We start from the raw sequence: 55931 nt of genomic DNA, 5'->3' as shown, positions 1-55931 counted from the left end.
TTTTGCATTGCTGTATCTGGGGATCGTTGCTCGATGCCGCTTTTTTGGTTTGCTGTCTTACACATCTATAACCCGTTGCAATCCCTTTCTCTTCGTCTTTCGCGTTGTAAAAATGAGGTGAATAAACCAAAGCATTCTTCCACTGAAACTGTTTTTCTACTCCCGGAGATAAGCCCACTATAGCAACTATTTCCTTGCTTTCATTTTTATAGACGAGAGTTTTATAGTTTGTATGGAAAAGCTGATGCTCTGCCCCGGAACTACCTGGTAAGGTGGGGACAAGATTCGAAATAATCCATATGAATAAGAGATAGTTTCAATTATGCAAGTTCCCAATAGATTCCAAATACAGTTCTTCTCGATTGATCATTTATTCTGCTCACTGTAATAACGATAGACATTTTCCGTATACTTGGTGATAGCTTTATCATAGTCCGGATATGGATATCCGAGAGTTTCCGCTACAGCCTTCGAGTATGTTCTGAATAACTCGTAACAGATAAATAAAGACTTCCACATATGAGGGTAACCATTCTCGGAATAAGTGGAAAGTAAAGCTTCCCAACTATCCGCCGGAAGGTAGCGCTCGATAAATTTGTAATTCTTCCCCACGCTAAAGGAATAACCGTGTTTGGCACCGATTTGCCAAGACATCATTCGTAACAAATTAGGCCGAACAATTTCATTCAAATGATCAGCTGCAAAAAGGATCTCTTTTCTTGCCAACCCTTTCACTACATAAGTGGATGTCATCCAAAATTCGTTGCAACAGTCGTCGAATTCTTTTGCGGTAGGTTTTTTAATCCAATATTGACGGTCGTTTGCGATCACTTCATTTTTTATCATACCGTCCTTATCGAGCAAGACCTTCACCAAGCCGTCGCTGCTTGCAAAATAATCGTCTACTTCGCTTATCGGAATAAGGGTAAGGTCTACCTTATTGCCGTCTTCGAAAAGAATCATGTACGAAAACCAATTGCCTAATTCGGATGGAAACAGCTCCATATCTTCAGGTTTTTGCATCATAACCCGGTTTCCGAACACCGTTAGCCATTGATCGTTTTCTTTAAAAGAATCCATATCTGTCACAAAATAAGCAATATCAAAATCTTGAAACGCATCGCCGGGAATATTGGGGTTCGTACGGGACCCTTCCAATGTAACCAATCGAACTCTGCTATCATTCGCTGCAAAACCAACAAGCATCTCCATCATTTCTTGTTCATTTCTCACGATCTAGTCCTCCGCTTCCGTTAAATGGGATGAGGCGTAAACTTTATTCAGATAAGCGATTGCAAGGCGTTACAATAAGATCCAAGTCACTGTATTCATCCATTGCTTCCGTTATCATGGAACCGCCCCCAAGGAGCCCAATCACGCGATGGTCCTGGATAAATTTCACTTTAACGTTCTCGATAAACTGTTCATATTGGGGAAGCATGATTCAAGACACTCCTACCAGCATTAGAAATTGGGCATCATTTTAGAGTATCACTTTGGTAAATTTTTATCAAACAATCATAAATATCCAGCTTGTAATCCTTTACGCAGCGATAAAAAGTCGGCTTCTTCATTCCGGATTTGTTTTCCTTCGGCTGCGTGTCGCGTCTTCCGGAAAAAAACGATCCGACAAACAAGGTGATCAAAGCAGCAAAGCAGGAGTTCTACAAACAGTGTCTCACACACGTGAACACGACTGCCCATCGCACTTAAAAAGACCAGACTTGAGCAGTCTGTTCTGGACTATATTTATTTGGATGCTTTCGTCTGATTCAGTTGCTCGGCCAACAACAGAGCGTATGTGTTTGTAACATTTTTTGCTGAGCTTAAAAGAATCCTTAAGCGCCCGAATCCCTCCGGGCGCTTTTCTTTGTCTCAATGGAAGAACCAGGATTATTTGGTTGCCTTTCCGCATAAGGACTTACTAAGGGGGGACAGGTGAAAACAGATGAGCAAATGAGGAAAACAAGGGGGAAACAAAATGCCTGAAGTGCTGTTCAAGGTGGATTTGACCAAACCGATGGAAGAGCAGGATTTACCCGGTCACAACCGCTGGCATCCCGATATTCCCGCCGTGGCTGCGGTCAACCCGGGGGCAGTGTTTCGCATCGAATGCAAGGACTGGACCGATGGACAAATCAAAAACAACGACGATCCGAGCGACATCCGCGAGGTCAACCTAAAGCGCGTCCACGTGCTTAGCGGACCGATTTGGGTAAACGGGGCGGAGCCGGGCGATCTGCTCGTCGTCGACATACTCGATATAGGGGCGCTCCAAGGGGCGGAATGGGGCTTTGCCGGCATTTTCGCCCGGGAAAACGGCGGCGGATTCCTCACAGAGCATTATCCCGAAGCAGCCAAGTCGATTTGGGATTTTCACGGGATCTACACCACCTCCCGCCACATTCCCGGGGTCAAATTCGCCGGCATGACCCACCCCGGACTGATCGGCGTCGCTCCTTCCCACGAGCTGCTCGCGAAGTGGAACAAGCGCGAAAGAGAGCTGGTCGCAACAGACCCGCATCGCGTACCGGAGCTGGCTACTCTTCCCGATCCGGCGAGCACTGTGCTCGGTTCGCTCACCGGTGCCGAGTATGAGCGCATCGCTGCCGAGGGCGCCCGCACCGTGCCTCCGCGGGAAAATGGCGGAAACTGCGATATCAAAAACCTTTCCCGAGGCTCCCGCATCTACTTCCCCGTCTTTGTCAAAGGAGCGAAGCTGTCGATGGGGGACATTCACTTTTCCCAGGGCGACGGAGAAATCTCTTTCTGCGGCGGCATCGAAATGGCGGGCTTCATCGATCTGCACGTGGATATCATCAAGGGCGGCATGGCCAAATACGGCATCGTCAACAATCCGGTATTCAAGCCCGGTCCGGTCGAGCCTCGCTATTCCGAATTTCTCGTGTTTGAAGGCATTTCCGTCGATGAATTCAGCGGCAAACAGCACTATCTTGACGCTCATCTCGCCTACCGGCGCGCCTGCCTGAACGCCATCGAGTACCTGAAAACGCTCGGGTACACGGGCGAGCAGGCCTACATGCTGCTTTCGACTGCCCCTGTGGAAGGGCGGATCAGCGGCATTGTCGACATTCCGAACGCATGCTGTACGCTCGCCATACCGACGGCGATCTTTGATCGGGATATCACGCCGAAGTAACCGGCCTTCATTTTTCTTTATAGGAGAGGATCAGCTATGCCAACCTACTCGTTTTTATGCGAAACCTGCGGCGTTTTCGATCTGTACCGCAGTATGGCGCAAGCCGGCGACCCCGGCCATTGCCCGGAATGCCAAAAGATCGCCGTCCGGCTCTATTCACCCGCCGGGTTGATTACGTCGTCAAAAGCGCTGCGAACCCGAATCGAGCAGAGTGCGGTGCCAAAAGTGGTCAAAAAGGAGGCTCCCGGCTGTTCCGGGGAAGGCCATAGACATGGCAGCAGCCACAGGCACGGGCATACTTGCCACTCGCATGGACACAGCCATGCAGGCCATGCTTCTCGACTCGGCCCACCAGCTCATCGTTCACATGCACCCAGCCGCCCGTGGCAGGTCGGGCATTAATCCGTTTGGGAAACTCTATCGCCGCAGGATATATATAAGCCCAGAACCGTTATGGTGCTGGGCTGTTTTCGCTTTCGTTTGAATTTTGCGAGGGGGAAGCTCTCGTCGGCCACTCGTCAAACGAGTATGAGATCGGCCTTGTGACCATTCCTTTCGTCATCGAAGAGCAAAATCCGAAAATCATCTTTGCACAGGTATTCGAAAGCTTTGCTGCACGCTTTACGTACAAAAAAGCGGCTGCATATGTTCATCACCGATTGCTTGGAGACTCCCGACGCTCAAGTATACTCACAGCGCTACGTTGCAGCCAAAGCCGAACGCCGCTAACCGGGCCATGCTTGTACATCGGTATTGTCACCCTCGTTTTTTACATGCCTGCTCTAGCCGGGATGGTTTTACCCCGGCTGGCCGCCAATCAGACGATGCATTTTCCGATCATAGAGAAACCGACTTTTTCCTGTTTCCCGCTCTATTGGGCTCGGTTGCCTTTGACACATTGCGGGGAGTAAGCGAATTCAGCTGTGCTGACGATCCTCCGCTCTGTCCTTTATGCCGGGAAAGAGCAATGATTGCCTTTCCGAACGAAGATCAAACCGCCTGTCGTTTTTTCTGAATTCGCTCATACACATGCATTCGTTGCATCTATTTTATAGGCTTTCGTTTTATCCTGTTTTGATACTGGACAATATACTTGTCCAGCTGCTGGCTTAATTCCACGACTTCGCCGTTAGAAAAGCCTTTTTCTTGTACAAGCTTTACTAATTGTCCTCGCAAGCTTTCTATCATTTTCAACAAGTCCGACTCGTTATGCGGACTTTTTTCCTGATCCTCTACCAACCGAATTACACACCTGCCTTTAGGAGCAAGCGATCTCCCTTGTAGAGACATTCCTGTTACCGGGCACATGAGGGCAACGTCCCATTCCAGACATTCTACCTTCTTCACAGCTATCGAATATCACACCTTCCTTATTATGTAAGACGAGGACATTTATAACTATACAAGATTCTCCAAGAAATGGGGGATTGAGAAAATAAGGAAATATAAAAAGGGGCTGTCCAGACAGTCGGTTTTGACTAACCTCCTGGAGACCCCTTTTTTTCAAAAATATACTACGCAAACAATCCTCCCCCTAGAGGTTAAAGAAGAAAATATTGTTTCCAAGAGACAATTTGCTCCCACATTCAAGCCGTATAATAACCGTCAGGTTCATTGGAATACGATTTTTGAAGAAATGAGGCAAGGGCAAAAGCAGCCCTTGAATGTGAAGACAAAGCAGCTATCTATGCCCGACGTAAAGTCGAGATCGGAATTGTGGCACTGGCACATAACATGTTGAAAGTGGCAGGCATCAGCCTAGCCACTTTTCTTGAACCAACAGGAAAAAAAGGAAGCAAAGGAAAAACGATGCGGTTTTCCCTAGCTTCTTTACTTTCTCGCTTGTCGTAGCAGTTAATGTTTCATTGCTTGCAATTCCGATGCACAGGCCAAAAACAATGCTGTACAACGTTTAAATGCTTCTTGACTCTTCAATCTATCGGCTAAATCCAAGCAGCGCAAAATTTCGTCAAGTGCGTTGGTAATGCGCCCCTTCTTTAGCTCGTATATGACTTTATTATACCTAAAATTGTAATATCTCACCATATTAACCTGATCGTTATAGTCATAAAAATGCTCTATTTCTGTAGAGTACTTTTCTAAGATTTGTTCGATGTCAATGTCATATTTACTGGCTGCTTCCATGATCGTTAAAAGTCCAGCTCGTAATTCTTCCGGATGCTTTTCTAAAAAGTCCAAATAGTCAGCTAAAATATACGTTTGTCCCATCAGCAAGTCATATGTATACAAATTAGCCTTTGCCCAAATCTTAAACCTCTCAACCTCTCTTCGCCCAACATCATCCAAAAGTTCAAACCATCCAAGATCAGCATAGCCTTGGACATACTTTTTCGCTTCTGCGTATAGCCCTTGCATTTGTAACGCGACGCCTTTTACAAGAAACCCTTGTCCATAGTACACAACCAAATGACGTTCCGTTTTTAACGGCTCACAAGGCTTTCCGCTTTTCCGTTTACGTAGTTCATCCTGATACACCCTCATGGCAAGTGATCTTAATTCATCAGCGTACTTCTCCACTTCCTTCCACTTTTGCAACATAAAACACACTTTCTTTAAATGAAAAAGCCCGTCCAGTTGGTAACTTTCTGGCAGTCGATTTCGATAAGGTTCAAACCGAATAAGCGCCTTCCAGTTTTCTTCGGCATCTGTGCCTTGTAATGCTCGAAACAACCGGTACTGACTGATTGCAAAACGGTCTGTATGGCTGTCCTTCTCATTTTCAATCACAAGTTTATAAAAAGGCACAGACTCTTTGTACTTCCCGTTTTCAAATAGCTGCTCTGCTACTGAAAAAAGGATACCCACGTTTTTTCGATCATCCAGTAATTTAGAAACTGTCAGTTGAATACAGTCATGCAGGCCAATTTCCGCGCACCGGATCAGATAAGGGATCACTCGCGGGCGAGATACCCTTTCTCTTGCGAAACACTCCTCTGTGTACAATTCATAGAGCCACCCGGGAGGTTTGCCAAAAACTTTTGTCAAAGCATCCAGCTGTCCGATTGTCATCGGGCGGTTGCCACGTAAAATATCACTGAGATGTCCGTGATTGATACCGGATAATTCACTGAGCTTGCTCAATGTATAGCCGTTTTGCTTCTGATGCCTTTCTATCTCTGACCGCAACGACCGCTGCACCGTCACTTGCAGCCCCATAGAAAAACACTCCCCCCTGTTTCCAAGTGGTAACAATTCCGTCCGGTACATTCACTACGATGAAGAATCTTCGTTTTATTGTTTTTACTCCAGTTTACCATATGATCCATATAAAGGTAAATCAGTTGAAATATTTATTTCGTCAGATTTTTGGTAGCAAACTCCTGTTTCTTCTTGGACGAAGTGAAAACTAGAATTACGACAAGACTCAACAAATTCGCAAAACCCCCCCCTTAACAAAAGAAAGCGATCCTCCTGGTTTTTTTGCAAGAGAACCGCTCCCTGTTTATAAGCAAGCCCACGGCTCACTGATTCCGTTCGTAATTCAAACGAAGGCCCTTCAGCTCAAGTCGCCATCCACGATGTCGATGCACTCCACTTCGTCTGCAATCAAAGGAGCTAAGTCCCCAGTCGCTACCACAGTCGGCTGTAAGCCGTACTCGGTTTTGATCCGGCGGACGATACCCTCCACCTGACCGACAAAGCCGTAGTAGATTCCCGCCTGCATCGCGGTAATCGTATTGCGTCCCACCACGGACGGGGAGTGAGCCAATTCGGCTGTGTGCTGACGTCCTCTGCTCTCTTCTTTATGCCGAGAAAGAGCAATGGTTGCCTTTCGGAAAATTAAACCGCTTGTAGTTTTTCTAAAATCGGCTCATACACATGCATTCGTTTTCATCTATTTTATAGGCTTCCGTTTCATCCTGTTTTGATACTGGACAATATACTTGTCCAGCTGCTGGCTCAATTCCACGACTTCACCGTTAGAAAAGCCTTTTTCTTGTACAAGCTTCACTAATTGTCCTCGCAAGCTTTCGATTATTTTCACTAAGTCCGACTCGTCATGCCGACTTTGTTCCTGCCCCTCTATCAGCCGGATTACACGCCTGCCTCTAGGAGCATGCGATCCCCCTTTTGAAGTCTTTCCTGTTACCGGGCACACGGGGCCAACTTTCCATTCCAGACATTCTACCTTTTTCACGGTTATAGAATATCACACCCTCCTTATTATGTAAGACAAGGACATTTATAACTATACAAGATTCTCCAAGAAATGAGGGATTGGGTAAATAAGGAAATATAAAGGACCAGTAGCATTTTAAGGTACTGGCCCATTGTCATCCCTCTACACCGCGTTGGTAGGCAGAAACAATCTTCCTATTTTTTGTTGAATCAGGTTTAGAATATCCAATTCCAGCGGGCGATTCATTTCCTTTAACAAAGACAGGCAACATAAAGCTTCCTCGATTCCTTGCTCCATTCTATTCTTGCGAAACTCATACAGCATTTTGTGATATCTGAATTGAAAATGGCGATCTTGACTAACAGCATCTCTTCCATTGCGAAAACTGGCAATTTCACCGGAGAATGTATCCAAAATGTGGTCAACGCAGAAGTGATGTGAATTGGATGCTTCCAAAATGGCAATCAATCCAGGTAGTATTTCGTTCGGATGATTCGCCAGATAAGTTACATATTCATCCAAAATATCTGTATTGCCCATCAATATCTCAAGCGTGTACAAGTTAGCTTTTGCCCATGTTTCAAATTTTTCTACTTCTTCCCTCCCAACGTCATCAAGCAATTCAAACCAGCGTAAATTTTCGTAGCCTTTCACAAACTTTTTCGCCTGCTCATATGACTTTTGCATTTCCAAAGCGACACTTTTCAATAAGAATCCTTGCCCGTAGTATACAACCAAGCTTCGCTCTGTTTTGAACGGTCCCGTGGGATTCTTGCTCTCGCGCTTGCGAATCTCATCCTGATAAACAGCCATTGCCAGTTCTCTCAATTCATCAGCATACTTCTCCACCTCTTTCCATCTATGCAAAGTAAATGATAAGTTAGCCAATTGCAACAGCCCGTCCAGTTGAAAATTTTCCGGCAAACGCTTCCGATAAGGCTCAAACCGAATGACCGCCTTCCAGTTCTCTTCGGCATCTGTCCCTTGCGATGCCCGGAACAACCGGTACTGACTGATCAAAAAGCGGTCGGAATGACTGTCCTTCTCATTTTCTATGACGAACTCATAGAAGGGAACGGACTCTTTCCGTTTCCCGTTCTCAAACAGCTGCTCTGCCACGGAAAAAAGGATGCTGACATTTTTGGGGTCTTCCAGCAGTTTGGATACGACCTGCTGGATACAGTCGTGCAGGCCAATTTCCGCACACCGGATCAGGTAAGGGATCACTCGCGGCCGGGATACCCTCTCTTTTGCGAAACACTCCTCCGTTTACAAATCATAGAGCCACCCGGGAGGTTTGCCAAAAACTTTCGTCAAAGCATCCAGCTGTCCGACCGTCATCGGCCGATTGCCGCGTAGAATATCGCTGAGATGTCCGTGATTGATGCCGGACAATTCGCTGAGCTTACTCAATGTATAGCCGTTTTGTTTCCGATGCCTTTCTATTTCTGACCGCAGCGACCGCTGCACTGTCACTTGCAGCCCCATATAGAAAAACACTCCCCCCTGTTCCAAAGTGGTAACGATTCTGTCCGGTACATTCGCATAGATAAGAATTTTGCTTTATCGCTTTAGTTTACCACCCCACCCATATATAGGTAAATCTGTGGAAGTGTTTCTTCCGACAGATTTTTGGCAGCAAACTCTCGCAGGCAAAGAAGGGAGGCGGTCGCTTTTTCTCCAAACCGAGTGAAAGCAAGAACAGCGGCAGGACACGGCGAAATCCTACAGCTCCATAACAAAAGAGAGCAGTTCTCCCGCGAATTTATCTGCAAGAGAACTGCTCCTCTTCTCCTCTTTATGAACAAGCTCACAGCTCACTGATTCCGTTCGTAAATCAAACGAAGGCCCTTTAGCGTCAAGTCGCCATCGACCACGTCAATGCACTCCGCTTCGTTTGCAATCAAAGGAGCCAAGCCCCCGGTCGCTACCACAGTCGGCTGCGTGCCGTACTCGGCCTTGATCCGGCGGACGATGCCCTCCACTTGGCCGACAAAGCCATAATAGATGCCCGCCTGCATCGCGGAAATCGTATTGCGTCCTACCACGGACGAGGGCCTCGCGATCTCGATGCGCGGCAGCTTGGCGGCGCGGCTGACCAGCGCCTCCGTGGAAATGCCGATGCCTGGCGCGATCGCACCGCCCCAGTACTGCCCGCGCTTGTCTACATAGCAAAAGGTGGTCGCGGTGCCAAAGTCGACGACGATCAGCGGGGTTCCGTACTCGTGGATCGCGGCCACCGCATTGACGATGCGGTCCGTGCCGACCTCGCGCGGGTACTCGTATTTGATGTTGAGGCCGGTCTTGATCCCGGGCCCGACCAGCAAGGGCTTATGGCGCAAGTACTTTTCGCACATCCGCTCCATCATCACGTTGATCGGCGGCACGACTGAGGAAATGATGACGCCATCCACGCTGCCGAGTGTCAGGCCGACACTGTCAAACAGGCTGCGGACGAGCATGCCGTATTCGTCTTCCGTTTTGTTGCGGTCCGTAGCCACGCGCCAATGGTGACGCAGCGCCTCTCCCTCGTATAGTCCCATCACGATGTTGGAATTTCCGATGTCCATCACCAGTAGCATAAGGCTTCTCCTACCGTTTCCGGGTGTTTAAATCGAGACTGATGTCCAGCGCCTTTACGGAATGGGTCAACGCGCCGACCGAGATGACGTCCACCCCTGTTTGGGCAATGCCCCCGATCGTCTCCAGCGTGACGCCGCCGGAGGCTTCTACGACAGCGCGGCCGCCGATCATGGCGACGGCTTCGCGCATCCTATCGTTTGGCATGTTGTCCAGCATGATGATGTCGGCTCCGGCATCCAGCGCCTCCTGCACCTGCTCCAGCGACTCCGCCTCCACCTCGATTTTCATCGTATGCGGGATGGCGGCACGGGCCGCCGCGACTGCCTGCGCAATCCCGCCCGCTCCCTTGATGTGGTTATCCTTGATCATCACAGCGTCATAGAGCGCATAACGGTGGTTGTGTCCGCCGCCGATGCGGACCGCGTATTTTTCCAGCATTCTCAGGCCCGGTGTGGTTTTTCGCGTATCCACCACCCGCGCCTTCGTTCCCGCGACCGCGTCGGCATACTGCCGGGTCCGCGTCGCGATGCCGGACATGCGCTGGAGCAGATTGAGCGCCAGGCGCTCGCCGCTCAGGATCGAGCGAACCGAACCGCTGACCTCTGCGACCTGCTCGCCTACTTCGACACGTGCGCCTTCTTGGACACGGCTTGTAAAGGACAAGGCCGGGTCTACGGTCGCAAACACGAGCTCCGCCACGGACAATCCGGCAATGATCCCTGCTTCCTTGGCGTACAGGATGCCCGTGCCTGCCTCCGTTTCGGGGATCGTGCTCATCGTCGTCACGTCGCCGAAGCCGATGTCTTCATGCAGCCACTCTTCTATTTTGCGTTGCAATTCCCGCTTATTCCACATCGTACTGGTCACTCTCCTCACGTACGCCCTCATCCATCGACTGGATGATGTGCTTGCGCCAAATCAAATCGTCCTTGTTCGGGAAATCGTTGCGGTAGTGCCCGCCCCTGCTTTCCTCCCGCCGCAATGCCGCGCGCGTCGTCAGCACGGCCGTGCCCAGTAGGTTGAGAAATTCGAATGCCTCGATTTCCCGGTGCTCGCAGGCGTAAAAACGCTGCATGTGCTCCAGTTCTTCCAGCGCTTTTTGCAGTCCCTTTTCCTGCCGCTTCACGCCTACGTGGCGCAGCATCAGCTTTTGCAGCTTGACCCGCTGCTCCCTCGTATTGACGGTGCGATTCGTCCGTCTTTCTCCCTTTGCCTGCAGCGGACGGATTTCCGGGAGCGGCGGAAGCTCGCGAATTCGGTGCACGATCCGGCGGCCAAACACAACCGCTTCCGACAGCGAGTTGCTCGCCAGGCGGTTTGCACCGTGCACACCCGTGCAGGATACCTCTCCGCAGGCAAACAGGCGCTTGGTGGAAGTCTCTCCGTTCAGATCGGTCTGGACCCCGCCCATGATATAGTGGCAGGCAGGCGCGACCGGAATCCAGTCCGTCACCATGTCCAGCCCGTATTTGAGGCAGAATTGGTAAATGGTCGGGAAGCGATGCTTGATCAGCTCCTCCGACTCATGCGTGATATCCAGATAGACATAGGGCGAATGCGTGCGCTCCATCTCGGAAACGATCGCGCGGGCCACGATGTCGCGCGGCGCCAGTTCCTTTTGCGGATGGTACTTTTCCATGAAGCGCTCCCCGCTCGTATTGCGGAGAATCGCCCCTTCCCCGCGAACGGCCTCCGAGATGAGAAAGCGCGGCGCGCCCGGATAATACAGTGCTGTCGGGTGAAACTGGATAAACTCCACATCCTTGATCCGGGCTCCGGCCCGGTACGCGATCGCGATCCCGTCCGCCGTCGCGATTTCCGGATTGGTCGTGTAGCGATAGAGCTGACCCGCTCCCCCGGTCGCGAGCACGGTGGCTTTTGCCTCCAGAAAAAAGCGTTCGCCGTCCGGCCTCATGGCGAGCACGCCGACGCATTCGCCATCCTGCGTGACGACGTCAATCGCAAAGTGGTCTTCGAGTACGGTGATGTTGGACTTCTCCCGAACGCGCTCGGACAGGGCGCGGACGATTTCCGCTCCCGTGGCGTCGCCGTGGGCATGCAAAATGCGGCGCTTGCTGTGCGCCCCTTCTTTGGTCAGCTCGTACCGCCCCTCGGCGTCCTTGTCAAACTCTGTGCCGTAGGCGATCAGTTCTTTTAACCGTTCCGGCCCTTCGTGGACGAGGACTTCCACCGCTTCGTAGGAGCACAGGCCCGCACCCGCGATCAAGGTGTCCTGGCGGTGCAGCGCGGGCGAGTCGGATTTGGCCGTGACTGCGGCAATGCCGCCTTGCGCCCAGCGGGTATTGCTGTCGTCGAGTTTCTTTTTGCTGATCAATACCACTTCATTTTGTTCACTGGCTTGCAGGGCTGTGTACAGCCCGGCGATGCCGGCGCCGATGACCGCGACTTCCGTTTTCATCCGAGGCAATGTTTGCAAATCAAAGTCAGCTATATAGCGGGGGATCATTTCCTGTGTCCCTTCTCTCATCCTTGATCAAATCGATGTTTCACCCATTATAGCAAATAGGTCTTGCTAGCAAAATGAGTGGGCGAAGCTCTTTCGCAAGCTGGAAAGCTTTGCGAGGCTTTCGGGTATCGGCGGGCGTTGTTCGGGCTGCGGTGGAGGAGATGAAACAGGAGAAAAAGGCTCCAGGTTCGGTGGGACACTTGCTTGGATGCCTGAACTGTCCGGCTCCATTCCAAAAGGGGAACCGCGTCCAAAAGCAGCCTGCCCAAGGAGGCTTCTCAGAGGTTGGACGCTAAAAGCGTGTTCCCCTTTTTCCATTCCTCCTGGGCGGGTGTCCCAAAGACCTTCGCCTTTTTCTCCTGTTTCATCTCTACGGCGATTGGTTTTTGCCCGGTCTTCCTAAAAGCAAAAATAAAAAAGCCTTTGCTTCGATGAACTTGTCATCGCAGCAAAGGCTGAAAGGAAATCTGTGGAATCTTATGAATGAGACGGCGCTGACGCACAGTCGGAGCAAGTGCCGTATACTTCGAATTTGTGGCCGGTGACCTGGAAGTCATCAGGGATTGCCGACATGATGTTCATCGGGCAGCCGGGGAGCGAGGAGGTCTTGCCGCATTCGGTGCAGATGACGTGGTGGTGATGGTGGCCGTCGGCGGAACAGGCCAGCCGGTATTTTCCCTCTCCATCCAGCTCCGTCTCCTCCAGAATGCCCAGATCGACGAACGTCGAGATGTTGCGATAAACGGTGTCAAAGCTGAGATTGGGGTAGTCGTCCTTGATCCGTTCCATGATATCCTTGGCTGACAGGTACCGTCTCTCCGCCGCGCAGATGCGGATCAGCTTTTCCCGTTTACCCGTGTATTTATATCCTTTTTCCTTCAATATCTGCAGCGCTTCTTCTACCTTCATCGTCCTTGCTCCTTCCCGCATTTGTCAGATGCTATCGCAGAGCCGCTTTGATTTTCTTCACACCGAGCACGATCAACAGGATGCTAACGGCTACCAATACAATTGTACCACCAGATGCCCAATCTAGCAGATAGGCAAAATAGAGACCGGCCAGCACCGATGTTTCCGCAAAGACAATCGCGTACAAAATCGTCTGGCGAAAGCTTCCAGCGATCTGCAGACTGGCCGCTACCGGAAGCGTAATCAGGGCGGAGATCAACAGTACGCCTACGATCCGCATCGAGGCCGCGATCGTCAGGGCCACCAGGACCATAAACCAGAGGTTGATCGAACGGCGGGCCACCCCGGAGACGCGGGCGAATTCCTCGTCAAAGGATACGGCAAACAGCTCCTTGTAAATGAGGAAAACGGTGCCGAGCACGACCGCCGCCACGCCGACCAGCGCGTACAAATCTTCCTTGGTGACCGTCACGATCTTGCCGAACAGGTACGAGTACAGGTCGGTGTTAAAGCCTTTGGCGATGCTGATCAGGACGGTGAACAGCCCCAGCCCGGTCGAGAGGATGATCGGAATCGCCAGGTCCTGATACGATTTGTACACCTTGCGCAGCCGCTCGATGAACAGGGAGCCGACCACCGAGAACAGCATGCCGAAAAACAAGGGATTGACGGCTTGAAACAGCGCCACCTTTTTCGAGATCAGCATGCCGGCAGCCACGCCCGAAAGCGTAACGTGCGAAAGGCCGTCCGCCATCATCGACAGGCGGCGCACAATCAAAAAGGTTCCGAGAATGGGACAAATCAATCCAATCAGTACCCCTGAAAACAAGGTATACCGCAAAAAGTCATACTGCCACCAGTCAGCCAGCATGGTTCTACTCCTTCTTTCATCCTAAGTCTATCAATGATGGTGAGCCAGCATTTTGATCGAATCACCGTACATTTGCTGCAAAATCTGTTCGTGATTGTGGGCAAAGTCGTGTGCGGAGCCGTGGAAGTGAAGCTTCCGCTGCAGGCAGGCTACCTTGTTGACCCACTGTGTCATCACGCCCACATCGTGGCTGACGATCATCATCGTCATGCCGTTTTCTTCTTTCAGCGAACGAAGCAGCTCGTAAAACTGCTCGATCGACTCCTGATCCACGCCGACGGTAGGCTCGTCGAGAATCAAAAGCTCCGGCTCCGCCACCAACGCCCGGGCGATAAACACACGCTGCAGCTGCCCGCCGGACAGGCTGCCGATCCGCTGGTCCAGCTTTTCCGTCAAGCCGACGCGTGCGACGACTTCCTCGACTTTTTGATGGTGCTTGCCTTGGAGTCGGCGGAACAAACCGACCTTTCCCACCAGCCCGGAAGCGACTACCTCCCGCACTGTAGCCGGAAAGCCGCCCGCCCCGTGAGCGACCTGCTGGGCCACGTAACCGATCTTGCTCCAATCCCGGAACTTGGACAACGGCTGTCCAAACAGCTCAACTGTCCCCTTCGTGGCCGGAAGCAGTCCGAGCAGCAGCTTCATCAGCGTCGATTTGCCTGAGCCGTTCGGTCCGACAATGCCGACGAAGTCTCCGCGTTCCAGAGAGAAGTTTATGTTTTCCAGCACGACTTTCTCTTCATATTGAAAGAATACCGACGTCAGCTTGACTACGGCATCCTCATGTTTCGCTTCCATGACGCCATCCTTCTTCCTTTAAATCGGATTTATTCTGATTTACTACGTTACATCGTACTACGATTCGGCAAAAATCTCAAGAAGCCAAATGCGGCATTCTGATTTTCCGCCATCAACGTCCAGAATATCCTCTCCGCTCTTAAAAATCCGCATGTTCTGACCGCGGTTCCCAGGGCGAACGCCAAACACATTACAGCAAACCAGGCGTTAGATGCCACCAGAAACAGTGGTGAACCCATTTGTGTTGACATATCGGGAATTGTCGATATAATGATGATTATGGATCCAATCGAAGTATTTAAAGCATTGTCTAACGAGTCGAGGTTGCAAATTTTGCAATGGTTAAAGGAGCCGGAAAAACATTTTGTGCCCCACGAAGGGATTGATATGAGAAAAATCGGGGTTTGCGTGAGTCAGGTCACAGAAAAGCTGAAGATGACTCAATCAACGGTTTCCCAGTATTTGTCCATACTGCAACGAGCCGGTCTGATAAAAACAGAGCGGATCGGCAAATTTACGTACTATAAAAGGAATGAAGAGAAAATACGTGAATTCGCTGCTTTTTTCAATAGTGAGCTCTAATTTGAACTGAATACCGAAAATGTATTCGGTTTTTGTTTTGTTTATTGAATCGACATATCGCGATATGTATCACCATATAGTTTTGTCTCTCATATCTACATTTTCCGATTTATCGATCTAAAATCAACAAAGGAGTTGTGATCTCATTGTCCAGTACGTGGAAGGTATACTTTTTGGCATTAGTCAGTTTTTTAGTCGGCACATCCGAGTATGTGATTTCGGGCATCTTGGATAAGATCTCGGAGACCTTGGGTATCTCCGTCACTTTGGCTGGGCAGCTTGTTACGATATTTTCATTCGTTTATGCCATCTGCACTCCGGTACTCATGGCTTTGACGGCAAAATGGGAAAGACAAAAGCTGCTGGTTTCTGCAATGGGCATCTTCGTGTTAGGGAATGTTTTGTCTTTTGTCCTATCTGGATTTGAGCTTTTTGTTGCAGCACGTGTCATCATGGCTCTAGGTGCGGGAATGGTGGTTGTCACCGCCTTGGATATTGCCGCCAAAATTGCCGCCCCGGGCAAACAAGCAAGTGCCCTTGCCACAGTGGTTATGGGATTTACTGCTTCTTTAATTATCGGCGTTCCTCTTGGACGAATTGCAGCAGCCGAGTTCGGATGGAGATCTGTGTTTGGCTTCCTGGCACTGGCAGGCTTGCTGGCGATGTTTGTTCTTTACACAGTATTACCTCGAGTCAAAGGGGACGAACCCGTTCCGCTGTCCAAGCAGCTTGCCTTTTTGAAAAACGGAAAAGTGGCGCTAGGGCTTGCCATTACCTTCTTCTGGCTGGGCGGCTACTCCATAGCCTACACCTATATATCGCCTTATCTTCTCGATGCCGCCGGCTTGAAGGAGGAAGTGCTGAGCGCAGCTTTATTGGCGTTCGGAATCGCCAGCTTAGTCGGATCCAAATTTGGCGGGTTCAGTACGGATAGATGGGGAGTGTTCCCGACATTGATCGGGGGAATGTTTCTGCACGCAGCAGCTCTCATCTTGCTATCCGTTTCCGTTTCCTTACCCCATTCGTGGCCCCTTGTGGTAGGCTTGTTGGTTTTGTGGTCGTTTGCGGCCTGGTCTACCGGTCCTACGCAGCAATTTAATCTGGTTCGGATTGAACCAAATTATTCGGGAATCATGCTTGGCCTTAACCAATCCATGATGCAATTGTCCATGGCGGCCGGTGCAGGAATTGGAGGCATCGTCATCGACCAAGTGTCGTTGTCGTCGGTTACATGGTTCGGCATGATCGGAGTGGTCCTGGCGATCCTTGCAGCGTTTCTGTTACGGCTGCGGATGAGTGAAGGAAAGCAGAGGGCTCAAGCAAACGAATAAACGAATACAACCGGAATCAGGAGGGCCGAACCGATTCCGGTTTTTTTGTGCATGGCAGCTGTTATAGGCCTACTGTTATTCATGAAAAACAATCTCTTTATTTTCGCCTGAATTCGTAACCAATATTGGACCCTTTCTTCATTGTTTGTCAATTTTCAGATCAACCAGTTTTGCAGATTTGATATTAAAGAATGTTTATCAACCAATCCGGAGAACCGGCTTTCGAGAACCCGTTTCCGAATGTACAAGAACTGGGGGATTACTCCGAAGGCTTGGCTTTTATAAAAATTCGCAACAGTGAAGCTTGACGGCAAATGGGATATATTCGATCACAGCGGTGAAGTTGTCTGGCCCCCGCAACAGTAAAATCGGATATAAAAACGGAAGCTGCCCCTTTGGCTCTATGGACCGCCAAGGACAGCTTCCGCTCTTGCTCGCTATTTCAATGCCGTACGCAGCATCTCCAGGTTGTCTTTCATAATGCAAAGGTAGTCTTTTCCCGCTTTCGCCTCTTCCTCCGTCAACCCTTCCAAAGGATTGAGCGTTCCCGTCTGGACACCCGCTTCTTTCGTGATGACCTTCGCTACCTTCGGGGAGGCCAGCGTCTCAAACAAGACGTACGAAATGTTGTGTTCCTTCACATGCACGACCAGTTCCTTCATCTCTGACGGAGACGGCTCGTCGGCAGGATCGATCCCCGAGATCGCCACCTGCTCCAGTCCGTAACGCTTGGCCAGATAAGCAAAGGCGCTGTGGGAAACCATAAACTCTTTTTTGGAGGATTTGCTGACCATATCCGCAAAGTCTTTGTCCAGCTGATCCAGATCGGTGGCCAGCTGCTGGTAGTTCTTTTCGTAGGCGTTTCGGCATGAGTTTTGTCTTTTTCAACAAGAGCCGACTTGATTTTTTCCGCCTGTGCTTTCAGCATGGTCGGATCGAGCCAGACCGTGTGGATCGGTGCCGCCGTGGTCATGCTCCAGAGAGAAATTATGTTTTCCAGCACGGTTTTCTCTTCGTATTGCAAAGAAAGAATAGCGAAGTCAGCTTGACTATGGCATCCTCCCCATGTGTCCCTTCCATGACGCTCCCTTCCATAAATCGAAATTATTCTGATTTATCACTTTCCATCGTACTATGATTTGTTAAAAATCTAAAGGAGTCAATCGTTCTCTTTACTATAATGTAAATTGATCAGTGTAGACATTGAACATTTCGATGCAAGCAAAAAAATTGCCCTGCTCCTTGGATATATTATCAAGTCGTAGGGCAACTCATGAATTATGTTCCTCAAAGTTTTTGAACTCAATTCCGTGTGTTAGCTATGGTCAACGGATATTATCGGGCTGTAAACAATCTTACATTTTCCCCTTCGACATCATTTTTATCGGAACTGTAGTTAGACCCATTCAAGTAATATTGGAGAATTTCCAAATAATCGTAGCCTTCTTTTTTCGCCAAATATTGTGTTCCTTTTTGTCTGACAATACCCCCGGCTTTTCCAGAACTATCATTACTGCCGGCTCGGTGATACACAGGGAAAATTCTTGATGTCTGTGTGGTTTCTAATCCGTATTTTCTAACGGCATATATTGCATCATCTGTCTCGGGAGTTGATGATTCCACATGAAACTCCTGTGAATCTTTAAACTGATCCGATAAATCTGCACCAACGTCAGTGCGTTTGGGATGATATACATACCACCACGCAAACATTTTAACTGACATTGCTCCAGCTTTAAGAGATTCTTCATGCCAACTGGATATCCATTCATTCGGGAGAACATTTTCTAGATAGGTATTTCTGAAACCAATCGCTTTTACACAATTAGATTTGCATTTGTAGTATTCTTTATTCTCCGGATATGTCATATATATCCTGATTATACCTGGTTCGACATGGTCATCAACAGCAAGGAAATCCTTTTTTTGCGACGAATTTTTCATTTTATGATCATACGAATTGATTGTGTTACCTTTTCTATTAAGGAAAATTCCTTTTTGTCTTTCTTTATAGACTTTAGCAAGTGATTTCTCGTCTTTAGTTCCAAAACCGACTCCCCACTCAACAAAATTTTCTACTGGTGCATCAGATACCTCCAATATTCTCCACTCACCTTTTTCCTTTGCCAGTACATACAACTGATAATTTACACCGTTCATATGATATTTATCCTCTTCATGGACAAGCAAATCGGTTGCAACGTAATAAGTTGCTACGGTATCATATTGGCTTCTGTAGTAGTCAATATCAGTACTAGTTGCCGCTATCTCATCAGACAACTCCTTCATATCAACCATTTTTGCGGATTTAACATTAAAGATCCCCAGCTTTTCCTGCTCATTTTCTTCATTTTCATAAAAGTCCTTCATTTCATTTCTTAGTTGTTCCACCCAAAAGTCGGCCAAATCTGACCACCTCTGCTCGTCTATTGCTTTAATTCTTTCACTAATCAATGATTTTGGAGAGTTACCTTTGTGCTCCTTCGCGAAACTAACTGGTATAACTACCGTCATAGTAATTGATAGTACTAAGAAGAATACCAATGATGTAGCACTCCATCGAAAAAAAGAAATACTCACGAACATTAACCTCCTCTTTGTTTACATCAAAAATTGAAAACAATAGTTTTTTGACTGCAATTTCCCCCCTTAAACCTATTGCTCTTTTGTAAATTATTACAAATAATACATATATATGAGATTTTATCACAATGTTGATTTTTGTAAATATATGGAGGTGTTTTATTATGAATATTATTCGTTTGCGTTCTGTTGGAATTCTACTAATGGCTATATTAGTTGGATGCTCATCACAAAATCCGCAGACTCGATTGGCAAATCATGGTGCCAAGGAATCCACTCCTGCCGAACAAATCAACCGGAACAATCAAGCAAGCCTATCCGACGAGCTTTTCCCTGTTAGAATTAAAGATCGGACAGGATATATCGATCAGAATGGACATCAAATCATCCCACCGACATTTTTCCAGGGTTCTGGTTTTTCCGAAGGACTCGCCCTCGCAGAGAATGATGATCGGAAGCTGGGGTACATCGATAAACAAGGAAGAGTTCGAATCGATTTTCAATTTCCCGATGCACAGGATTTTTCGGAAGGGCTGGCTGCGGTACGGGTCCCGAACGGAGAAGGATGGGGTTATATTGATCGGACCGGCAAAGTCGTCATCACACCGCAATTTAAATTCGCCGGAAGCTTTCACGAGGGGCTGGCTGCTGTCCATGATCACGACTCCTTCCGCTTTATCAACGAATCTGGAGAACCGGCTTTCGAGATCCCGTTTCCGAATGTACAAGAACTGGGGGATTACTCCGAAGGCTTGGCTTTTATAAAAACAGGGAATCTATGCGGCTTTTTGGACAAAAGCGGAAAGGCAGTCATCCCGCCCACCTTCCAGAGTGCACATTCTTTTCAAGAGGGATTCGCAGCGGTGAAGCTCGACGGCAAATGGGGATTTATCGATCGACAGGGTACGATGAAAATAGCCCCCGCGTACGAATTGGCCCATGCTTTTTCCGAAGGATTGGCCGAGGTCAAGACAGGGCAAGGGTGGGGATTTGTCGACAAGACGGGAAAGACAGCCATTGCCCCGCAATTTGCGGAGGTGGGTTCCTTTTCCGAGGGGCTTGCCGCAGTAAAGCTTAACGAAAAGTGGGGGTTTATCAACGCACGCGGAGAAATCGTCATTCCGGCTCAATTTGATTTTGCTTACGACTTTCATCATGGCCTGGCTAACGTGCAAACGGGTACAGCATGGGGCTATATCGATCGCAGCGGTGGAGTTGTCTGGCCCCCGCAACAGTAAAATCCGGATATAAAAGATATAAAAAAAGAAGCTGCTCCTTTGGCTCTATGGATCGCCAAGGACAGCTTCCGTTCCTGTTTCCTATTTCAATGCCGCACGCAGCATTTCGAGGTTGTCTTTCATAATAGAGAGATAGTCTTTCCCCGCTTTCGCCTCTTCCTCCGTCAAGCCTTCCAAAGGATTGAGCGTTCCCGTCTGGACACCCGCTTCTTTGGCGATCACCTCGGCTACCTTCGGAGAGGCCAGGGTTTCAAACAGAACGTACGAAATGTTGTGTTCCTTCACATGCTCGACCAGTTCCTTCATCTCTGACGGGGACGGCTCGTCGGCAGGATCGATCCCCGAGATCGCCACCTGTTCCAATCCGTAACGCTTGGCTAGATAGGCAAAGGCGCTGTGGGAAACCATAAACTCTTTTTTGGGGGATTTGTTGACCATATCCGCAAAGTCTTTGTCCAGCTGATCGAGATCGGCGGCCAGCTGCTGGTAATTTTTCCCGTAGGCGTCGGCATGGGCCTTGTCTTTTTCTGCCAGAGCCGACTTGATTTTTTCCGCTTGTGCTTTCAGCATAGTCGGATCGAGCCAGACGTGAGGATCGGTGCCGCCATGGTCATGATGCTCGTGCTCGTGCTCCTTCGTGGAGCCGGAAGCAGCGTCCTTGTGTTCCGCGTGACCCTGGGCTTCTGTGCCGTCCTTGTGTTCTTCATGGTTTTGTGCCCCGGTGCTGTCCTTGTGCTCATCATGACCTGCCGCGGCTGCTTCGCCTTCATGCCCGTGCTCATGGTCGTGGTCATGTCCTCCCGCAGATTCCAGCAAGGAAAGACCTTCCGTAGTGTTGACCACGGTCGTCTTGTTTTTGTCCATGCCTTTTACCGCATTGTCCACCCATGCTTCAAAACCGCTCCCGTTGTAAACGAACAGATCGGCACTGGTGAGGTCGACCATGTCTTTCGCGGTCGGTTCGAAATCGTGGGGCTCCACTCCGGGAGGCACGATATTCGCCACGTCGGCATATTCCCCGGCGATGCGCTTGGCCGCGTATTCCAGCGGGTAAAGCGTCGTGTACACTTTTATTTTTGACGTTCCATCATTTGATTGCGGAGGCGTACTGGCGGTATTTGCTCCTCCGCAGCCAGCCATCGCCAGTGCTGTCATCATCGTCAGCATAGCCAGCATGGTTTTCTTCATTCTTTTCCACTCCTCTTCCAATTCATAATCATTCCGATTTGTAACTCAACCGTTTTTTATTATACGGGCAGCCGCCCATAAAGTAAATAGGATTTATTCCGATTTGCGTCGGTTTCTTCACAATTTCTTCACCGCATTATGCTATGATACCGATAAGGAGGTCTGTCCCGAATGAAACGGAAACATTTCTTTGTGATTGGTCTGTTGGCTGCAGCCCTTGTCTCCGGCTGCGCCTCCCAAGACAAAGCCCAGGGCGATCATGCCGCCCATCAGCAGCACGCCCCGAATGGAGACCTGCAGGAGGTGACTGCTTCGGTGGATCAACTGCCCAGCTTTTTGGACAACCAGGACCCGCAAATCGTCGCTGCCTATAAAGTCGCCGCTGCCAACCGCGAGCTGCTCAAAGTAATCCCTTGTTACTGCGGGTGCGGAGAAAGCGCCGGACACCAGCACAACGGCAACTGCTTTATTAAAGAGGAAAAAGAAGACGGCTCCATCGTTTGGGACGATCACGGCACCCGCTGCGGCGTATGCATGGAAATCGCCGTAGTCTCAGCCAAGATGAAGGTGGATGGAAAGTCCGACAAAGAGATCCGCGCATTCATCGACGATACTTATAAAGAAGGCTACGGCCAGCCGACCCCGACTCCCATGCCGTCGTAATCCATGGTGTGAAAAATCCAATTGCAAAACCCCTTCCGGCAGATGGAAGGGGTTCTTGTTTGTACTTAATCTATTTCGCGCAAGTCCTTGAGGGCGTTTGCCAAAAGCGAGGCGTAGGCTTTGGCTCCTTCGACAGTGAGGTGAACGCCGTCTTTTACAAAATACTCATCCTTGTTGGCGCTGGCCGCATGCCAGTCGATCAGCGCAATTTGCGGAGAGCTGTCGGCTCGCTCTTTCAGCGCTTCGTTGACCGTACTCTCCCACGGTCGCGGGACGCGGGTGTTGATCAAGACGATCTGCCGATTTTTGCCGAGTGTGTGCAGAAGCGAATCCATCTGCTTTTTCGTAAACGCACCGTTGGAGCCCAGCTCCAGGGCCACCGTTTTCCCCAGTTTGCCTTCTGCATGGAGGCGGTTGGCCACTTCCAGCGCCTGCGACATTTGCCGGCCGATTTTTCCGTCGACGACGATTCCCGGCAGCATCTCTTGCAAATAAGGCTCCGCGTCCAGAATCACGGAATCTCCGATCACAGTAATGCCATGTCCATCCGCGAGTACAGCCGCTCCGTCTGTTTTCTCGGTTTTTTCCGTAACTGAACCTTCCGGCGAACCGCTATTCGTGTCGTTGATCGCACCCTTCTCGTCCTGGCCGTCCGTCGAGGGATCCGATCCAGAAGCGTTGTTTCCCGTCGCTGGCGGTGCCTGCTTGTCTTTTGGCTCATTCACGCCGCCAGCAGGAGTGTGTTCGCTGTCTTTGGCACCGTTCTTCCCACCGGCCGGGGACGTGCCTTTGGCGTTGTTCCCGCCGCCGGACTGATTGCTTTCCTTTCCTTTTGCCGCATTGCTCGCGGGAGGCTGTGTTCCTTTTGCGCTGCCGGTCTTGTCTGCCGCCGCGCTCTCCGTACGGCCCTGAGGCTTCGCTCCCTTTTCATCCCCGGATGCTTTTGCTGCCGCAGCACCAGCCACCTGACCGTTGGACACTTCTGCTCCCGTCTTGCCCGAGCCGTTGTCGGTTGAAGACGAGCTTGCGGTAGCGATCGGGAACAGGTGAGTCATCCCCGCATAGGAAAGGCAGACCACGAGCAATGCCGCAACGGAAGTCACCCATGCGACGCGTCGGCTCCTTCCCGACCGTCCTTTGATCCGCCCCCACAACCGTCCCAATCCGCCATGGCGAATCGGTTCCTCGATGAATTTCCACGACAGGGCAGCGAGCAGAACGCTTGCCGCGACCTGGAGAAGCGCCAGCGGGACATTCACGCCCCCTGTGTTTACCGACGGGCTGGTCAGTACGATGACGGGATAATGCCACAGGTAGATGCCGTACGAGCGAACGCCAATCCACCGCAAAGGCTTCAAGCCCATCAGCTTGCCAAGCGTGGAGGCGGGGTGGGCCAGCACCGCTACCACTACAGCCGTCGCCAGGGAAAGCACGACCAATCCGCCTTGATAAAGAAACTGGTCATACTCGTTCATTTTCACCATCATCGAGACAACGGCCAATAGCCCCGCTCCCCCGACCAGATCGAGGGTCCAGCGCACCCCGGCCGAGACGCTGCTCGATAGCTTCCTGCTCGGCCATACCATCGCGAGCGCCGCTCCGATGAGCAGACCGAAGGCTCGGGTGTCGGTCCCGTAATAGACCCGGCTCGGATCCGTCCCCGGTTCAAAGAGCAGGCCCATCGCCAAAGCCGAAGCACCCGCTCCCGCCAGCGTCAGCCCGAGCAGCTTGCCCCGCTGCCGGATGAGGCTAAGCCCAAGTACGAGCAGCAATGGCCAGAGCAGGTAAAACTGCTCCTCCACGGCCAGCGACCAAAAATGGCCCAACGGAGAAGACGGACCGAAGCTCTCAAAGTACGATACTTCATGAAAGATCAGCCACCAGTTGCTGGCATAGAGCAGCGCTGACAAAATCTCTTCTTTCATGGACAAAAGCCGGGAAGGATCGGTATAGGCAAGCCACCCTACAACCCCGGCCATCATGACAAGCATCGCGGGCAGAAGCCGCCTCGCCCGTCTCAGCAAAAAATCGCACAGGTTGAGACGGCCGCTGCGTTTCCACTCGGCGATCAGGATATCCGTGATCAAATATCCGGACAAAACGAAAAATACACCGACCCCCAGCAACCCGCCGGGTGTCCAATCCAACTGAAGGTGGTAGGAAATAACAGCCAACACAGCCAAAGCTCTAAGCCCATCCAAGCCAGCCATGTAGCGGCCGTTTGCCTTGATCGGCTTAGGCATGCCGTCCACCCCCTCTGCGTGTTGCCACTCTTGCTGCATTTGATTCTTGCTGCCCTCTTGTCATGATCAGTCTGCCTTCCCCTCACGTGTACTTGAAATATAGCAGGAAAACCCTCGTATGAGGCTTTTTCACCGAATGAATGACTTCCTTTTTTGCGCTAAGACCATATGCTCCTTTCCCCTCTGGTATGTACATCTTTCTAAGTACGTTCCCATTATAAGAAGTACAAACAAAAATGTATTTACAAATCGGTGAACTACCCTCCACACACGCTTTGCTTAGAGGTGGGGGCTTCTAAGGTTGTCGTACCTAACAGTACGAAATTTACTTAGCTATCGAGCCTGTTCCATGCTCTGTATATCTTTCTGGATTACGCCAACATTCGAAATCCTTCGTTTTTGATGTTGATTGAACAGCTTTGCTTCTCATTGATTTGCAGGTTGGACCACTTTGGGGAACGTATAAGGCAGAGCAAACCTTTGCGGTGATTCAAACCTTAGTCATAAAAGCGAAAGAAGAGCACATTCCGATTTTCTACATCCAACACGAAGGAATGCCCGGAGATATGATGGCAAACGGCTCGATGTTCTGGCAGTTTGCCCAGGGGATCTCGCCACGTACAGGGATGTCGTCATTGCGAAGCAGGCAACGGACGCTTTCTATCAAACTCCACTGAAAGAAGAATGGAAGAAACGGGGAATTACCCATCTGGTTATCGCGGGCGCGAGAACCGAGTATTGCGTGGATACCACTTGTCGCAGCGCGATTTCAAACAGCGGCTAAAGAGGGCTGCTGTTTTTGGTTTAGGCGCTTGAATGAAAATCATCCCGACATAAAGTTTGACGCAGCCGAGACAAAAACGTTTCCTCCAAATGATTGGATTTTTCCCTTTACGAATGAGACAAATTTCTTATATGATTATACCTAGATATTCGATGCATCGAAATTCCATGCAAAGGGAGGCTATTATGAAAATCAACAAGGAGCTGATGAAGGGCAGCACAGTCATCCTCATTCTGACCCTTCTCGAACGAAAACCGATGTACGGCTACGAGATGAGCAAGGAAATGGAAAAAAGCTCGAACGGCATCCTTTCTCTGAAGGAAGGGACCCTGTACCCTATCCTCCACACGTTGGAATCAGAAGGACTTGTCGAATCCTACTGGAGCGGCGGCGAAGGCGAGCGGAAGCGGAAATACTATCGGATCACCAGGGAAGGAAAAGCCCGGCTGCATGAAAAGAAACAGGAGTGGGTCACGTTCCGCACCGCTGTCGATCAGGTGCTTGGGGAGGGACGGGCATGACGCCAAACGACAAGATTCAAGCGTACATACGGCAGGTCTGCTCACAGATTAGAAGCAAGGATGTGCATGCCGCCGTGACGCTGGAGCTGGAAGGCCACATTGCTGACAAGGTAGACGAATTGATGAAATCCGGCTTCACGGAAGCCGAGGCGGTTGAACGAGCCCTGACGGAATTGGGTGATCCTGTTACAGTGGGAAAACAGCTGCATCAGGCGCACAAGCCCCGGATGGAGTGGAGTGTTGTAGGGATGGTGACAGTGCTGATTGGGGTCGGCCTGCTCGTGTTACTGTCCCTGGTGGCGAGCAATCCTGATGATGCCTGGTTCTTCTTAAAAAGACAGCTTGTCTTTATTTTTCTTGGAATTGTTGCATTTGTCGCCCTGCTGCTTACCAATTACAGCAAAATCAAATCTTATTCCTTACCCCTGTATTTTGGTTCTCTCCTCGCGGTTGCCTATTCTTTTCTTTGGGGAGAGACTCTAAACGGGAAGCCATACCTGAATATCGGCATACTGGTTGATATGATCAGGCTCAGTCCGTTTTTACTGATCATTTCGCTTGCGGGAATTTTGTCAGACTGGAACTGGGAAAGGAAAACCTCTTTGTTTCTGGTTTTGGGCTTGTACCTTGTTCCCTTGCTGTTTTATGCCAAAGCGCCAGACTGGTTTGCCGGCCTTCTTTTTACTGTCGGTTTTTTCGTTTTGCTTTTCCGCTCGCCAGCAAGCAGGCGTCAAGCTTGCATCAGCACAGGAGCTGTCTTGATCGGGGCCGTAGCATTACTCCTTTTGACGATGAAGCGCTATCAGCTAGACCGCTTTTTGTTCTGGTTAAACCCGTATGAAGACCCTATGGGAAGAGGATATGCGCTCATTCAGTCTCTGGAGGCAATCCGCTCCGCAGGCATATGGGGAAATGGATTCGGTACCCAGCTTGAGGGGTTGGGTTATACCGCAGCACTGGGGTCCGATTTCGTTTTTGTTTATCTGGTGTACGCCTTCGGGTTGGCCGCAGGGGTCGGCGTCCTCTTGATCGGCATGCTCTTGCTGATGCGGCTGTTTCGCGCAGCCAAGCAAACCAGGGAACGTTACGGAGCTCTCTTAATGAGTGGGCTGATGGCCCTGTTTTTTACCGAATATTTTTGGGGGATTTTGATGGCCTTCGGGTGGGTCCCATTGTTTTCCGCACCCATACCGCTGATCAGCTACGGCGGCTTGCACTTCATCAGTCACATGGCGATACTGGGTCTGGTCCTTGGGGTTTACCGCCGAAAGGACATGAGGCAGCCGCTCTCCTCTTAAAGCTCTTGCAGAGAATACTTTGGCTTTAACAAGTAAAAACCTGCCCCCTTTTATGACAAAAGAAGTGCAGGTTTTTACTTGTTTCTCGCGTTTTACTGGTTTTGCGGAAAACAGGCTGCTTCAGCGTTACGCCGGCGCCACAGCCAGCATGCGCTCCAGCGAAGCGCGTGCTTTGTCCGCTACATCCTCCGGCACGTAAATCTCCGGCTTCATGTTTTCCAGCGCTTCCACGCATTTTTTCAGGTTGTTGACCTTCATGTTCGGGCAGACCAGATACTTGGAGGCAAAGATAAACGTCTTGTCCGGGCTGTCCTTCTCCAGCATGTAGCGCGTGCCGTCCTCCGTGCCGATGATGAACTCCTTGCGGGAGGATTCGCGGCAGTATTTGAGAATGCCAGTCGTGGAGCCGACGTAATCCGCCAAGGCCACGACCTCCGGGCGGCACTCGGGGTGGACGACGACAAGCGCATTCGGATGCCGGGCTTTCAAAGACATGATGTCCTGGACGGAAAGCTGGTCGTGCGTATTGCAGTACCCTTCCCAGATGATCATCTTCTTGTCGGTAAACTGGGAAACGTAGTGACCCAGGTTTTTGTCCGGCACCCAGATGATCTCGTCGGAATCGATCGACTCGATGACCCGTTTCGCGTTGGAGGACGTACAGCAAATATATGTTTCCGCTTTCACATCGGCGGACGTGTTGATGTACGCGACCACCTTTGCATGCGGATGCTGCGCTTTCAGCTTGCGCAAGCCTTCCACGTTGACCATGTCGGCCATCGGACAGCCGGCGCGTTCATCCGGGATGATAACGGTCTTTTGGGGATTGAGAATTTTTGCACTTTCCCCCATAAAGTGGACGCCGCAAAACAGGATGACGTCCGCGTCGGTTTCCTTGGCTTTTTGCGCCAAACCGAATGAATCTCCAATATAGTCAGCCACTTCCTGAATCTCCGGCCGCTGATAAAAATGGGCCAGGATGATGGCATTGCGTTCTTTTTTCAATTGCATCAGCCGTTCGCGCAACTCAGCGTTTCGCTGGGCCTTTTTTTCTAACGCCAAGGCTTCCATGAATATATCCCCCTACGTAGGTGTCATAATTTAGGGCCATTGTAATCCCAACCCACTTGCTTGTCAATGTATAGTCGCTGGGGAGGCTGCTGCTTTTACCCACCCGTCAGCACGCACTCGCGAATAAAGCGGGCGACCCCGTCTTCGTCGTGATGCGGAGCGATGAAACGGGCCAGCTCCTTAATCGCCAGACTGGCATTTTCCATGACGACCGGGAACCCTGCTCTGGACAAAGCTTCCCTGTCGTTCTCCGCATCCCCGAACGCCATGACCTGCTCGGGCGCAAATCCCCATTTCCGGCAAAAATAGGTAAGCCCCTCCCATTTGGAGACGCCCTCTGGGATCACCTCCACGTTGTGCTTCCCCGAAGATGTGATGTCAGCCTGATCGCTCCAACGCTCCAGCTGCTTGCGGACCGGGATGAGCGCTTCCGGGACGGGATGCCAGACAAACAGCTTGACGATTTTTGACTCGCCGGAAGCAACCCGCTGCATCATGTCCGCCAGAGGAACGACCCGTGACCACTCGTAAAAGGAAAAGCGGCGCAGCGCGACTCCTTCGACCGAGGCATCCTCTTCGATCAATGTTTCGATACGCTCCCTGTCTTCCTGAACCATCCAACGATTGCTCTCGGTGTCGTGCAGCTCGTAGTAGATTGGCTCCTGCCTTATTGTATGCACAGCTTGTTGGATCATTTCCAGGGGCAAAGCCGTATGCTGCACTAATGACCCGTCTGCCTCATGAACCGCCGCTCCATTGCTGCACACATACCCGTCAAACGCAAACCCGCCAATCGGCAGCTGGGCGGAAGCATAGGTGCGCCCCGTCGACAGCACCAGCTTGCAGCCTCTGGCTTGCAGCAGCCGGCACGCTTCCTTGGTTGCTTCTGTCATCTGTGACTGTTCATTCAGCAGGGTTCCATCCATATCAAACGCTGCCAGACGAAGCTTGGAAAACAAGGCGATCTCCTCCTTCGATGAAAAGAAAAGCGCAGGCACTTACATCCTGCACTTTATTTCCAAATCACTATGAATTCTTCCACCTACAATGTACCCCATTCACCAAGGTTATTCAATACAGGGACGAACATTCCGGCTGAACATCGAAAGTCCGCTATGCCAGATGGCAAGCCACCTGGTGATCGGTGTCCGTCAGGCGTAAAACGGGCGCTTCTTCCCTACACCGGGCAGCCGCCAATGGACATCTCGTATGGAATTTGCAGCCTGTCGGCGGATTCGCAGGACTGGGAATGTCTCCGCGCAGAACGATCCGCTCCCGTTTGAGCCGCGGATCGGGGATGGGCACCGCCGACAACAGCGCCCTTGTGTACGGATGCAGAGGACGCGCAAACAGTTCGTCCCGCGGCGCAATTTCCACCAGGGAGCCCAGATACATCACGCCGATGCGGGAGCAGAGATGCTCCACCACACTCAAATCATGCGAGATGAACAGGTACGTAAGCTCTTTTTTCTCCTGCAGGTCGTTAAACAAATTGATAATTTGCGCCTGTATGGAGACGTCCAGCGCAGAAACCGGCTCATCGGCCACGATAAACTCCGGCTGCAGGATGATGGAGCGGGCAATGCCGATCCGCTGCCGCTGGCCGCCCGAAAATTCATGCGGAAACCGGTCGATGTGATACGGGGCCAGACCGCAGAGAGCGAGTACCTCCAACACTTTCTCCCGTACCTCCGACTTGTCGGCAAGCCCGTGATCCATCAGCGCCTCCCCGATGGCATCCCCTACCCGAAGCCGGGGATTGAGCGAGCTGTACGGGTCCTGAAAAATGAATTGCATGCTGGGTCGAAGCCGACGAAGCTCTTGCTTGCCTGCAGCATGCAGATCGACTCCCTTGAACCTGATCTCTCCAGCCGTTTTGTCGGTGAGGCGCAAAATCGTGCGTCCGGTCGTGCTTTTGCCGCTCCCCGACTCCCCGACAAGGCCAAAGGCTTCCCCCTTCCGGATGGCAAAGCTGACGTCATCGACTGCCTTGACGTGCCCGATGGTTCTGCCAAAAATGCCTCCCGTGATCGGGTAATACTTTTTCAACTGCTTTACTTCCACCAGTGCCTCACTCACGGCCGCTCTCCTCCTCGTATAACCAGCACGCCACCTCGTGCCCATCGGCGATTCGCTTCCATTCCGGCTGCTTCTTTTGGCAAATCGCCATGCAGCTTTCGCAGCGGTCGTTGAAGTAGCAGGAATCGGCCAGATCAATCAGATTCGGCACTTGGCCCGGGATCGCGTTCAACCGTTTTTTCCGCTGGCCGATCACCGGCTTTGCTTGCAAAAGCCCACGGGTATACGGATGCCGGGGATTGCTGAACAGCTCCAGCACAGGCCCCTCTTCAATCACCTTGCCCGCGTACATGACAACCACATAGTCGGCCATTTCGGCAACGACGCCGAGATCATGGGTGATGAGCAAAATCGCCGTGTTGTACTTTTCCTTGATCTCGCGCAAAAGATCGAGAATTTGCGCCTGAATCGTGACGTCCAAAGCCGTCGTCGGTTCGTCGGCGATCAGCAGTCTCGGATTGCAGCTGATCGCGATGGCGATCATGATCCGCTGCAGCATGCCGCCGCTCAGCTGATGGGGGTACGCGTTCATGATCTCCTCGGGACGGGGGATGCCTACCAGCGAAATCAGTTCAATCGCTTTCGCCCTGGCTTCCTTTTTGGAGAGAAGAAGATGCTCCCACAGAGGCTCCATGATCTGTTCGCCTATGGTCAAGACCGGATTGAGCGACGACATCGGCTCCTGGAAAATCATCGCGATGTCATTGCCGCGCAGCTGCTGCTTCTCCAGGGGGCTAAGCTGCAACAGATCAACGCCGTCGAACCGGATGTCTCCCCCAACCACTTTTCCTTGCGGCTCCGCTACAAGCCCGAGTACAGACATGGCCGTTACGCTTTTTCCGCAGCCCGATTCCCCGACGATGCAGACCGTCTCTCCCTCTCTCACACGGAGACTGATGTCATTTACGGCTTTGACGACTCCCTCCTGGGTAAAGAAATGCGTTTCCAGATGATCGATTGTAAGCAAAGCCTTTGTCATAACCGTCTCTCCTACCTCTTCATTTTCGGGTCCAGCGCATCCCGGAGGCCGTCGCCGAGGAGGTTGATCGAAATCACCGTGGCAAATATGGCGAAGCCGGGAGGAATCCACAGCCACGGCCGTTTTTGAAAATCGATCAACGTATTCGCGGCATCGATCATATTGCCCCACGTGGGCGTCGGTGGGACGACCCCCAAACCGAGGTAGCTGAGTATGGACTCGCTCAGTATCGCTCCTCCCACCCGCAGCGTAGCCACCACGATCAGGATCGGGACCGTATTGGGCAGCAGGTGAAAAAACAGCTTGCGGTGATCCCGCAGCCCGAGAGACTCGGTGGCCTGCATGAACTCTCGTTCGCGCAGGCTCAGAATCTGGCTTCGCACCAATCTCGCCAGCTCTGGCCAACCGATCAGGCTGAGCATCAGCATGACGATGTAGATCCGGTAATCAGTGGGCACTTTCCATTCGGATAAAATTGCCCCGATGATAAACAGCAGCGGAAGCCCCGGAATCGTCATCAGGATGTCCGCAAAGCGCATCACGATTTGATCGACAACCCCTCGGTAATAGCCAGCCACGACTCCCAAAACCGAGCCGATGAAGACAGACAGCACCATCGCAGCCAGCCCCACCGTCAGCGAGATGCGGCCAGCCTGCATCAGGCGTGTCAATATGTCCCGCCCCAGATTGTCCGTACCGAGCCAATGGACCAGACTGGGGGGCTTGTTGATCATCACCGTATTGACTTTCCCCGATGCGTAGGGCGAAAAAAACGGGCCGATGAAGCAGAACAAAAACATCATGACCAGAAACACCAGCCCGCACATGGCGACCTTGTTCTTTTTCAGCTTGGCAAACGTATCTCTCCAGAGCGAAGACCTCCGGGCACCGGCCCGTGCGCCCGCCAGTCCCGCTGTCTCCGTGACGATGGATGACAATATCGATTCCTCCTATTTCAATCTCACTCGCGGATCAGCCACGCCGTACAAAAGGTCGGCAAGCAGATTGCTTGCGACAGTCAAAATGGCCAAAAACATCGTGAATCCCATCAACAGCGGGTAGTCGCGCAAGCTGAACGCCTGCATGTACAGCTGTCCCACTCCCGGCCAGTTGAAAATCTTCTCCGTGATGATCGCGCCGCCGAACAAGGCCGGAAGCTCAAAGCCAAGCAGCGTGATCGCGGGGAGCAGCGCATTTCGCAAGGCGTGCTTGTAGACGACTGTTTTTTCCTTCAAGCCTTTGGCTCTGGCTGTCCGGATAAAATCCTGCCGGATGATTTCCAGCATGTTTGTTCGGAAATAGCGGGTCAGGGAGCCGACCCCGAGCATTGTGAGAACAAGCACCGGCAAAAACATATGGTCGATGACCTCCCATATATGTGCCAGACCGGTAGTGTTGCTGCCGGTAGTAATCATCCCCCCGGGCGGAAACCAGCCGAGGTCCACCGCAAAAAACTTGATGATCAACAGTCCGGCGAAAAACGAGGGAAACGACATCGCGGCAAATGCCCCGATCGTCACCACGGAGTCAAACAGAGAGTACTGCCTGGTCGCCGATATGACCCCGATGACAATCGCGATCAGCCAGGTAAACAAGGTCGAGGCAGACGCGATCAAAAAGGAATTCCAGATGTACTGACCGAGTAGCGAGGTGACCGGCTGCTGATATTGAAGGGAATATCCGAAATCGCCCCGAACGGCATTGCCGAGCCAGACGAAATACCGCTCCACGACCGGTTTATCCAGACCGTACAGCTGTTTTAGCTCGGCTTTTCGCTCGTCGGTCAGCTTCGGATTGTTATCGACAAAATCCCCAGGCGTCAGGGCATACAAGCCGAAAATCAAGACCGATGCCCCAAACAGAGTCAAGATCATGTAAAGCAGTCTGCGGATGATATAGGCTTTCATCTTGCGCCTCCCAAGGAATATGCCCAGCCCGGAGGCTGAGCATCTTCATTCGATCTATTGAATGGGTTCAATCTTCAGATCGGGCAAGTTGCCGGAAATTCCGGTATATCCGTTGGGGCCGAATCCCGACACCCTCGCGTTGTGGGCGGTAAGCAGCTTCCGATAGGTCAGGAAAATGTACGGCGGGTCGTCGCCCAGTTCGTTGTACAGCTCTTTGTATATTTCTTTCCGCTTCTCAATATCGAGCGTGCTGATCCCCTTTTCCAGCAATTCGTCCACCTTTGGATTGGAGTATCCGTTCGTTCCGGTAAAGCTGCCCGAACGGTTCGAGCCGAACTGAATCACGCCGTCGGACGGATCGGTCAGCATCGTCGTGGAGAAGGATGCGAGATCATGGTCGCCTTTCGCCGTACGCGCCAGCAATGCGTTGTAGTCCATCAGCTCCGCTTCCAGCTGTACGCCCAATTCCTTGTAGTTCTCTTTGGCGATCGGGATGAGCACATCGCTCAGCGGGCCTTTTGTCGTCAAGTAGTACAGCTTCAGCTTCTGGCCGTCCTTCTCGCGGATGCCGCCAGCCCCCGCCTTCCAGCCTGCCTCGTCCAGCAAGGCCTTCGCTTTCTCCAGATCGTAGCGATACGGATTGACTTCCTCCGTATAGGCCCAGGAGACAGGCGAGACCGGAACGTTGGCTACCTGTCCGTAGCCTTGGTAAGCCGTGTCGACGATCTTTTGCCGATCGAGACCGTAGATCAGCGCTTGTCTCACCCGCTTATCCTTGAAGTACGGCTTGCTGTGGTTGAATTTGATGTAGCTGTAGGCCGTGGATGTGTACACGTTGATGTTCGCGTAGCCCAGGCTCTTCAGCAGCTCCAGATTGTCCTCGTTGGCAGTAAAGGAGTTGTAGTCGGTCTCTCCTGTCTGGAAAAACTGCAGGGCGTCTCCCTCCGTCGTCTTGTAAATGAAGTGCTCGACCGCGGGCTTGCCGGCATAGTAATGCTCGTTTGCCAAATAGCGAACCTCCTGGCCGGTGATGTACTTCTCCAGCTTGTACGGGCCGGCTCCAAGCGGCTTTGCGTGCAGCGTCCGCAGATACTCCAGGTTGCCCGGCGTATACCCCTTGCCGTAGTAGGCTTTGGACAGCACCGGTCCGCCGAGGATGAGCAGGGAGCGGGCATTCACTTTCTCGGTCGTGATCTGGATGGTCTGCGGGTCGATGACTGTAATGCCCTCGATCGTATCTGCTTTCCCTTCCTTGTAAGCCTGGCCGCCTTTGATTTTCGTTTCAAAGATGTCCTCGTCTCCGTCGTACGCCTTGTCGTGGAGAATCGTCAGGGTAAAGGCGACGTCTTGGGCTGTCAGCGGCGATCCGTCGCTGAATTTCAGGTTGGGCCGCAAGTGGAATGTGTACGTCAGCTGATCGTCCGAGATGTCCCATTTTTCCGCCAAGCGGGGAATCGGTTTGCCGTTTTTGTCGACGCTCACCAGCGGAGCGAAAATGGCGGAACTAACGTTTCCGTCATAGCCGTTTTTGTAAAAGTACGGATTGAATACCCCACCCGGCTCCGTAAGCGTAGCCACAACCGTGTCCGTCCGCTTTTTTGCCGCTTCCGGCGATTTTGATTTATCCGTCGCAGGAATGAACGAATCCGGAATGCTTTGAACATCTCTCGTCTCTTGCGGTGCAGCAGGCGTCTGATTGTCGCTTGCGCTCTCCTGTGTTGAGCAGCCGGAGACGGATACTGCTCCGAACAGGATGAGCAGCAACGCGCTAATCAATCCTTTTTTCATTCTTGCATCCCCCTCAAAAGGTCATGATTGGAAAAAGAAACATCTGGGAATGATTATATACACATAATTCCGATGTGTAAAGTATGTTTTGTGGGGATTAAAAAAGCCGTTTTCATTCCGGGCACAAATAGAAAACGGCTTTTTGGTAAAACAGGCATCATTTTCTTTACACTACACGTATAGACAGCCGGGAAATAGGGACTGGAAGAAGTATCAACTCCCATAATAAAGGATGATCCACGTCACGAATGACGGAAGCCCTGCCAATAAAACATAGATTGCCCATCGTTGCTCCAGTTTTCTTTCTTTTCTCATTGCCTCGTTGTTATCATCAACTACAAAATCCCTTTTCACATCTGGTGTCGCTAAATTAATTCTATCTACTCCCAATGTTGATCCCAGCATAAGAAGTGCAAGAACGATCAATCCAAAGCCAGCATATCCTGATAACCTTATCCATACACCAATCAGATCTCCCTGATAAAGAGCGTACCCGAAAAATAACAAGACAAGAACAATCCCGATTGATAAAGATTTAATCAAGTAAGACCCCTCTTATTAACCAAATTAGAAAACGAACACCAATTTTATGACAATATTGGTGTTCGCCTTACTTTTTAAGAGCTAATTGGTCTGATAATTATCCAATTTTAACGTCCAAGTTTCAGTTCCCAATTTTAGCGTTGCCTTTGTGTTGACGCCAATTGTACTAGCCCAGTCAGAAACTGGCTTCCAGTGTTTAGGGGCATCGTATGAGAAAGAATTTGATGATGGGTATAAAGATCCACTTTCTTGGATCACAGACCCTCCGTGTGTTCCATCATCACGCAAAGCTCCTCCTGAAGCGCCGTATCTCACTTCTCTGCTTGTTATCGACTATCCCAATCTTCATCAGAAGTTGACCCTAAAATGGATATTGATTTATTAGTACTTCTTTAGGTATACCATAGAAGTAATAAGTTACGTAGCTCTCTTTCTGTTCACTTGTAGCAATATTTCTTTCGGTTTTTAAACGTTGTGTCGTATGATAAACTTTCAAATCTTTCTCAACACCCCCATCAGTCTGCAACTTAGCCTCAGCACTTGGAGTACTATTATAATCTGTGATATTATTTTTCGCCCTTATAAACAATGTACTCAAATCATTAATTTCTTCCGCTTGAAAAGTCACTTCATATGAAGTTTTTGATTCTTTCGCTACAACTCCACTGACCAGAGATGTTAAGAGGATCGCTGAGATAACACTGCTAATAATCTTTCTCACCCTAAATACCTTCCATAAATTGTATTTGTGTACAATAATAAAATATTGAGATGAATTTGTATTAATTTCGACTGTCTCACTTTTATACGCTAATTCCAAATAAAATACGGTGATCTCTCCTTGGTAGCACCCAGAAGCGATCACCGTATTCAAACTCGACTTGATCAACCTATAATCATTTTATTGTTTCTTCTCGTCCTGCTCGGACCCACTGTTCGGCGTTTCCGCAGTGTTTTCCGTGTTGTTTTCCGCTTTGTCGTCTGCGTTGCTTTCCGCCGTGCCTTCAGCGGTTTCATCGGTTTCCTTCTTGGCTTCCGCCGCTTCGCTGATGGTCGGCTCGTCTTTCTTCGTCTGGATATTCACAACCACATCTTTGTTTTCGAGCGGATGCGGATCCAGCTTTCCGTTCTCGATCAATTGCTTGATCTGATCGGCGTCGAGCGTTTCGACCTCAAGCAGCGTGGTAGCCACCAGCTCCAGCTTGTCACGATGCTTCGTGAGCAGCTCTTTACACTTGTCGTAGCACTCGTTAATGATGCTTTGCATCTCCTGGTCGATCTCGTACGCGATCTGTTCGGAGTAGTTGCGCTCATGGCCAATGTCCCGGCCCAGGAACACTTGCCCCTGGTTGCGGCCAAACTGCATCGGCCCCAGTCGGCTCATTCCGTACTCCGTAATCATGCTGCGGGCAATCGCCGTCGCCCGCTGGAAGTCGTTGTGGGCCCCGGTACTGATATCGCCCAATACGAGCTCTTCCGCCACGCGTCCACCCAAGAGACCGGTAATCTTGTCGAGCAAGTCGGTCTTGGTTGCAAAGAAACGGTCTTCCTTCGGCAGCATCACTGTGTATCCACCAGCCTGGCCGCGCGGAATGATGGTTACCTTATGTACCATTTCTGCATTTCTCAGGTAGTACCCGATAATTGTATGGCCCGCTTCGTGATAGGCCACGAGACGTCTTTCGTCCTCGCTCACCACGCGGGATTTTTTCGCCGGACCGGCGATGACGCGGTCGATGGCTTCATCGACTTCGGTCATGTTGATTTGCTTCTTGTTTCTCCGTGCAGTCAGAAGGGCTGCCTCATTCAGCAGGTTCTCCAGATCGGCACCGGTGAAGCCTGACGTGCCACGCGCAATGACATCCAGCTTCACGTCTTCGCCAAGCGGCTTGTTGCGGGCATGGACCTTCAGGACAGCTTCGCGGCCCTTGATGTCCGGGCGATCTACCGTAATTTGACGGTCAAAACGCCCTGGACGCAGAAGCGCAGGGTCCAGAATGTCCGGACGGTTTGTGGCAGCGACGATGATAATCCCTTCGTTTCCGCCGAAGCCATCCATTTCGACAAGCAGCTGGTTCAGCGTTTGCTCGCGTTCGTCATGACCGCCGCCAAGACCTGCTCCACGCTGACGGCCGACTGCGTCAATCTCGTCGATAAAGATAATGCAAGGCGCGTTTTTCTTTGCGTTTTCAAACAGATCGCGCACGCGGGACGCACCCACCCCGACAAACATCTCCACAAAGTCGGAACCGGAGATGCTGAAGAACGGCACACCCGCTTCACCCGCAACAGCGCGGGCCAGAAGGGTTTTACCGGTTCCGGGAGGGCCGACGAGCAGGACGCCTTTTGGAATGCGCGCGCCAACTGCGTCGAACTTACGCGGGTCTTTGAGGAATTCGACGACTTCCTCCAGCTCCGCCTTTTCTTCGTCTGCTCCTGCAACATCGTTAAATGTAACGCGCTTTTTCTCTTCGTTGTATAGCTTCGCGCGGCTCTTCCCGAAGTTCATCACACGGCTGCCGCCGCCTTGAGCCTGGTTTAACAGGAAGAAGAACAGGATAAAGATGATGATGAAAGGAATGATCGATGTCAGGAAAGTCAGCCAAATGCTGTTGCCTTCCTGTGGAGCGACCTCAACCCTTTTCACTTTTTGCTCATCGATCTTCGCGTTAACCAGCTTGATGATATCCGAATCGTAAAGCGGTACATTTGTTACAAACTTGGTTTCCTGTCCCGGATTTACCGCTTTCAGGACACCGTCTACCCGATAGGTTCCGCCCTCGGGACGAAGCGTAAGCTCGGAGACGTTGTCGGTTAGCAGCTGTACCCGGAATTCCTGATATGTAAGTTTCCCAACCTTATCAGAACCGGAGAGGATAAAATTCACGATCCCGACCGTGACAAGAAAGATTAGTAGGTAGAACCCGGTATTACGAAAAAAGCGATTCATTCCTTACCTCCTCTCACGAACAGACACTTTTCACATTTTACCATACGGAGTCAGTTCTTCACAACAAAGCTAGTTCGTGTAAACTTCCGGTTTTAGTACGCCAATAAATGGCAGGTTTCGATACTTTTCGGCAAAGTCAAGCCCGTAGCCGACGACGAATTCGTCGGGAATCGTAAATCCGCTGTAATCCGGCGAGATGCTGACCTTGCGGCGCTCCGGCTTGTTCAGCAGCGTCACGACTTTGACGGAAGCCGCCTGACGGTGGCGCAAAAGCTCCATCAGCCTGCTCAAAGTCAAACCGCTGTCCATGATATCCTCGACGACGAGGACGTGGCGACCTTCGCAAGAAGTGTCAAGGTCCTTCAGGATTTTCACCATGCCGGAGGACTCGGTGCCGCTTCCGTAGCTGGATACGGCCATAAAGTCCATTTCGCAGGGAATGTCCATATGGCGAAGCAGGTCCGCCATAAATACGACAGCGCCCTTCAAAACGCAGATGACCAACGGGTTTTTGTCCCGGTATTCTTCGCTCAGGATCGCGCCCAGTTCTTTTACCTTGCCTGCAATTTGTTCTTCGGTGAGCAAAATCTCCTTGATGTCTTGGTTCACATTAAAACCTCCCGCCACTCTTCTCCAAACTCCACTTCCACATACAATACCCGCTTGGTCCGTTCGCTTACAGGCGCAATGGCGGATCGGCGGATGCCCGGAACCCAGACCACCTCGTCGCCCGCAGTCAAAAGCGGCAGTCTGTCCCTCCACTTCTGCGGCACCTTGGCGTCGATCAGCAGCTCCTTCAGCTTTTTGCTTCCCGCCGCTCCCCATAGAGGCATGCGGTCCCCTTGCTTTCGGTTGCGAACACATAAAGGCCCTGGGAGGCGATCGGCATCAAAAACCGCCGCGTGATCGGGAATTCGTTCCCAATCGATGGGGCCGTCACGATAAAACGTATGTACCGCTGCTCCACTTTCTGTAATGACTGTCGTTCCCGGAACAGCAAGCTGGTAGCAGAAAATCGGACTATGTCGTTTCTGGCCATCCGTCTGAAAGCGAACCCTGCCATACATCCGGGCCGCTGTTATGCCCCCGGGCAAATCCAGCTCCGCAGACGGACGATTTCCCTCTATCATGCGCAAAACGGCCTCCACATGTTGCGAAGACCATTCGATTTGGCTTGAGAGATAACTTAATATTAGAGTAATCATTCTCCTTTGTAAAGCAACGTCACAACTTTGAAACTTGTCGGCGTCGATTGTCACATCGCCGTTTTTTTGCTTGATGACAACCGCTTTTAACCGGTCTTCGCTAAGCTTTTGAAGGCAGGCCTCATCCTCCCGGACGGCAGCAGCCAGGGAAAGGATATGCTCGCTGTAGCGCTCGTTTACCTGCTCCAGCAGCGGCATGATGTCAAGCCTGATCAGATTGCGGGCGTACTTGCGGGAGCGGTTGCTGCTGTCTTCGCGAGGGGATAGCCCGTTTTCCCGGCAGTAGCGCTCCAACTCAGCCCTCCTGAGATGCAGAAGCGGCCGGATGAGCTCGACTGAGCCGTCAACCAGCCAGCGCCGGACAGGCATCCCGGCCAGCCCGGAGAGGCGGGTCCCCCTCAACAGCCTAAACAGGACGGTCTCCACCTGATCGTCGGCGTGGTGAGCTACGGCTACCTTGGCGGCGCCTGTACGAAGGGCTATCTGCTTGTAGAGTTCGTAGCGCACAGCGCGGCTCGCTTCCTGGGCACCAGCGCCGGTCTGCTTCATGACGTCGGGAATGCTCCGCTCGAACAAGTGAAAAGTCACCCCGAGAAAGCGGCAAAGCTCCTCGGCGTAGTCGGCGTCCCTGCGCGCTTCCTCTCCGCGAAAGCCGTGATTCAGGTGTACGGCGTGCAATTTCCAGCCGTACTGATAGTGTGAATTGAGAGCCCATAAGATATGCAGAAGCGCAGTAGAGTCGTTTCCGCCAGAAATCCCCACCACGATCGTCTCGCCCCGCTCCGCGAGCTTGCTATTTTCAATGTTATTGCGCACGCTTTCTAGCATGGCGCGCTCCCCTCCAGATGGTAAACAAAGAAATTCCCAGGATCAGACCGGACGCGATCGCGCCCGCCACCATCGCTGTTTGCATGGCCAGCGTCATTCCCTCCATATATTGCCCATTTACAAAGGCAAGCATCGCTTTGTAAGCGAGAGACCCCGGTACCAGAGGAATAATGCCGGCGACGCTGAAATTGGTGGAGGGAACCCTCAGCCAGACCGACAGCACTTGACTCAATATGGAAACCGTTGTCGCGGCGGCAAATGTACATAAAATAACCTCGGCGCCAAAGTACGGCAAAAGGGAGAAGACCAGCCATCCGGTCAAACCGGCAAATCCGCATGCCAGCAAAGTTCGCACCGGGACGTTGAACAATAGTCCCCACGCCATGGAAGACAAAAGACTGAGGCCCAATCCTTTCAACAATACCATTCGTCAAACTCACCTCACGAACCACAGGGTAATAGCCGTCGCTACCGCAACGGAAAGTGCTGTCAAAAGGGCTTCGGCCCCGCGCGAGACTCCGGCGACCAAATCTCCGGCCATCAGGTCCCTGAGCGAGTTGGTGATAGCGATCCCCGGGAAGAGAGGGAGCATGGCACCGATGATCAGAATGCTGAGGTGCAGCTCGGAAAACAATGTAGCGCAGAGGAGCGCAAACAATCCGCCCAGCAAAGCTGACACAAATTCTGTAAAAAATTTGATCCGTAGGAACGTTTCAAAAAATTGCAGGCTGAGGTTGACGGTTAAGCCTGCCAAAGCGGATGGAATCAGGTCAAGCCAGGAACCGCCCGCGAGCATAGCAAAAGAGCCGCTGGCAATGCCAGCCGCCGTGTGCAGCAGCCATTTGGGGTAAACCGGCTTTCCCTGATCGATTTGCTGAAACAGGTTGTAGGCTTCATAGATCGTGATGCTGCCGGAGACAAACCGGCGCGAAACGTCGTTGGCCAAGGTGACTTTATTTAAATTGATCGTCCGGCTGGGCGTTCGGATCATACGCGTATGATCCTGGCCGTTCGCGCGAAAAGACAAGATGATGCTGGTCGGGGTCGCGGAGCTGTTGACCGAATCCATGCCTGCCGCTTTTGCAATCCACGACATCGTCTCTTCCGTACGGTATGTTTCCCCGCCGTTCTTCAGCATAATTCCGCCTGCCAAGAGGCAGGTATCCATAACAAGATCTGGGGACACCTATTGTCACACCCCTCACATCATCCATGCGTAGTACAATGTTCCGGCCAAAAGCAGCATGGACGCGACAAACAGACCGCCTATCCAGATGCCCGATGAACCGGAGCCCGACGCCTTCTTTTTCTTTCCGGCAGTCGCACGCCCTTGTACGATGGCCAGCATATCGCTTTTCATTTCTTCCGCTCCCGCATACTGGCCGTGAAAGGCCTTGATGAGCGGAATCCGATACGGGTAAAGGCTGTCGTTGTTCCGTATTATATCACAGAGCAGACTGGTTTGACGCGGCTGTGTTCGAGAACTCTTCCAAACTTCCGGGACGCTCGCCAGACGGACCGTCATGACCGCGAGAGAGAAAAGGTCGTAGGCCGCCTCGGCACGTCTGTCGCCCGCATGCCAGGCAGCCCGGTCATAGTCCTCGGTGAACTGTCTTACCGCGCTTCCCTTTTTCGTGACACCGCCAAAATCGATCAGCCGCACCTGGCTGTCGGCACGGGTCACGATCACGTTTTCCGGCTTCAAATCGCCGAAAACCCAGCCCCTGCTGTGCAGAACAGCGAGTCTGGCCAAAAGCTGGATCATCAAAACCGGCACCCAGTCCGTCCCCGCACGCTGAACGAACTGATCCAGCTGCTCGCCGTCAAGGTATTCCATCGCGTAAAAGGTACATGCCCGCCCGTCAATGACCAGATCATCCACGTCACAGAGGAGCGGAGCGACGCTAACCTGCGCCTCCCGCCCCTGCTGAACGCTTTTCAGCGCATGGACTTCCATGAGAATATCCATGCCTTCGGCTCCTACTTTCACAGCCCGCCGGATTCCGTCCTGAGTCGCCAGATAGACAGCCCCATTGGCGCCACGCCCGAGCTCCCGCAGGACATGATACGCCTTGTTGTTCCACTTTCCGCGAAACTGTGGGGGCAGCTTGGGAATAGAGCGATTAAAAGACATGGTCTCTCAAACTGCCTTGACCGTCGTCTTCGAGCTCGTTATGCCCGTAACGTTCGCGCAGGCCGGTTGGGAGCTTGACGTGCTCAAACAGCGCAATGGCCTCGATAATCGCCGGTCCGGTCGGCGTAATGCCGCTCATCGTCAGACCGGAAGTCAGCTGATGCGCCTGATCGACTTCCTCTGTCCACGGGATGCGGACATCGAGGTGATTTTGTTTCCCAGGAAATGAACAAACAGCCATTCGGCTTTGTCCGCTTCGCGAGCGAAGGCTGATGCTGAAGTCGTGGATCGCCTGCTGTACAGCTGCAAGCTTCGGCTTCATACTCCCGGAGGAGTCGACAAGCATGACTACATCGAGCCGGCTTCGTTCGCCCAGCTCGTCTACCATCCCAGCTACCTGGACACGTTTTTCGGGAACCAAGCCCTCTATGGCTGAATCGCCCAAAATCTCTTTCAATTCTTTGCTTACGACCTGGTGAATCGTCCGCGTCATCGCCTGTCGGGTCAGCATCTGCACGGTTTGGGCCAATTGCTGCGGATACACGATGTCGTACAAGCCGCCGCCCGCTTCGGCCATGTCGCGAATTTCCCTTTCTCCCTGTTCGCCCATCTCGCCTTTTTCAATCACGCCGATGACGTTTACTGTGATCCCCTGCTCTCTGGCCAGGGTCGCAGCCGCAACCGGGCTCATGCCGGAGTTGGAGCAGCCGTCCGTCACCACCAATATTTGCCGTAAGGTTGCTTCTTTCACTAGTCATCTCCCCATTCTGTCTTGCCTGTATTGGTAACCAGTATCGACAGCGCAAAGGGGAAACATACCAGAAGGATTGCCGGAGACTTGATGAAAGCCCTCCTGCAATCCTTCTCCAGTACACATGCTACAGCTTGCTTATCACATTTTCCTTTATATACGCTCTGATGTCTTCCCCAGACTCCAGCGTAAGCACCTGCTCGGCGACAGCTTCCATCTCAGTCGCATCCAACTGCTTTAGCAGATGGCGGGTCCTCAGGATGGACGTCGCGCTCATGCTGAATTCGTCCAGGCCCAGCCCAAGCAGGATCGGCACCGCCAGCTCTTCCCCGGCCATTTCTCCGCACATGCCGACCCATTTTCCCCCTTGATGGGCCGCCCTGACCACTTGCCGGATCAGTCTCAATACTGCGGGATGAAAGGGGTCATACAGGTAGGAGACCTGCTCGTTCATCCGATCGGCGGCCATCGTGTACTGGATCAGATCGTTCGTGCCGATACTGAAAAAGTCCACTTCCCTGGCCAACTGGTCGGCGATCATCGCTGCCGCCGGGACTTCGATCATGATTCCAACCTCGAGGTTTTCGTTAAACGGGATTTGGCTGCTGCGCAAATCCGTTTTCACTTCCTCCAGCAGTTGGTTTGCCCTGCGCAGCTCCCGCAGTGTCGCAATCATCGGGTACATGATTTTGATGCCCCCGTACGCGCTCGCTCTGAGCAAGGCACGCAGCTGTGTCCGGAACAGCTCGGGATGGTCCAGGCAAAGGCGGATGGCGCGATAGCCGAGAAACGGGTTCAACTCCTTTGGCATCTCCAAATAGGAAAGCTCCTTGTCCCCGCCAATATCCAGCGTCCTGATCACGACTGGCCTGTCGCCCATCGCCTCTGCAGCGGCCTTGTAAGCCTCAAACTGCTCTTCCTCTGTCGGGAACCGGTCTTTTCCCATGTACAAAAACTCGGTTCGGAACAGCCCGATCGCCTCGGCTCCGTTTTCAAGCGCCTGCACGGCATCCTGCGGGTTGCCGATGTTGGCAGCCAGCTCCACCCGCTTGCCGTCTTTGGTTACGGTCGCTTCTTTTGCCAGCCGGCTCCAAACCTCTTTTTGCTCCGCATAGGCCTTCTGCTTTTGTTCATACGTGCGGATCACCATCTCGTCCGGCTGTATGAACACCTTTCCTTCCAGACCGTCCACGATGACTGTATCCCCAGTCTGAACCTGCTCTGTGATCCCAGACAGCCCGACTACCGCCGGAATTTCCATCGTGCGGGCCATGATCGCCGAGTGAGACGTGCGGCCCCCGATATTCGTCAAAAACCCTTTCACCTTCTCCCGATCAAGCTGCGCCGTATCGGATGGAGTCAAATCATGAACAACGAGAACAATAGGGCCGCTCAGACCCGTATCCAGCTGTTCCGCGATCCCGAGCAGCTTTCGCAGCACGCGCCGGCTTACATCGCGCAGATCGGCTGCCCGCTCCCGCATATACTCGTTCTCCATACTTTCGAACAACACGACAAAGCTGTCTCGCACCTCTTCTACTGCCGCTTCCGCATTTACCCCTTCGGTCGCTATCTTCGTTTCAATCGCGCCGATGAAGTCAGGGTCCTGCAAAAACAGCTGGTGAGCCTCGAAAATGGCCGCTTCTTTTTCTCCGATGCCGTGACGGGTTTTTTCCTTGATCAGCTCCAGTTCCTGATGAGCATCCTTGATACTGCGTTGAAACCGCTCGACTTCCGCAGCCCTCTGTCCTTCATCGACGGTCCGGCGTTCATAGCGGATTTCTTCGCTGCCTTTGACCACCGCACGTCCGATGACGATGCCCGGAGCTGCCGCAATGCCTTGGATAACCATGTGATCGCCCCTTACTTATTCATGGACCGCTTCGAGCAAGCCTCCCAGCTCTTCCATCGCCTGTTGTTCCCCTTCGCCGTTGATTTCCAGTGTAATTTCATCGCCTTTTGCCGCACCGAGCGTCATCAGGCCCATAATGCTTTTTCCGTTTACTTTTTTCGTGCCTTTGATCACATTGATCTCGCACGCGTAAGCTGTCGCCTTTTGAACGAACAGGGACGCAGGGCGCGCATGCAGCCCGGTCGGATTTTTCATAATGAAAGATTTCGTCAACATGATGATTCCACTCCTTGTACGGTTATTTGACTGCTTCCTTTTTCAGCAGATTGACCATCAGCGCGGTGACGATCGTACCCGCCACAATCGAGACCACGTACATCCCGGCGTTGCCGATGACCGGGAGAACGAATATGCCCCCGTGGGGTGCAGGCAGCGTGCATCCAAAGAACATCGACAGCCCGCCGGCCACCGCCGAACCAAGCATCGTCGAAGGAATGACGCGGGTCGGGTCTGCAGCCGCAAACGGGATGGCTCCCTCGGTGATGAAGGATGCCCCCAAAACGTATGCCGTTTTCCCCGCCTGCCGTTCCTCGGCGGTAAATTTTTTCTTAAACAGCATCGTCGCCAACGCCAATCCGAGAGGCGGTGTCATCCCTGCGGCCATGATCGCCGCATGCGGACCGAAGTTTCCTTCGGCAATCATCGCAATCCCGAACGTAAACGCCGCTTTGTTGAACGGTCCGCCCATATCGAAGGCCATCATCGCTCCGAGGATAACCCCGAGGATGACCGCATTTCCTTGATTCATGTTTTTCAGCCAGTCGCTAAGCCCCGCGTTCACTGCCGCCAAAGGCTCAGAGATGACGAAGACCATGACCAGGCCCGTCAGCAATATGCCGAGCAGCGGGTAAATCAGCATCGGCTTTAGCCCTTCCAGGGACTGAGGCAGTCTTGCAAACAGCTTTTTCAAGCCAAGCACGATGTACCCTGCGAGAAATCCGGCGATGAGGCCGCCGAGAAATCCGGCGCCGCTCGCGGCCGCCAGCATCCCGCCCACCATACCCGGCGCAAAGCCCGGCCGGTCGGCGATGCTTTGGGCGATAAATCCGGCCAGCACGGGAATCATCAGCGCAAACGCTGTCCCGCTGCCGATGTCCATCAACGCTTTGGCAAACGGATGGAAGCTCGGATCTTTCGGATCAAATGCCTTGATGCCAAACATGAAGCTCAGCGCAATGATAATGCCGCCGCCCACGACAAACGGCAGCATATTGGATACGCCATTCATCAGGTGCTTGTAAAAGGCGAATTGCTTCGCTCCCTTTTCGTCAGCAGCCTCAGCTGCCTCGCTCTTCTGCCTGCTGCCCTCGTACGTCTTCCCTTCCTGATCGACCGCCCGGCTCAGCAAGGCTTCCGGTTGGCGAATCCCTTCGGCGACCGGCACTTCAATGACTACTTTCCCGGCGAACCGTTCCATCTCGACCTGCTTGTCGGCCGCGACGATGACGGCAGCGGCGTCCCGGATATCCTCTGGGGTCAGCTTGTTTTTGACGCCTCCCGAGCCGTTCGTCTCCACTTTGATGACGATGCCCATTTCCCCGGCTTTCTTCTTCAGCGCGTCGGCAGCCATGTACGTATGCGCGATCCCGGTCGGGCAGGCGGTCACTGCGACCACTTTTGGCTGCCCTGGTTTGGAGCTGCCAGCCTCGCCGGCAGAGACCGCATCTGCGGAAGCCGCCGATCCGGCCGGATTCGACGCTGCGCTTTCCAGCGCTTCGCCCTCGCCGCCTTGCATCGCGGTCTGATTGTCCGTCGCTTCAGCTGCGGTTGTCTCCCCCGACTGTTCTTCCTGCTCGCTTTTGATCTCCCGCTCCTTGGCGGAGATGATCTCCAGCACTTCTTCCTTTGTTCCGGCTGCCCTCAGCCGCTCGCGGAAGGCTTCGTCCATCAGCATCTGGGAGAGCAGCGCCAGCGTTTCCAGATGGGCCCGATTGGCATCTTCCGTTGCCGCGATCATGAAGAACAGATGCGCTTTTGTTCCATCCAGCGAATCAAAGTCGATGCCTTGTTTGGAAAAGCCAAACGCGATGCTTGGCCTCTTTACCGCCGCTGTCTTTGCATGCGGTATGGCAATTCCCTCGCCGATACCGGTAGAGCCAAGCGCTTCGCGGGCGAGAATGGCTGCTTTCATCCCGTCCCTGCTGTTCAACCGGCCTGCCTCATCCAGCTTGGCGATCAGCTCGTCCAGCGCCGCTTCCTTGGTCGAAGCTTCAAGGGCGAGGATAATGGTATCTTCTTTCAGCAAATCCCCGATGCGAATCTGATCCGACATATTTGTGACCCCCCTTATCATTCCACCCTGCCGATGGATATCTGCGGAGAAAACGCTTTGATTTTCTCGTGCGTGCAAAAGCCTTCCGACAAGGCGGTGGCGCTCCCTGCCGCTACGGCAAAGCGGAATGCCTCAGCCAGCTCCATCCCTTTGGCATATGCGTACAAAAAGCCGGCTACCACTGAATCTCCGGCTCCTATGGAATTGACCGGGTCCTGTTTTGGGATACGAGCCGTGAAAGCCGTCTCGCCGTTGACAAAGACGGCGCCCTCTCCTGCCATCGAGACGATGACATTTTGAGCTCCCGCCTCAAGCGCTTTTCTTCCGTAGAAAATGGCGTCCGATTGCGACGAAATGTTCACGCCGAACAAATCTCCGAGCTCGTGATGATTCGGCTTGATCAAAAATGGTCGCTGGGCCAAGCCGTCTGCCAGCGCTTTTCCGCTCGCGTCCAGAAAAATGCGCACGCCTTTTGGACCCAGACGCTCCATGATGGACTGGTAAATATGCTGCGGAACCCCGCGGGGCACGCTTCCGGCCAGGACCAGGTAGTCTTCGGCCGTCAGTTTGTCCAGCTTCGCATGGAGCTTGGCCAGCGCTTCCTGCGGAATTTCCGGCGGAACCCCGCTAATATCGGTCTCGATATGGGCTTTGATTTTGATATTCAGGCGCGATTCCTGTTCGATCTCGATCAACTCGTGCCGGATGCCGTCCCGCTCCAGCTGCTCCGCGATAAACGCGCCCGAGTGGCCTCCCGCAAATCCGAGAGCAACGCTGTCCATTTTCAGGTTGCGCAGGACCTTGGACACGTTGATGCCCTTGCCTCCCGCCACCTTCTTCTCTTTTTGTGCCTTGTGAATCTGTCCCTCCGCCCAGGAGTCAATCCAGACGTGATAGTCGATCGAAGGATTCAAGGTCACTGTATAAATCATGCTTCCACCACTTTTAGTTGTGTCAGTTTTTCGTATTCCCGCTGTTCTTCCTGGGACAAGCCGTCATCGGTGATGACAGTCACGTTATCTATTTCTCCCACTTTGGCAAAAGTCACTCGGGAAAACTTGTTCGAATCGCAGAGGACAAAGCGCTCGTCGGCGTATTGAAGCGCAAGCTGTTTGACATAGGCTTCATCCGGGTCGGGCGTGGTCAGTCCGTGCCTTTTGTCAATGCCATTCATGCCCAAAAAGCATTTGTCGAAACGGTACCGGCTGATTGTATTGACAGCATCGCGGCCCACCAGCGACAATGTAGCCGCTTTCATTTCGCCGCCGAGCAAAATGGTTTTGATCTTCCGCTGGCTTAGCTGCATGGCGATATCGAGTCCGTTCGTCACCACGATGATATTCTCATGTGGAATGAAAGCGAGCATCTGATACGTGGTTGTTCCCGCATCGATGAAAATAGAATCGCCTTCTTCAATCAAACTGGCGGCATACTTGGCAATGGCCACCTTTTCTTTCTCGTTTTTCACCGCTTTTTCCTGAATGGAGGGCTCTTCGATCTTGCTTTGCAAAAGTGCCGCTCCGCCATGGACACGCTTTAACCGTCGTTGCTCTTCCAGGTCGCTGAGGTCTCGCCTCACCGTAGATTCGGATGCGCCGGTCATCTCCACAAGCTCGTGAATGCGGACAACGCCTTTTTCCTTGAGTGCGCTCAAAATCATTTCATGACGTTCCGGAGTTAGCATGACAACCTCCTTTCTCCAGCAAGCAACAAAAGAATGTTCTGATTCGATTCCATTATAGAACAAAAACCAATCATGAACAATCAAAAATAATCAATATTGATCACAAAAACAGAAAATCAATCAATTTCAGTCAGATCAGATCAACAAAAAAGGCAGCCTGCTCCGTCAGCAGCTACCTTATCTATTCCCTATTTGTCCTTTAACTTACGATCCTCGGCCGCTCCAGCTTCGGCATCCCGTGTACCTGGATCGCCGACCATTGCGGGACAAATCTGTCAATTCTCGCCACCAGCACGGTCATGTCGTCGACGATCTTGCCGGAGTGCTGCCGGATCACGCGTTCCAGCAGTAGGTCGGCCACCTCCTGGGGATCATTTGTCTGAAATTCGGAGAGAATCCGCTTCATCCACGCCTGGCGATTCTCGATGTGCCGCGGCGCTTCGTAAATCCCGTCTGACATCATGATCAAAAGATCGCCCGGCTTCAAGGTGCGGGAGACGACATCCACCTCGATCTCTTCCAGAATGCCGACCGGCAGATTGTTGGCCGTAATGGTGATGACATCTGCCCCGCGCTTGACAAAGCTTGGCGTAGACCCGATCTTGATGAATCGGGTGTGGGCCGTTTGCAAATCGATCAATGCCAAATCGACCGTCGCAAACATTTCGTCCGTTGAGCGGAGAGCCAAAACCGAGTTGACGGTTTTGATCGACAGCTTTTCGTCTATGCCGGAACGGAGCAGCTGCTGCAGCATATCCAGCGCCGACTGGCTTTCGAGAAACGCCCGCTCGCCGTTCCCCATCCCGTCGCTGATCGCCAGCGCCATCTTGCCATTGCCCAAATCCATCGTCCGAAAGCTGTCTCCCGATAGCAGCTTCCCGTCCTTGGCCGCTCCGGCAATGCCGATGTCGATCTCAAAGGTTTTCGCCGAGGCCAGACACATGGTGCAGGTTCCGTCCCTTTGCGCTTCGCAGTGCCGCTCTTTCACCACGATGTTCTCTCCCAAAATCTCCGTCAGCATCGGAGCGACGATTTTGGCGCATTCATCCCTTCCGTAGCAGGTGGGCTGGCTGATCTCGATGTCGACTTTCCCTTCCTCCAAATTGTGGATTTCCACACGCCGCACAGACAGCCCCAGCCCCTCCAGCGCCTGGGACACTTGCCTCTCCTGCAGGCTCAGCTCCATTCCTTCGCGCTGAATCTCGCGGGCAAAATCGCTCATGACCCGCGATACTCCGGACAGCTGGTCCGCTACCAGCTTGCGGCTTTCCCTCACCTGCTTTTTCAATAGCTCAAACGCCAGCTGGCGGTCGTACTCCTGCTCCATCACCGTCATCACTTTTTCTGTTTTGACGCACTTTCGCTCCCAGTCGCGCGGCGGAGTGACATTTGCGAGCGTTCCGGTCTCCTGCACCTGGTCGATCAGCCAGCGCATCCCTTGGTAGACAGCCTCCGCATCTTTTTCCCAGCACTGCTCCCGCTTCCAGCATTTTTGGCAGGTAAACTCGGTCACCCGGCTCAAAAATGCGTCCGCCTCTTCATCGCGTTCTTCGGTATCGGCGGCCGTTTGGGCAAAGCTTCTGGACAGCTGGGTAAACAGCTCCGAGAATTGCTGGATCTTGCCCGCGGTCACATCCCGGACTCGGCGCATGTACTCTTGATGGGATTGCAGATTTTCCGGCGTGCCGGGGATAAATCGAGAGACGTTTTTCCACACGACAGCCGGGGTCAGCAAAAACAGGATGATCGCGAGGCCCGTCTCAACCAGCGACAGGTAAAGGGTTTCCTCCGCTCCGCCGTAAATGGCCAGGATGGCGGTTCCGATCAGCAAGCCGGCCGATACGCCAACCTTGCCCCCTTCCTTTAAAAGGCCCGCAAGCAGACCAGAGAAAGCGAGAAGATTGATCTGCATCAGCGCACCTACATTGGCCAGACTGAGAATCAGGCCCGTGACCACTCCGACAGCGGCTCCGATCGTTCCCCCGCCGGTAAAGGCAAACAGGAGAAGCACATACCGGGACAGGACGTGCTCCATGGAGAGACCGTCGATCGTCCAGTCTACCGTGCCGGTCATCAATGACGCGAGCAGGATCACCAGCGATACGACCTCTTCGCTTTTCAGCGGCTCATACGGTTTGGCCAGATGGATGATCGACAGGGATTGAATAAATATCAAAGTGAGGACAAAGCTGAGCACCGACTCCACCGCAACCATAACCAGCTTGTAGGTCGTCACCTGATTGGTGATGGCGGCAAACAACAAATGGCTGGCAAAGACGGTGATCAAGACAAACAGAGGAGTCCTCGAGAAGTCCTTGCGCCGCAGCCGTTCGCTCCATTTGCAGACCGCCAGTGCCAGCGCCACGCTCATCACGGCCTGAAGGCCCATCGGAACTGTATGGGTAAAGGCGCCCAATACAAGAGCAACCCCGCATGCGAAGATACTGTCTTTGCGAAGATAATACATGACCATAAAATACGGAACGATAAAAGGAGTCAACTCCTCCAGGATCAGAGCTCGTCCCAGCAAAAAACCCATCAGGAAGGGCAGCAGCTTCCATTTCTCGGCTGTTTCCGCGATGCGTTCTCCCCATGATCCCGTTGTGGCATCCCATTGCTGCGAGATTCGCCGTGTCCACATGTGTCCCGTACTGGTAACGTCCTTGTTTATCATCATCGCTACACCACCCCGTTTTCATATCAATGGTTCCCATTATACGAAGGGGGTGCTGTAAAATTTGTCAAAAAACCAAGGCGTATTCCTAAAATCGTGCGACAAAATCATTGACGCATTTGGACAAAAAAAGCCGGCCTGTTTTGGATAAAAAAAAGAACCGACGTTTTGGCGGTCTACGTCGGCTGACAGGTGATTCGCGCTTAGCGAAACGGGCTTGTCATAATAGATTCGTCATGATTTTGAAATGCCCTTCCTCATTCTCTCGTCATTTTGCGCATTTTTGTAAATAAGAAAACTCGCAATACTCAGAAATCAAGAGGATCAACGTCCGCTTCCCCTCTTGTCCCGCTTTTTTCTGAGAGTTGTCTGGCGGTCTTCGCTCTCCTTGATGAACCGGCTGAGCTTGTCTTCAAACCCTTCCATCCGATCACGCTGATGGCGGGGCGACCTTTCTTTCTCCTGCGCTTTTTTTATCGAGAGACCGATTTTCCCGTCGCGGATATTGAGAACCTTGACCGTAACCTTGTCTCCAAGCTTGAGATGATCGTTGATGTCCTTTACATAGGTGGACGCGATTTCACTGATGTGAACAAGCCCCGTCTCTCCTCCGGGCAATTCTACGAAAGCACCGAACTTCGTGATGCCTGTCACTTTCCCTTCCAGTTTGCTCCCCACTTCGACTCCCATGGACGTGAAAGGCCTCCCTTTGGTGAAGATATCCCTGAACGTCTACTCCGGAATCACGTATATACTTTCGCCCGGCTTTGTATAGAAAAATTGCTTCCGCGCCAACTCCGCGATGTAATCCTGGTCGTACAGACGGCTTGCCTTGTACGTCAGTTCCGCTTGCCGCGCTTGAACCGTTTCCATTTCCTGCTTGAGCGCTTCCAGCTCGGCCTTCTTTTCGGCCAGATCCCCGCTTTGTACGTATAGCGTATAGCCAGCCCAAACAAACAGGCAGAGGACGAAGAAGAGAACAAGGCGGATTCTCCGCTTTTGCCCTTTTCGATTATTCACTTGAGGGGGGGTTGCCGTTCGCATGTTTGCCACCTCGATTGCTGTTACTTCTTCTGCTTCTTCCCGGAGAATAACCACTTCTTCCAATTACGCCAAAACCCTGCCCATTTCCTGTATAAATTTTTCCCCAATTGCTGACCCCATCTGACAAAAGGAGACATGAGCGTGCGAATGATCCTCCATCCATACCCGAAAATGGTCAACACGATCGTCATAAGAAAGGTGACCAGCATGAAAACCAGTTTGTACAAAAGCAGTATGGGGCGGACGATTAACGTATTGATGATTAGTACTATGGTTCGATATAACCACCGTAAGAATTTTATCACGGCGTAAAGAAATTGCACATACTTCTTACTACCTATTATAAAATACACCCAGGCTCCGAGAAGCATGCCGATGAAGATGGGAAACCGGACAACCCCGTCGTTTACCCGGACGAGGACCCAAAACACGACACCCATGCTTCCCGCCCAGAACAAAATGTCGAGAAAAAAGGTTACCCAAGCCGGAAGCCTGCCCTTGCCCGCAAATACGTGATACGTGTCGTACCCCATCCCCATTAAAGCCCCACAAACCGACATGGCCAGCACCGTTTGCAGTTGAACCGCGATACTCACTTGAATAACTTCCCGAAGAATCCTCTCGACCGGTCTGTGGCCTGCCCTTGCTCCAGATAAGCCATCTCGTGCACCAAGCCCTCAATCGCCACTTCGCCGGTCTCCAGGCTCAGGTTTTTCATGTGCAGGTTTTGCCCTCGTATGGTTAAAAAGCCGCCTTCCGTCTCCAGGAGAAACTCCTCGCTATCAAAGCTTTCGACGTTCTTTACACCCGAAATCGCCAAACTGCGGCGATTGATCATTACGACTTCGTGCCGTGGCCGCTTCACGTGGTCGTTCATTCTTTTCGCCCTCCTCACGGTACCTCGTTCTTGTACCATAAATATGGAGGGGGATGTCCTTTTAGAACAACAAGCCTTCACGATCTTCGCTTCTTTGGCGGACGAAAAGAAAAAAGAGGGGTATCTCCGGTCTCCTCCCGAGAGATACTCCTCTTTCTGAAGCTATATCGGCGCGTGAGAAACCGATTTGCATAAATTCGGTTCTCTCACGCTAATGCTGGCGGCTTTATTTGAAAACTGCGTAGCTGCCGTTGTTGTAGGAAATCTTGTACTGCAATTGATCCAGTACAAATCGGAGCGGTACGACCGGCACGTTGTTTCTCGCTTGTACCGCTACCGGCAGGGTGACAGACTTTCCGTTGACGGTCGCAACGTTGGAGCCTACCTTGAATTGAATGGTTTTGCCATTGCCCACGATCTTGGCAGTGGCATTTGTGAACGTGGTCGAGACTCCCAGACCGTCACGGAAGAACGGTGCAGGCATCAAGGTATGGCCGTTGACTGCAAATGGCGCTGCCGGCAATGCAATTTTCTTGCCGTTTTTCATAAACGAACCGATGCTCGCCTGGAAGGTCACGGAATTATTCGGTACGACATTGACCGTACGGGCAAACAACAGACCCGGCTCCTCGGATGAATAAACGCCAATGCTGTAGACTCCGCCTGTAGCCGGAGTTGCAATTCCAGCTGTCTCCACCAGGTTAATGTTCACACCCGATCTCGCCGGAATATCCTGCGACGGCACGATGATCAGATTTTGTCCGCGGGCGCCGACAAAGGCTGCGGATACTCCGTTTACCGTTACGGCCTGCGGAGCGATGTACGCCGGCACGCGGAACCCGACCGGCATGACAATCTCGATAAAATCTCTGTTCCTGACCAGCGGAGCGCCCAGCGACCGGATCGCCACCTGCATGCCAGTAACTGCCTGCGGTGCCGTTTTGGTCAAGGTCAGCGTTGCCGTGTTGTTGTCTGTCGGCACCGGCGTTGCCGAAGGAGTCATCGGATTTGTAGGATTGGTCGGATTGATGATCGGAGCGCCAGAGATACTAAAGCTTTCGGAATAGTATTTTCTTCCGTCGGCGGTCACGACGATTTCATAAGAGCCAGGCGTACTCGGGTTGCGCAGAAATGCGTCGTACTCGAATTCGATATTCAGCTTGCTGCTGTTGCCAAAACCGCTTGGGGTATGGAAGTATACTTTGCTGCCGCTGACGCCGAGCGACATGACCTCTGAACCGTTTACTTTTACATACAGATTGGATAAGATCGGCGGAACCATCTCTGAACGAGGAAACTCTACCGTTACAGGCGTATTTGCGTACACCCTCTCGTTCAGGCTGATGTCAAAGCTGTAGCTGGTGCGCGCCCCCACTCCCTTGTCTGAAAGCCTTACATCAAATGCCTTCTTTTTGCCGCCCTTGACTTCAAAGGTTTTGGATTCATATTTTCTGTCGTTATAGGAAACCTTGTACAAGTACTTGCTGCCTGCAGACGACGGATTCCTGATTTCAGCCGATGAGGAGAACTCGAGCTTGATATAGTTGTCCTTGTCCGCGCCTTTCGGAACCTTGATCCGGATCGAGTCGCTGTTGGTAATCCGTACGTCATCCGCCTTGGACCCGTTCACTTTCACATCGGAGTCGTCTATCTTTTTGGGCAGCATGTCCCTGTCAGGAAAATCGACGTAGATGTATTCTCCCTTTTTCAATTTGTCCGACTTGGACAGTTCGATTTTGCCAAGCGTGATCGAAGTGGTCGCGCCTTCCTCGTAGCTGCTCTGGCTTACGTCGAAATCCTTGGAGCTGCCTTTGGAGGAAGAGCCTTTGCCGATCGTGATATCTTTGTCGTCGTAGCGTTCACGGTCTGTCTT

51 protein-coding genes and 2 pseudogenes (1 of these 53 cut by a window edge) are annotated in these 55931 nt (G+C 52.1%); 9 read left to right on the top strand and 44 right to left on the bottom strand.

Translation table 11 applies throughout. From position 1 onward, the window contains the following. Positions 1-366: 366 nt before the first annotated feature. Positions 367-1233 carry an aminoglycoside 6-adenylyltransferase gene (gene ant(6), locus Q3F21_RS13095; protein ID WP_340253234.1) on the bottom strand — a complete coding sequence of 289 codons (867 nt, stop codon included), beginning with the start codon at positions 1231-1233 and terminating at the stop codon, positions 367-369. 748 nt (positions 1234-1981) lie between these two features. Here ant(6) and fmdA point away from each other — a divergent pair. Next, entirely contained in the window at positions 1982-3160 is a 1179-nt protein-coding gene (gene fmdA, locus Q3F21_RS13090; RefSeq protein ID WP_340253231.1) for a formamidase, read from the top strand. 36 nt (positions 3161-3196) lie between these two features. After that, the gene (locus tag Q3F21_RS27445) at positions 3197-3562 is read left to right on the top strand and encodes an FmdB family zinc ribbon protein (RefSeq protein ID WP_425341253.1); all 366 of its coding nucleotides are present in this window, start codon (positions 3197-3199) and stop codon (positions 3560-3562) included. A gap of 642 nt (positions 3563-4204) precedes the next feature. Here Q3F21_RS27445 and Q3F21_RS13085 read toward each other — a convergent pair. From Q3F21_RS13085 to Q3F21_RS13030, 12 genes and pseudogenes are all read right to left on the bottom strand, one after another. After that, on the bottom strand, positions 4205-4399 hold the full coding sequence (locus Q3F21_RS13085) for an aspartyl-phosphate phosphatase Spo0E family protein (protein WP_340253228.1): 195 nt from the start codon (positions 4397-4399) through the stop codon (positions 4205-4207). 615 nt (positions 4400-5014) lie between these two features. Further along, on the bottom strand, positions 5015-6337 hold the full coding sequence (locus Q3F21_RS13080) for a helix-turn-helix domain-containing protein (RefSeq protein ID WP_340253225.1): 1323 nt from the start codon (positions 6335-6337) through the stop codon (positions 5015-5017). A gap of 305 nt (positions 6338-6642) precedes the next feature. Further along, a pseudogene (locus tag Q3F21_RS13075) lies at positions 6643-6875 on the bottom strand (type III pantothenate kinase); the annotation flags it as partial. A gap of 141 nt (positions 6876-7016) precedes the next feature. After that, positions 7017-7166: an aspartyl-phosphate phosphatase Spo0E family protein gene (locus Q3F21_RS13070; RefSeq protein ID WP_340253222.1), complete on the bottom strand. Its 150-nt coding sequence runs from the start codon at positions 7164-7166 to the stop codon at positions 7017-7019. A gap of 297 nt (positions 7167-7463) precedes the next feature. Beyond that, positions 7464-8420, bottom strand: coding sequence for a hypothetical protein (locus Q3F21_RS13065; RefSeq protein WP_340253219.1), 957 nt, complete (start codon positions 8418-8420; stop codon positions 7464-7466). Positions 8421-8570: 150 nt separating this feature from the next. Then, positions 8571-8789, bottom strand: a complete 219-nt coding sequence (locus Q3F21_RS13060; RefSeq protein ID WP_340253216.1) for a helix-turn-helix domain-containing protein — start codon at positions 8787-8789, stop codon at positions 8571-8573. A gap of 329 nt (positions 8790-9118) precedes the next feature. After that, complete coding sequence (locus Q3F21_RS13055; RefSeq protein ID WP_340253213.1) at positions 9119-9883, bottom strand: type III pantothenate kinase; 765 nt, start codon at positions 9881-9883, stop codon at positions 9119-9121. 10 nt (positions 9884-9893) lie between these two features. Further along, positions 9894-10739 carry a carboxylating nicotinate-nucleotide diphosphorylase gene (gene nadC / locus Q3F21_RS13050; protein WP_340253210.1) on the bottom strand — a complete coding sequence of 282 codons (846 nt, stop codon included), beginning with the start codon at positions 10737-10739 and terminating at the stop codon, positions 9894-9896. After that, entirely contained in the window at positions 10729-12351 is a 1623-nt protein-coding gene (gene nadB / locus Q3F21_RS13045) for an L-aspartate oxidase (protein WP_340253207.1), read from the bottom strand. Before nadB ends, nadC begins: the two co-directional genes overlap by 11 nt. Before the next feature lie 477 nt (positions 12352-12828). After that, complete coding sequence (locus Q3F21_RS13040; RefSeq protein WP_340253204.1) at positions 12829-13260, bottom strand: Fur family transcriptional regulator; 432 nt, start codon at positions 13258-13260, stop codon at positions 12829-12831. Positions 13261-13291: 31 nt separating this feature from the next. After that, positions 13292-14131, bottom strand: a complete 840-nt coding sequence (locus Q3F21_RS13035) for a metal ABC transporter permease (protein ID WP_340253201.1) — start codon at positions 14129-14131, stop codon at positions 13292-13294. Between the two features lie 30 nt (positions 14132-14161). Next, positions 14162-14929, bottom strand: a complete 768-nt coding sequence (locus Q3F21_RS13030; RefSeq protein ID WP_340253198.1) for a metal ABC transporter ATP-binding protein — start codon at positions 14927-14929, stop codon at positions 14162-14164. A 279-nt stretch (positions 14930-15208) separates the two neighbouring features. On the opposite strand from Q3F21_RS13030, the gene Q3F21_RS13025 reads away from it, so the two are divergent. Both Q3F21_RS13025 and Q3F21_RS13020 read left to right on the top strand, forming a co-directional pair. Beyond that, positions 15209-15511 carry an ArsR family transcriptional regulator gene (locus Q3F21_RS13025; protein WP_039070485.1) on the top strand — a complete coding sequence of 101 codons (303 nt, stop codon included), beginning with the start codon at positions 15209-15211 and terminating at the stop codon, positions 15509-15511. A 146-nt stretch (positions 15512-15657) separates the two neighbouring features. After that, complete coding sequence (locus tag Q3F21_RS13020; protein WP_340253195.1) at positions 15658-16842, top strand: MFS transporter; 1185 nt, start codon at positions 15658-15660, stop codon at positions 16840-16842. Between the two features lie 437 nt (positions 16843-17279). Here the strand turns inward: Q3F21_RS13020 and Q3F21_RS13015 are convergent. Both Q3F21_RS13015 and Q3F21_RS13010 read right to left on the bottom strand, forming a co-directional pair. Further along, positions 17280-17816 (bottom strand): annotated as a pseudogene (locus Q3F21_RS13015) (metal ABC transporter solute-binding protein, Zn/Mn family); the annotation flags it as partial. 361 nt (positions 17817-18177) lie between these two features. After that, on the bottom strand, positions 18178-19422 hold the full coding sequence (locus tag Q3F21_RS13010; RefSeq protein WP_340253192.1) for a SpoIID/LytB domain-containing protein: 1245 nt from the start codon (positions 19420-19422) through the stop codon (positions 18178-18180). A gap of 167 nt (positions 19423-19589) precedes the next feature. Here Q3F21_RS13010 and Q3F21_RS13005 point away from each other — a divergent pair, with 167 nt between their 5' ends. Beyond that, positions 19590-20663: a WG repeat-containing protein gene (locus tag Q3F21_RS13005; protein ID WP_340253189.1), complete on the top strand. Its 1074-nt coding sequence runs from the start codon at positions 19590-19592 to the stop codon at positions 20661-20663. A gap of 81 nt (positions 20664-20744) precedes the next feature. Here Q3F21_RS13005 and Q3F21_RS13000 read toward each other — a convergent pair whose 3' ends face one another. Continuing rightward, the gene (locus tag Q3F21_RS13000; RefSeq protein WP_340253186.1) at positions 20745-21851 is read right to left on the bottom strand and encodes a metal ABC transporter solute-binding protein, Zn/Mn family; all 1107 of its coding nucleotides are present in this window, start codon (positions 21849-21851) and stop codon (positions 20745-20747) included. A 171-nt stretch (positions 21852-22022) separates the two neighbouring features. Here Q3F21_RS13000 and Q3F21_RS12995 point away from each other — a divergent pair, with 171 nt between their 5' ends. After that, positions 22023-22514, top strand: a complete 492-nt coding sequence (locus Q3F21_RS12995) for a PCYCGC motif-containing (lipo)protein (RefSeq protein ID WP_340253183.1) — start codon at positions 22023-22025, stop codon at positions 22512-22514. 65 nt (positions 22515-22579) lie between these two features. Here Q3F21_RS12995 and Q3F21_RS12990 read toward each other — a convergent pair whose 3' ends face one another. Beyond that, positions 22580-24757 (bottom strand): acyltransferase family protein, encoded by a 2178-nt coding sequence (locus Q3F21_RS12990; protein ID WP_340253180.1) that lies wholly within the window; start codon positions 24755-24757, stop codon positions 22580-22582. A gap of 589 nt (positions 24758-25346) precedes the next feature. Here Q3F21_RS12990 and Q3F21_RS27440 point away from each other — a divergent pair. The 3 genes from Q3F21_RS27440 to Q3F21_RS12980 all read left to right on the top strand — a co-directional run bounded on the left by Q3F21_RS27440 (position 25347) and on the right by Q3F21_RS12980 (position 27360). Continuing rightward, positions 25347-25541, top strand: coding sequence for an isochorismatase family protein (locus Q3F21_RS27440; RefSeq protein ID WP_425341255.1), 195 nt, complete (start codon positions 25347-25349; stop codon positions 25539-25541). 185 nt (positions 25542-25726) lie between these two features. Then, on the top strand, positions 25727-26062 hold the full coding sequence (locus Q3F21_RS12985; protein WP_340253178.1) for a PadR family transcriptional regulator: 336 nt from the start codon (positions 25727-25729) through the stop codon (positions 26060-26062). Further along, on the top strand, positions 26059-27360 hold the full coding sequence (locus Q3F21_RS12980; RefSeq protein ID WP_340253177.1) for an FtsW/RodA/SpoVE family cell cycle protein: 1302 nt from the start codon (positions 26059-26061) through the stop codon (positions 27358-27360). The genes Q3F21_RS12985 and Q3F21_RS12980 overlap by 4 nt, the downstream gene beginning before the upstream one ends. A gap of 126 nt (positions 27361-27486) precedes the next feature. On the opposite strand, the gene nadA is transcribed toward Q3F21_RS12980, so the two are convergent. The 27 genes from nadA to Q3F21_RS12845 all read right to left on the bottom strand — a co-directional run. Further along, positions 27487-28431 carry a quinolinate synthase NadA gene (gene nadA, locus Q3F21_RS12975; protein WP_340253175.1) on the bottom strand — a complete coding sequence of 315 codons (945 nt, stop codon included), beginning with the start codon at positions 28429-28431 and terminating at the stop codon, positions 27487-27489. A gap of 95 nt (positions 28432-28526) precedes the next feature. Further along, a complete protein-coding gene (locus Q3F21_RS12970; protein WP_340253173.1) occupies positions 28527-29390 on the bottom strand; it encodes an HAD family hydrolase in 864 nt (287 codons plus the stop codon). 154 nt (positions 29391-29544) lie between these two features. Next, a complete protein-coding gene (locus tag Q3F21_RS12965) occupies positions 29545-30510 on the bottom strand; it encodes an oligopeptide/dipeptide ABC transporter ATP-binding protein (protein ID WP_340253170.1) in 966 nt (321 codons plus the stop codon). Next, complete coding sequence (locus Q3F21_RS12960) at positions 30503-31489, bottom strand: oligopeptide/dipeptide ABC transporter ATP-binding protein (RefSeq protein WP_340253167.1); 987 nt, start codon at positions 31487-31489, stop codon at positions 30503-30505. The genes Q3F21_RS12965 and Q3F21_RS12960 overlap by 8 nt, the downstream gene beginning before the upstream one ends. Positions 31490-31500: 11 nt before the next feature. Beyond that, positions 31501-32427 (bottom strand): oligopeptide ABC transporter permease, encoded by a 927-nt coding sequence (gene opp4C / locus Q3F21_RS12955; protein WP_340253164.1) that lies wholly within the window; start codon positions 32425-32427, stop codon positions 31501-31503. A 12-nt stretch (positions 32428-32439) separates the two neighbouring features. Continuing rightward, a complete protein-coding gene (locus Q3F21_RS12950) occupies positions 32440-33396 on the bottom strand; it encodes an ABC transporter permease (protein WP_340253161.1) in 957 nt (318 codons plus the stop codon). A gap of 54 nt (positions 33397-33450) precedes the next feature. Then, positions 33451-35184, bottom strand: a complete 1734-nt coding sequence (locus tag Q3F21_RS12945) for an ABC transporter substrate-binding protein (protein WP_340253158.1) — start codon at positions 35182-35184, stop codon at positions 33451-33453. A gap of 213 nt (positions 35185-35397) precedes the next feature. Further along, entirely contained in the window at positions 35398-35727 is a 330-nt protein-coding gene (locus Q3F21_RS12940; RefSeq protein WP_340253155.1) for a hypothetical protein, read from the bottom strand. Positions 35728-36088: 361 nt separating this feature from the next. Continuing rightward, a complete protein-coding gene (locus Q3F21_RS12935; RefSeq protein ID WP_340253152.1) occupies positions 36089-36448 on the bottom strand; it encodes a hypothetical protein in 360 nt (119 codons plus the stop codon). A 180-nt stretch (positions 36449-36628) separates the two neighbouring features. After that, on the bottom strand, positions 36629-38677 hold the full coding sequence (gene ftsH, locus Q3F21_RS12930; protein ID WP_340253149.1) for an ATP-dependent zinc metalloprotease FtsH: 2049 nt from the start codon (positions 38675-38677) through the stop codon (positions 36629-36631). Between the two features lie 69 nt (positions 38678-38746). Continuing rightward, positions 38747-39286, bottom strand: a complete 540-nt coding sequence (gene hpt / locus Q3F21_RS12925; RefSeq protein ID WP_340253146.1) for a hypoxanthine phosphoribosyltransferase — start codon at positions 39284-39286, stop codon at positions 38747-38749. After that, positions 39283-40710, bottom strand: a complete 1428-nt coding sequence (gene tilS / locus Q3F21_RS12920; protein WP_340253144.1) for a tRNA lysidine(34) synthetase TilS — start codon at positions 40708-40710, stop codon at positions 39283-39285. The genes hpt and tilS overlap by 4 nt, the downstream gene beginning before the upstream one ends. Then, complete coding sequence (locus Q3F21_RS12915) at positions 40688-41137, bottom strand: threonine/serine exporter family protein (RefSeq protein WP_340253141.1); 450 nt, start codon at positions 41135-41137, stop codon at positions 40688-40690. The genes tilS and Q3F21_RS12915 overlap by 23 nt, the downstream gene beginning before the upstream one ends. A gap of 9 nt (positions 41138-41146) precedes the next feature. Further along, entirely contained in the window at positions 41147-41896 is a 750-nt protein-coding gene (locus Q3F21_RS12910) for a threonine/serine exporter family protein (RefSeq protein WP_340253139.1), read from the bottom strand. A 15-nt stretch (positions 41897-41911) separates the two neighbouring features. Then, the gene (locus tag Q3F21_RS12905; RefSeq protein ID WP_340253136.1) at positions 41912-42844 is read right to left on the bottom strand and encodes a serine/threonine protein kinase; all 933 of its coding nucleotides are present in this window, start codon (positions 42842-42844) and stop codon (positions 41912-41914) included. Next, positions 42834-43595, bottom strand: a complete 762-nt coding sequence (locus tag Q3F21_RS12900) for a VWA domain-containing protein (RefSeq protein WP_340253133.1) — start codon at positions 43593-43595, stop codon at positions 42834-42836. The genes Q3F21_RS12905 and Q3F21_RS12900 overlap by 11 nt, the downstream gene beginning before the upstream one ends. 127 nt (positions 43596-43722) lie before the next feature. Beyond that, positions 43723-45447 carry a phosphoenolpyruvate--protein phosphotransferase gene (ptsP, locus tag Q3F21_RS12895; protein WP_340253131.1) on the bottom strand — a complete coding sequence of 575 codons (1725 nt, stop codon included), beginning with the start codon at positions 45445-45447 and terminating at the stop codon, positions 43723-43725. Between the two features lie 15 nt (positions 45448-45462). Next, on the bottom strand, positions 45463-45723 hold the full coding sequence (locus tag Q3F21_RS12890; RefSeq protein WP_340253128.1) for an HPr family phosphocarrier protein: 261 nt from the start codon (positions 45721-45723) through the stop codon (positions 45463-45465). 22 nt (positions 45724-45745) lie between these two features. Continuing rightward, entirely contained in the window at positions 45746-47779 is a 2034-nt protein-coding gene (locus tag Q3F21_RS12885; protein ID WP_340253126.1) for a fructose-specific PTS transporter subunit EIIC, read from the bottom strand. 17 nt (positions 47780-47796) lie between these two features. Further along, entirely contained in the window at positions 47797-48711 is a 915-nt protein-coding gene (pfkB, locus tag Q3F21_RS12880) for a 1-phosphofructokinase (protein WP_340253123.1), read from the bottom strand. Further along, complete coding sequence (locus tag Q3F21_RS12875; protein ID WP_340253121.1) at positions 48708-49463, bottom strand: DeoR/GlpR family DNA-binding transcription regulator; 756 nt, start codon at positions 49461-49463, stop codon at positions 48708-48710. Before Q3F21_RS12875 ends, pfkB begins: the two co-directional genes overlap by 4 nt. Before the next feature lie 199 nt (positions 49464-49662). After that, the gene (gene spoIIE, locus Q3F21_RS12870; RefSeq protein WP_340253118.1) at positions 49663-52140 is read right to left on the bottom strand and encodes a stage II sporulation protein E; all 2478 of its coding nucleotides are present in this window, start codon (positions 52138-52140) and stop codon (positions 49663-49665) included. 321 nt (positions 52141-52461) lie between these two features. Further along, the gene (locus Q3F21_RS12865; RefSeq protein ID WP_340253116.1) at positions 52462-52827 is read right to left on the bottom strand and encodes a S1 RNA-binding domain-containing protein; all 366 of its coding nucleotides are present in this window, start codon (positions 52825-52827) and stop codon (positions 52462-52464) included. Positions 52828-52869: 42 nt separating this feature from the next. Then, positions 52870-53181: an FtsB family cell division protein gene (locus Q3F21_RS12860; RefSeq protein WP_340253113.1), complete on the bottom strand. Its 312-nt coding sequence runs from the start codon at positions 53179-53181 to the stop codon at positions 52870-52872. Positions 53182-53201: 20 nt separating this feature from the next. Further along, positions 53202-53777, bottom strand: coding sequence for a spore cortex biosynthesis protein YabQ (yabQ, locus tag Q3F21_RS12855; protein WP_340253111.1), 576 nt, complete (start codon positions 53775-53777; stop codon positions 53202-53204). Next, positions 53774-54058 carry a sporulation protein YabP gene (gene yabP / locus Q3F21_RS12850; RefSeq protein ID WP_003390242.1) on the bottom strand — a complete coding sequence of 95 codons (285 nt, stop codon included), beginning with the start codon at positions 54056-54058 and terminating at the stop codon, positions 53774-53776. The genes yabQ and yabP overlap by 4 nt, the downstream gene beginning before the upstream one ends. Positions 54059-54284: 226 nt before the next feature. Then, positions 54285-55931 carry the 3' portion of a stalk domain-containing protein gene (locus Q3F21_RS12845; RefSeq protein ID WP_340253108.1) on the bottom strand. Its footprint extends 414 nt past the window's final position, so 1647 of the gene's 2061 nt are visible here — the last part of the coding sequence; its start codon lies beyond the right edge, outside the window — the gene reads right to left on this strand; it ends in the stop codon at positions 54285-54287.

The organism is Brevibacillus borstelensis (assembly GCF_037834415.1).
Classification (GTDB): Bacteria; Bacillota; Bacilli; order Brevibacillales; family Brevibacillaceae; genus Brevibacillus; species Brevibacillus borstelensis_A.
This window is presented reverse-complemented; position numbering and strand designations above follow the sequence as displayed.

What these genes read in the sequence shown, in the direction of transcription:
- fmdA (WP_340253231.1), top strand. Translation starts at nt 1,982, where the DNA reads ATGCCTGAAGTGCTGTTCAAGGTGGATTTGACCAAACCGATGGAAGAG.
- Q3F21_RS27445 (WP_425341253.1), top strand. Translation starts at nt 3,197, where the DNA reads ATGCCAACCTACTCGTTTTTATGCGAAACCTGCGGCGTTTTCGATCTG.
- Q3F21_RS13080 (WP_340253225.1), bottom strand. Translation starts at nt 6,337, where the DNA reads ATGGGGCTGCAAGTGACGGTGCAGCGGTCGTTGCGGTCAGAGATAGAA.
- Q3F21_RS13060 (WP_340253216.1), bottom strand. Translation starts at nt 8,789, where the DNA reads ATGGGGCTGCAAGTGACAGTGCAGCGGTCGCTGCGGTCAGAAATAGAA.
- Q3F21_RS13055 (WP_340253213.1), bottom strand. Translation starts at nt 9,883, where the DNA reads ATGCTACTGGTGATGGACATCGGAAATTCCAACATCGTGATGGGACTA.
- nadC (WP_340253210.1), bottom strand. Translation starts at nt 10,739, where the DNA reads ATGTGGAATAAGCGGGAATTGCAACGCAAAATAGAAGAGTGGCTGCAT.
- nadB (WP_340253207.1), bottom strand. Translation starts at nt 12,351, where the DNA reads ATGATCCCCCGCTATATAGCTGACTTTGATTTGCAAACATTGCCTCGG.
- Q3F21_RS13040 (WP_340253204.1), bottom strand. Translation starts at nt 13,260, where the DNA reads ATGAAGGTAGAAGAAGCGCTGCAGATATTGAAGGAAAAAGGATATAAA.
- Q3F21_RS13035 (WP_340253201.1), bottom strand. Translation starts at nt 14,131, where the DNA reads ATGCTGGCTGACTGGTGGCAGTATGACTTTTTGCGGTATACCTTGTTT.
- Q3F21_RS13030 (WP_340253198.1), bottom strand. Translation starts at nt 14,929, where the DNA reads ATGGAAGCGAAACATGAGGATGCCGTAGTCAAGCTGACGTCGGTATTC.
- Q3F21_RS13025 (WP_039070485.1), top strand. Translation starts at nt 15,209, where the DNA reads ATGGATCCAATCGAAGTATTTAAAGCATTGTCTAACGAGTCGAGGTTG.
- Q3F21_RS13005 (WP_340253189.1), top strand. Translation starts at nt 19,590, where the DNA reads ATGAATATTATTCGTTTGCGTTCTGTTGGAATTCTACTAATGGCTATA.
- Q3F21_RS13000 (WP_340253186.1), bottom strand. Translation starts at nt 21,851, where the DNA reads ATGAAGAAAACCATGCTGGCTATGCTGACGATGATGACAGCACTGGCG.
- Q3F21_RS12995 (WP_340253183.1), top strand. Translation starts at nt 22,023, where the DNA reads ATGAAACGGAAACATTTCTTTGTGATTGGTCTGTTGGCTGCAGCCCTT.
- Q3F21_RS12990 (WP_340253180.1), bottom strand. Translation starts at nt 24,757, where the DNA reads ATGCCTAAGCCGATCAAGGCAAACGGCCGCTACATGGCTGGCTTGGAT.
- Q3F21_RS12985 (WP_340253178.1), top strand. Translation starts at nt 25,727, where the DNA reads ATGAAAATCAACAAGGAGCTGATGAAGGGCAGCACAGTCATCCTCATT.
- Q3F21_RS12980 (WP_340253177.1), top strand. Translation starts at nt 26,059, where the DNA reads ATGACGCCAAACGACAAGATTCAAGCGTACATACGGCAGGTCTGCTCA.
- nadA (WP_340253175.1), bottom strand. Translation starts at nt 28,431, where the DNA reads ATGGAAGCCTTGGCGTTAGAAAAAAAGGCCCAGCGAAACGCTGAGTTG.
- Q3F21_RS12960 (WP_340253167.1), bottom strand. Translation starts at nt 31,489, where the DNA reads ATGACAAAGGCTTTGCTTACAATCGATCATCTGGAAACGCATTTCTTT.
- Q3F21_RS12950 (WP_340253161.1), bottom strand. Translation starts at nt 33,396, where the DNA reads ATGAAAGCCTATATCATCCGCAGACTGCTTTACATGATCTTGACTCTG.
- Q3F21_RS12945 (WP_340253158.1), bottom strand. Translation starts at nt 35,184, where the DNA reads ATGAAAAAAGGATTGATTAGCGCGTTGCTGCTCATCCTGTTCGGAGCA.
- ftsH (WP_340253149.1), bottom strand. Translation starts at nt 38,677, where the DNA reads ATGAATCGCTTTTTTCGTAATACCGGGTTCTACCTACTAATCTTTCTT.
- tilS (WP_340253144.1), bottom strand. Translation starts at nt 40,710, where the DNA reads ATGCTAGAAAGCGTGCGCAATAACATTGAAAATAGCAAGCTCGCGGAG.
- Q3F21_RS12915 (WP_340253141.1), bottom strand. Translation starts at nt 41,137, where the DNA reads ATGGTATTGTTGAAAGGATTGGGCCTCAGTCTTTTGTCTTCCATGGCG.
- Q3F21_RS12905 (WP_340253136.1), bottom strand. Translation starts at nt 42,844, where the DNA reads ATGTCTTTTAATCGCTCTATTCCCAAGCTGCCCCCACAGTTTCGCGGA.
- ptsP (WP_340253131.1), bottom strand. Translation starts at nt 45,447, where the DNA reads ATGGTTATCCAAGGCATTGCGGCAGCTCCGGGCATCGTCATCGGACGT.
- Q3F21_RS12890 (WP_340253128.1), bottom strand. Translation starts at nt 45,723, where the DNA reads ATGTTGACGAAATCTTTCATTATGAAAAATCCGACCGGGCTGCATGCG.
- Q3F21_RS12885 (WP_340253126.1), bottom strand. Translation starts at nt 47,779, where the DNA reads ATGTCGGATCAGATTCGCATCGGGGATTTGCTGAAAGAAGATACCATT.
- pfkB (WP_340253123.1), bottom strand. Translation starts at nt 48,711, where the DNA reads ATGATTTATACAGTGACCTTGAATCCTTCGATCGACTATCACGTCTGG.
- Q3F21_RS12875 (WP_340253121.1), bottom strand. Translation starts at nt 49,463, where the DNA reads ATGCTAACTCCGGAACGTCATGAAATGATTTTGAGCGCACTCAAGGAA.
- spoIIE (WP_340253118.1), bottom strand. Translation starts at nt 52,140, where the DNA reads ATGATGATAAACAAGGACGTTACCAGTACGGGACACATGTGGACACGG.
- Q3F21_RS12865 (WP_340253116.1), bottom strand. Translation starts at nt 52,827, where the DNA reads ATGGGAGTCGAAGTGGGGAGCAAACTGGAAGGGAAAGTGACAGGCATC.
- Q3F21_RS12860 (WP_340253113.1), bottom strand. Translation starts at nt 53,181, where the DNA reads ATGCGAACGGCAACCCCCCCTCAAGTGAATAATCGAAAAGGGCAAAAG.
- yabP (WP_003390242.1), bottom strand. Translation starts at nt 54,058, where the DNA reads ATGAACGACCACGTGAAGCGGCCACGGCACGAAGTCGTAATGATCAAT.